The organism is Pseudomonas pseudonitroreducens (assembly GCF_021603645.1).
Taxonomy (GTDB): domain Bacteria; phylum Pseudomonadota; class Gammaproteobacteria; order Pseudomonadales; family Pseudomonadaceae; genus Pseudomonas; species Pseudomonas pseudonitroreducens.
Genome location: NZ_BQHJ01000004.1, coordinates 397,552 through 453,100, shown reverse-complemented (window position 1 = coordinate 453,100; position 55,549 = coordinate 397,552). Strand labels below are relative to the sequence as shown.

Annotated in this window: 53 protein-coding genes (1 of these 53 cut by a window edge); 32 read left to right on the top strand and 21 right to left on the bottom strand. The window is 64.7% G+C overall.

The window, feature by feature from the left end:
- On the top strand, window positions 1–317 hold the 3' end of the coding sequence (locus tag L6D89_RS12590) for a TetR/AcrR family transcriptional regulator (RefSeq protein WP_236199905.1). Its footprint begins 364 nt before the window's first position; only the last 317 of its 681 coding nucleotides appear in the window; its start codon lies off the left edge, out of view; it ends in the stop codon at window positions 315–317.
- A gap of 76 nt (window positions 318–393) precedes the next feature.
- Window positions 394–690 carry a hypothetical protein gene (locus L6D89_RS12585; protein ID WP_236175392.1) on the top strand — a complete coding sequence of 99 codons (297 nt, stop codon included), beginning with the start codon at window positions 394–396 and terminating at the stop codon, window positions 688–690.
- A gap of 1 nt (window position 691) precedes the next feature.
- Here L6D89_RS12585 and L6D89_RS12580 read toward each other — a convergent pair whose 3' ends face one another.
- Together L6D89_RS12580 and L6D89_RS12575 are read right to left on the bottom strand one after the other, a co-directional pair.
- Entirely contained in the window at window positions 692–1,834 is a 1,143-nt protein-coding gene (locus L6D89_RS12580; RefSeq protein WP_373874945.1) for a DUF1615 domain-containing protein, read from the bottom strand.
- 83 nt (window positions 1,835–1,917) lie between these two features.
- Window positions 1,918–2,811, bottom strand: a complete 894-nt coding sequence (locus tag L6D89_RS12575) for a DMT family transporter (RefSeq protein ID WP_236199904.1) — start codon at window positions 2,809–2,811, stop codon at window positions 1,918–1,920.
- A 130-nt stretch (window positions 2,812–2,941) separates the two neighbouring features.
- Between L6D89_RS12575 and L6D89_RS12570 the strand changes: the two genes are divergently transcribed.
- The 23 genes from L6D89_RS12570 to hypE all read left to right on the top strand — a co-directional run bounded on the left by L6D89_RS12570 (window position 2,942) and on the right by hypE (window position 23,593).
- Window positions 2,942–3,379 (top strand): Lrp/AsnC family transcriptional regulator, encoded by a 438-nt coding sequence (locus L6D89_RS12570; protein WP_236175390.1) that lies wholly within the window; start codon window positions 2,942–2,944, stop codon window positions 3,377–3,379.
- A 217-nt stretch (window positions 3,380–3,596) separates the two neighbouring features.
- On the top strand, window positions 3,597–5,063 hold the full coding sequence (locus L6D89_RS12565; protein WP_236199903.1) for a sigma-54-dependent transcriptional regulator: 1,467 nt from the start codon (window positions 3,597–3,599) through the stop codon (window positions 5,061–5,063).
- Window positions 5,060–6,064: an NADH-quinone oxidoreductase subunit B family protein gene (locus L6D89_RS12560; RefSeq protein ID WP_236199902.1), complete on the top strand. Its 1,005-nt coding sequence runs from the start codon at window positions 5,060–5,062 to the stop codon at window positions 6,062–6,064. Before L6D89_RS12565 ends, L6D89_RS12560 begins: the two co-directional genes overlap by 4 nt.
- A gap of 11 nt (window positions 6,065–6,075) precedes the next feature.
- Window positions 6,076–7,533, top strand: coding sequence for a nickel-dependent hydrogenase large subunit (locus L6D89_RS12555; RefSeq protein WP_236199901.1), 1,458 nt, complete (start codon window positions 6,076–6,078; stop codon window positions 7,531–7,533).
- 14 nt (window positions 7,534–7,547) lie between these two features.
- Entirely contained in the window at window positions 7,548–7,997 is a 450-nt protein-coding gene (gene nikR / locus L6D89_RS12550; protein ID WP_236175387.1) for a nickel-responsive transcriptional regulator NikR, read from the top strand.
- Window positions 7,998–8,002: 5 nt separating this feature from the next.
- Window positions 8,003–9,319 carry a PAS domain-containing sensor histidine kinase gene (locus L6D89_RS12545; RefSeq protein WP_236199900.1) on the top strand — a complete coding sequence of 439 codons (1,317 nt, stop codon included), beginning with the start codon at window positions 8,003–8,005 and terminating at the stop codon, window positions 9,317–9,319.
- 154 nt (window positions 9,320–9,473) lie between these two features.
- Window positions 9,474–10,502 carry a HoxN/HupN/NixA family nickel/cobalt transporter gene (locus L6D89_RS12540; protein ID WP_236175385.1) on the top strand — a complete coding sequence of 343 codons (1,029 nt, stop codon included), beginning with the start codon at window positions 9,474–9,476 and terminating at the stop codon, window positions 10,500–10,502.
- A 380-nt stretch (window positions 10,503–10,882) separates the two neighbouring features.
- On the top strand, window positions 10,883–11,968 hold the full coding sequence (locus L6D89_RS12535; RefSeq protein ID WP_276574798.1) for a hydrogenase small subunit: 1,086 nt from the start codon (window positions 10,883–10,885) through the stop codon (window positions 11,966–11,968).
- Between the two features lie 23 nt (window positions 11,969–11,991).
- Window positions 11,992–13,848, top strand: coding sequence for a nickel-dependent hydrogenase large subunit (locus L6D89_RS12530; protein ID WP_236175384.1), 1,857 nt, complete (start codon window positions 11,992–11,994; stop codon window positions 13,846–13,848).
- Window positions 13,849–13,907: 59 nt separating this feature from the next.
- A complete protein-coding gene (gene cybH / locus L6D89_RS12525; RefSeq protein ID WP_236199899.1) occupies window positions 13,908–14,573 on the top strand; it encodes a Ni/Fe-hydrogenase, b-type cytochrome subunit in 666 nt (221 codons plus the stop codon).
- On the top strand, window positions 14,570–15,205 hold the full coding sequence (locus tag L6D89_RS12520; protein ID WP_236199898.1) for a HyaD/HybD family hydrogenase maturation endopeptidase: 636 nt from the start codon (window positions 14,570–14,572) through the stop codon (window positions 15,203–15,205). Before cybH ends, L6D89_RS12520 begins: the two co-directional genes overlap by 4 nt.
- Before the next feature lies 1 nt (window position 15,206).
- A complete protein-coding gene (gene hypC / locus L6D89_RS12515) occupies window positions 15,207–15,533 on the top strand; it encodes a HypC/HybG/HupF family hydrogenase formation chaperone (RefSeq protein ID WP_236199897.1) in 327 nt (108 codons plus the stop codon).
- Window positions 15,530–16,012, top strand: a complete 483-nt coding sequence (locus L6D89_RS12510) for a thioredoxin domain-containing protein (protein WP_236199896.1) — start codon at window positions 15,530–15,532, stop codon at window positions 16,010–16,012. Before hypC ends, L6D89_RS12510 begins: the two co-directional genes overlap by 4 nt.
- Window positions 16,009–16,890, top strand: a complete 882-nt coding sequence (locus tag L6D89_RS12505; protein WP_236199895.1) for a hydrogenase expression/formation protein — start codon at window positions 16,009–16,011, stop codon at window positions 16,888–16,890. The genes L6D89_RS12510 and L6D89_RS12505 overlap by 4 nt, the downstream gene beginning before the upstream one ends.
- Window positions 16,887–17,111 (top strand): rubredoxin, encoded by a 225-nt coding sequence (locus tag L6D89_RS12500; RefSeq protein WP_236199894.1) that lies wholly within the window; start codon window positions 16,887–16,889, stop codon window positions 17,109–17,111. Before L6D89_RS12505 ends, L6D89_RS12500 begins: the two co-directional genes overlap by 4 nt.
- Window positions 17,104–17,580 (top strand): [NiFe]-hydrogenase assembly chaperone HybE, encoded by a 477-nt coding sequence (gene hybE / locus L6D89_RS12495; RefSeq protein WP_236199893.1) that lies wholly within the window; start codon window positions 17,104–17,106, stop codon window positions 17,578–17,580. Before L6D89_RS12500 ends, hybE begins: the two co-directional genes overlap by 8 nt.
- A complete protein-coding gene (locus L6D89_RS12490; RefSeq protein WP_236199892.1) occupies window positions 17,577–18,659 on the top strand; it encodes a HoxV in 1,083 nt (360 codons plus the stop codon). The genes hybE and L6D89_RS12490 overlap by 4 nt, the downstream gene beginning before the upstream one ends.
- A complete protein-coding gene (locus L6D89_RS12485) occupies window positions 18,652–18,999 on the top strand; it encodes a hydrogenase maturation nickel metallochaperone HypA/HybF (RefSeq protein WP_236174670.1) in 348 nt (115 codons plus the stop codon). Before L6D89_RS12490 ends, L6D89_RS12485 begins: the two co-directional genes overlap by 8 nt.
- A gap of 21 nt (window positions 19,000–19,020) precedes the next feature.
- Window positions 19,021–20,013, top strand: coding sequence for a hydrogenase nickel incorporation protein HypB (gene hypB / locus L6D89_RS12480; protein WP_236199891.1), 993 nt, complete (start codon window positions 19,021–19,023; stop codon window positions 20,011–20,013).
- Window positions 20,006–21,178 carry a Kae1-like domain-containing protein gene (locus L6D89_RS12475; protein ID WP_236199890.1) on the top strand — a complete coding sequence of 391 codons (1,173 nt, stop codon included), beginning with the start codon at window positions 20,006–20,008 and terminating at the stop codon, window positions 21,176–21,178. Before hypB ends, L6D89_RS12475 begins: the two co-directional genes overlap by 8 nt.
- Window positions 21,169–21,402 (top strand): HypC/HybG/HupF family hydrogenase formation chaperone, encoded by a 234-nt coding sequence (locus L6D89_RS12470; protein ID WP_236174667.1) that lies wholly within the window; start codon window positions 21,169–21,171, stop codon window positions 21,400–21,402. The genes L6D89_RS12475 and L6D89_RS12470 overlap by 10 nt, the downstream gene beginning before the upstream one ends.
- A complete protein-coding gene (gene hypD / locus L6D89_RS12465; protein ID WP_236199889.1) occupies window positions 21,399–22,529 on the top strand; it encodes a hydrogenase formation protein HypD in 1,131 nt (376 codons plus the stop codon). The genes L6D89_RS12470 and hypD overlap by 4 nt, the downstream gene beginning before the upstream one ends.
- Window positions 22,526–23,593 carry a hydrogenase expression/formation protein HypE gene (gene hypE, locus L6D89_RS12460; protein ID WP_236199888.1) on the top strand — a complete coding sequence of 356 codons (1,068 nt, stop codon included), beginning with the start codon at window positions 22,526–22,528 and terminating at the stop codon, window positions 23,591–23,593. Before hypD ends, hypE begins: the two co-directional genes overlap by 4 nt.
- 77 nt (window positions 23,594–23,670) lie before the next feature.
- On the opposite strand, the gene L6D89_RS12455 is transcribed toward hypE, so the two are convergent.
- The 3 genes from L6D89_RS12455 to L6D89_RS12445 all read right to left on the bottom strand — a co-directional run bounded on the left by L6D89_RS12455 (window position 23,671) and on the right by L6D89_RS12445 (window position 27,796).
- Window positions 23,671–25,041: a DUF1329 domain-containing protein gene (locus L6D89_RS12455; protein ID WP_236174664.1), complete on the bottom strand. Its 1,371-nt coding sequence runs from the start codon at window positions 25,039–25,041 to the stop codon at window positions 23,671–23,673.
- A 13-nt stretch (window positions 25,042–25,054) separates the two neighbouring features.
- A complete protein-coding gene (locus L6D89_RS12450; protein ID WP_236199887.1) occupies window positions 25,055–27,016 on the bottom strand; it encodes a DUF1302 domain-containing protein in 1,962 nt (653 codons plus the stop codon).
- A gap of 306 nt (window positions 27,017–27,322) precedes the next feature.
- On the bottom strand, window positions 27,323–27,796 hold the full coding sequence (locus tag L6D89_RS12445; RefSeq protein WP_236174662.1) for a DUF3859 domain-containing protein: 474 nt from the start codon (window positions 27,794–27,796) through the stop codon (window positions 27,323–27,325).
- Between the two features lie 130 nt (window positions 27,797–27,926).
- Here L6D89_RS12445 and L6D89_RS12440 point away from each other — a divergent pair, with 130 nt between their 5' ends.
- The 5 genes from L6D89_RS12440 to L6D89_RS12420 all read left to right on the top strand — a co-directional run bounded on the left by L6D89_RS12440 (window position 27,927) and on the right by L6D89_RS12420 (window position 34,372).
- Window positions 27,927–28,793, top strand: a complete 867-nt coding sequence (locus L6D89_RS12440; protein ID WP_236199886.1) for a pirin family protein — start codon at window positions 27,927–27,929, stop codon at window positions 28,791–28,793.
- A gap of 147 nt (window positions 28,794–28,940) precedes the next feature.
- Entirely contained in the window at window positions 28,941–30,194 is a 1,254-nt protein-coding gene (fucP, locus tag L6D89_RS12435; RefSeq protein WP_236174660.1) for an L-fucose:H+ symporter permease, read from the top strand.
- A 175-nt stretch (window positions 30,195–30,369) separates the two neighbouring features.
- Complete coding sequence (locus L6D89_RS12430) at window positions 30,370–30,861, top strand: (2Fe-2S)-binding protein (RefSeq protein WP_236199885.1); 492 nt, start codon at window positions 30,370–30,372, stop codon at window positions 30,859–30,861.
- Complete coding sequence (locus tag L6D89_RS12425; protein WP_236199884.1) at window positions 30,858–33,095, top strand: xanthine dehydrogenase family protein molybdopterin-binding subunit; 2,238 nt, start codon at window positions 30,858–30,860, stop codon at window positions 33,093–33,095. The genes L6D89_RS12430 and L6D89_RS12425 overlap by 4 nt, the downstream gene beginning before the upstream one ends.
- On the top strand, window positions 33,092–34,372 hold the full coding sequence (locus tag L6D89_RS12420) for a c-type cytochrome (RefSeq protein ID WP_236199883.1): 1,281 nt from the start codon (window positions 33,092–33,094) through the stop codon (window positions 34,370–34,372). The genes L6D89_RS12425 and L6D89_RS12420 overlap by 4 nt, the downstream gene beginning before the upstream one ends.
- 42 nt (window positions 34,373–34,414) lie before the next feature.
- On the opposite strand, the gene L6D89_RS12415 is transcribed toward L6D89_RS12420, so the two are convergent.
- The 5 genes from L6D89_RS12415 to L6D89_RS12395 all read right to left on the bottom strand — a co-directional run bounded on the left by L6D89_RS12415 (window position 34,415) and on the right by L6D89_RS12395 (window position 39,432).
- A complete protein-coding gene (locus tag L6D89_RS12415; RefSeq protein ID WP_236199882.1) occupies window positions 34,415–35,146 on the bottom strand; it encodes a dienelactone hydrolase family protein in 732 nt (243 codons plus the stop codon).
- 89 nt (window positions 35,147–35,235) lie between these two features.
- The gene (gene htpG, locus L6D89_RS12410; RefSeq protein WP_236199881.1) at window positions 35,236–37,140 is read right to left on the bottom strand and encodes a molecular chaperone HtpG; all 1,905 of its coding nucleotides are present in this window, start codon (window positions 37,138–37,140) and stop codon (window positions 35,236–35,238) included.
- Between the two features lie 130 nt (window positions 37,141–37,270).
- Window positions 37,271–38,515, bottom strand: coding sequence for an MFS transporter (locus tag L6D89_RS12405; RefSeq protein WP_236199880.1), 1,245 nt, complete (start codon window positions 38,513–38,515; stop codon window positions 37,271–37,273).
- Window positions 38,516–38,962 carry a PaaI family thioesterase gene (locus tag L6D89_RS12400; RefSeq protein WP_236174653.1) on the bottom strand — a complete coding sequence of 149 codons (447 nt, stop codon included), beginning with the start codon at window positions 38,960–38,962 and terminating at the stop codon, window positions 38,516–38,518.
- Window positions 38,959–39,432: a PaaI family thioesterase gene (locus L6D89_RS12395; RefSeq protein WP_236174652.1), complete on the bottom strand. Its 474-nt coding sequence runs from the start codon at window positions 39,430–39,432 to the stop codon at window positions 38,959–38,961. Before L6D89_RS12395 ends, L6D89_RS12400 begins: the two co-directional genes overlap by 4 nt.
- A 161-nt stretch (window positions 39,433–39,593) precedes the next feature.
- Between L6D89_RS12395 and L6D89_RS12390 the strand changes: the two genes are divergently transcribed.
- Complete coding sequence (locus tag L6D89_RS12390) at window positions 39,594–39,815, top strand: hypothetical protein (protein ID WP_169939437.1); 222 nt, start codon at window positions 39,594–39,596, stop codon at window positions 39,813–39,815.
- A gap of 65 nt (window positions 39,816–39,880) precedes the next feature.
- Here L6D89_RS12390 and L6D89_RS12385 read toward each other — a convergent pair whose 3' ends face one another.
- The 11 genes from L6D89_RS12385 to sdhC all read right to left on the bottom strand — a co-directional run bounded on the left by L6D89_RS12385 (window position 39,881) and on the right by sdhC (window position 53,911).
- A complete protein-coding gene (locus L6D89_RS12385) occupies window positions 39,881–40,642 on the bottom strand; it encodes a DUF599 domain-containing protein (RefSeq protein WP_236174651.1) in 762 nt (253 codons plus the stop codon).
- Between the two features lie 147 nt (window positions 40,643–40,789).
- Window positions 40,790–42,103, bottom strand: a complete 1,314-nt coding sequence (brnQ, locus tag L6D89_RS12380) for a branched-chain amino acid transport system II carrier protein (protein ID WP_236174650.1) — start codon at window positions 42,101–42,103, stop codon at window positions 40,790–40,792.
- 482 nt (window positions 42,104–42,585) lie between these two features.
- Window positions 42,586–43,467: a succinate--CoA ligase subunit alpha gene (gene sucD, locus L6D89_RS12375; RefSeq protein ID WP_207883052.1), complete on the bottom strand. Its 882-nt coding sequence runs from the start codon at window positions 43,465–43,467 to the stop codon at window positions 42,586–42,588.
- Window positions 43,467–44,633, bottom strand: a complete 1,167-nt coding sequence (gene sucC, locus L6D89_RS12370) for an ADP-forming succinate--CoA ligase subunit beta (RefSeq protein WP_015477516.1) — start codon at window positions 44,631–44,633, stop codon at window positions 43,467–43,469. Before sucC ends, sucD begins: the two co-directional genes overlap by 1 nt.
- A 160-nt stretch (window positions 44,634–44,793) precedes the next feature.
- The gene (lpdA, locus tag L6D89_RS12365) at window positions 44,794–46,230 is read right to left on the bottom strand and encodes a dihydrolipoyl dehydrogenase (protein WP_236174649.1); all 1,437 of its coding nucleotides are present in this window, start codon (window positions 46,228–46,230) and stop codon (window positions 44,794–44,796) included.
- A gap of 81 nt (window positions 46,231–46,311) precedes the next feature.
- Window positions 46,312–47,544, bottom strand: coding sequence for a 2-oxoglutarate dehydrogenase complex dihydrolipoyllysine-residue succinyltransferase (gene odhB / locus L6D89_RS12360; protein WP_236199879.1), 1,233 nt, complete (start codon window positions 47,542–47,544; stop codon window positions 46,312–46,314).
- Between the two features lie 42 nt (window positions 47,545–47,586).
- On the bottom strand, window positions 47,587–50,418 hold the full coding sequence (locus L6D89_RS12355) for a 2-oxoglutarate dehydrogenase E1 component (RefSeq protein WP_236174647.1): 2,832 nt from the start codon (window positions 50,416–50,418) through the stop codon (window positions 47,587–47,589).
- Window positions 50,419–50,667: 249 nt separating this feature from the next.
- On the bottom strand, window positions 50,668–51,375 hold the full coding sequence (locus L6D89_RS12350) for a succinate dehydrogenase iron-sulfur subunit (protein ID WP_024765470.1): 708 nt from the start codon (window positions 51,373–51,375) through the stop codon (window positions 50,668–50,670).
- 11 nt (window positions 51,376–51,386) lie between these two features.
- The gene (gene sdhA / locus L6D89_RS12345) at window positions 51,387–53,159 is read right to left on the bottom strand and encodes a succinate dehydrogenase flavoprotein subunit (RefSeq protein WP_054907941.1); all 1,773 of its coding nucleotides are present in this window, start codon (window positions 53,157–53,159) and stop codon (window positions 51,387–51,389) included.
- Window positions 53,160–53,162: 3 nt separating this feature from the next.
- Window positions 53,163–53,531: a succinate dehydrogenase, hydrophobic membrane anchor protein gene (gene sdhD, locus L6D89_RS12340; protein WP_024765472.1), complete on the bottom strand. Its 369-nt coding sequence runs from the start codon at window positions 53,529–53,531 to the stop codon at window positions 53,163–53,165.
- Window positions 53,525–53,911 carry a succinate dehydrogenase, cytochrome b556 subunit gene (gene sdhC / locus L6D89_RS12335; RefSeq protein WP_236174646.1) on the bottom strand — a complete coding sequence of 129 codons (387 nt, stop codon included), beginning with the start codon at window positions 53,909–53,911 and terminating at the stop codon, window positions 53,525–53,527. Before sdhC ends, sdhD begins: the two co-directional genes overlap by 7 nt.
- A 354-nt stretch (window positions 53,912–54,265) precedes the next feature.
- On the opposite strand from sdhC, the gene gltA reads away from it, so the two are divergent.
- The gene (gltA, locus tag L6D89_RS12330; protein WP_045208034.1) at window positions 54,266–55,549 is read left to right on the top strand and encodes a citrate synthase; all 1,284 of its coding nucleotides are present in this window, start codon (window positions 54,266–54,268) and stop codon (window positions 55,547–55,549) included.

Sequence of the window (55,549 nt, the reverse complement as noted above, 5' to 3'; positions counted from 1 at the left end):
AAATGCTGCATGGCGCATCGCGCCTGCCACCGGACTGGCTGCAGCGCCTGCAGGCCGAATCGCGGCGCAGCCTGGAGTGCATCGCCGCCTGGATCGACCGTGGTCTGCTCGCCCCGGTGGACCCGCAGCACCTGCTGCTGAGCATCTCCGCCGCCACCCGCACCTACGTCGATTTCGACTGGCAGATCGCGATGATCACCGGCAAGGCACAGCCGGATGCCGCTGATTTCGAAGCCGCTGCCGCGACCATCACCCGCCTCGTCCTGCGCGGCACCGAACCGGAGCCAGCCACGCGCCTGCGCCCCTTGCCGCTCTAGCGCGCCACGACGTCTGCACTAAGCTGTGATTGTCCGCGCGGCCTTGCGCCGTGTCCGCACCTCTTCGGGAGACGCCATGAAACCGCTACTGATCGCTCCGTTGTTGCTGATCGCCGTGCAGCCCGCTGTTGCCGCCATCCCCATGCTCAACTACGACTGCCCGAACGACATCCAGGTCCACACCGACGAGGGCGGGCCGGTGTACATCAACGGCAAGGAAGCCAAGGTCAAGCAGAAGAACGACAAGTACCTCGAGGCCAAGGGAGAAGGCGTGACCATCTCCATCAGCCTGAATGACGACGGCAGCGCCACGGTGTCCTACACCGGGCCAAAGGGCGCCAACGGTATCTGCCAACCCGCCGAGGGAGACTGATTCAGTCCTTCGGCACCCGCCCCAGGCAGCGCTGGTAGCGCTCGTCCACGCGCTGGGCGAACCACGCGGTGGTGAGCTGGCGAGTGATCTTCGGGCTGTGCAGCGTGATGCCCGGCAGCATGGCCCGCGGCATCGACTTGCCGGCGGAGCGTTCGGCCAGGGCGAAGACCTTGGTGTAGAGCTCTGACTGGGTGAACTCCGGCTTGTCGCCCAACTCCAGGTCGCGGCGAATTTCCCGCTCGCTCATGCCCAGCTTCGGCCCCAGGGTGCGCACCGCCTTCTCGGTGCTGCCGGCGTCATAGCTGCCGTAGAGGATCACGTCCCCGTCCAGCGCCAGGGTGATGCCGGTGAGATCCGATACCACTCGCTGGAACGCGGCGTTGCGGCTGGCGTACCAGCCGGCGTTGAAGTCGGCGAAACGGTACAGCTGGCGCGGGTAGTTCACCGGGTAGCCGAGCAGATGGGCGATGCCGAAGTACATGCCGCCACGACGGCTGAACACCTCGCGGCGAATGCTGCCATCCACCGGGTACGGATAGCCGTCGGCATGGGCCTGGGCAAATTCGATGCTGACCTGCATCGGCCCGCCGGTGTGGACCGGGTTGAAGCGGCCAAACAGTTGCTGGCCCAGCGGCACACCGCCGATGAAGTCATCGAAGATCGCGCTCAGCTCGCGCTCGGTCTTTGCGCTGGCCAGCCGTTGGCTGTAGGTGCGGCCGTTCGGCGACTTCAGTGCCAGCGCGGTATCGATGAGGAAACCCGGCACGTGGACCTTGCTCGCCCGCCGGTCGATCTCGGCGCGGGCGATCTTGCCCAGCCCCGGCACGGGCGGGTCGGCCTTGAAGTTGGACTCCTGCTCGGTGATCGCCACCACCGAGCAGAGGTTCTCGGTGGTCGCCGGAATGCGCTGGGTGGTGAAGGCGACCTGGATGTCCTTCGCCCAGCCCTGGCGGTCCGCTGCACCAGCGGGAATCAGCCTGGCCAGTTTGCCACGCACCTCGTCCGGCGTCGGCTCAGGCACGCTCGGCGCACGAGTACCGCAGCCGGCCAGCGCCAGCAGCGCGGCCACGCCCAACAGGTGAATGAAGCGTGATGAAGGCCTTTTCAGGCTGGATGAATCTGCCGTCAGGGCAGCCGCAGTCATAGTCCGTTCCTTGCTCGAAGTCCGCCTACAGGACCGGTGCGCAGCGGCACAGGTTCCCCGGCATTGTCAGGCAAGCATGGATTTCAGCGCCAGGCCAGGCGCCGCAGGTTCAGGCTCCAGCCGCGCTGCATGCCGGCGGCGGCCAGCAGGATGGCGACCACACCCAGCCATTGCAACGGGGTCAGGCGGTGGCCGAAGGCGAACCAGTCGACGAAGATCGCGGCGATCGGGTAGATGAACGACAGCGCGCCAGTCAGCGCCGTCGGCAGTTTCTGGATCGCGCCATAGAGCAGCACGTACATGATGCCGGTGTGCACGATGCCCAGGGTCGCCAGGCTGGCCCAGGCCGTGCTCGCCTGGGGCAGCGACGTCAGATTGGCCCAGGGAGCCAGCAGCAGCACACCGGTCACCGCCTGGATCAGTGCGATCAGATGTGGCGGCACGCCGGTCAGGCGCTTGATGATCAGCGCGGCGACTGCATACAGCGCCGCCGCGCCGAGCGCCAGGGCGACACCACCGAGATAGTCGCTACCCACCTGCCCCGCTTCGCCATGCGCGCTGACGATTGCCAGCATGCCGAGGAAGGAAACGCCGAGCCAGGCTAGTTTATGCGCGGTCACCTTCTCGCCGAGGAACAGCGCGCCCAGCAGCACCAGCAGGAACGGCTGCACGTTGTAGACCGCCGTACCAATGGCAATCGATGCCCGCGAATAGGAGCCGAACAGCAGTACCCAGTTGCCAACGATGGCGGCGCCGCTGAGCAGCGCCAGGCCAAAGGTGGCGCGGGTGAGAATGCCCGGGCGCAGGAAGCCCATGGCCGCGCAGATCAACAGGAGCGTCGCGGCACCGAATGCGCAGCGCCAGAACACCACGTCCAGCACCGGCTGGCCGGAAACCACCACCAGCCAGCCGATGGTGCCGCAGATCAGCATGGCGCTGATCATCTCCAGGGTTCCGCGTCTGATTGGCTCGTTCATGGTTCACCTCCACTCGTTGGCGACCAGTATGAACAGGTGGATTCGCGCACTCCATCGCCTGACGCAGGCAAATCCAGGCAATCACCTTTACTATCAAGGCCATTACCCGAAACAACCTTCCGAGACCAGGATGACCGACGAAATCGACCAATTGCTGATCACCGCGCTGATGGCGGACTCGCGTCTTTCCCTCAAGGCGCTGGCCCAGGCCAGCGGCCTGAGCTCCCCCAGCGTGGCCGAACGCCTGCGCAAGCTCGAGGAACGCCAGGTCATCACCGGCTACACGGTCAACGTCGACCCACGCGCCTTCGGCTACCAGCTCCAGGCCATCGTTCGTGTGCGCCCGCTGCCGGGCAAACTGCAGGAAGTCGAGAAGCAGATCCTGGCCATCCCCGAGTTCACCGAATGCGACAAGGTGACGGGCGAGGACTGCTTCTATGCACGAATGTGCGTGCGCTCCATGGAGCAACTGGATGAGATACTCGACCACCTCAATGGCTTCGCCGAGACCAACACGGCCATCGTCAAGAAGACGCCGGTGAAACGGCGTTTGCCACCCATGGCGTGAGGCGCCCCCCTGCGCCAGACAACTCGCGGCGAAAGCCAGGCATTCAAGGCAGGTAATCCAGCAGGATTGCCGGATCAGGACCTGGTAGCGCTGCGCGGGCAGCCGACTAGTCCAATGGTAGTGTTCCCTTTCACCTGCCTGATTCGAATGTCATGATTCGGCGACCGCCGGGTCAGTTGGCCCGGCACTCGTCCCGTGACACTTGAATTCGGCGTCCATGTCTTCACTCGGCGGCTTTGACTCACACCTCCCGACCGTTCTGGTCATCGATGACGAACTACGCTCCCGCGAAGCCTTGTCAAGGGTGCTCGACGGCGAGTTCCAGGTGCTGCTCGCCAACTCGGCCGAGCAGGCCCGCGAGCTTCTCGAACAGCATCCGATCTCAGTGATCCTCTGCGACCAGCGCATGCCCGGCGTACAAGGCATCGAATTTCTCAAGGAAGCCCGCGAGCGCTGGCCCGAAGTCGTGCGCATCGTTCTCTCCGGCTACACCGACTCCGAAGACATCATCGCCGGCGTCAACCAGGCCGGCATCTACCAGTACCTGCTCAAACCCTGGCTGCCCGACCACCTGCTCACCACGGTGCGCAACGCCGTGGAAAGCCGGGCCCTGCACAACCACATGCAACGCCTGGACGTGGAGCTGCGCGCGGCCACCCCGGTGCTGCGCCGACGCAATCAGCAGGTGCTGGACAAAGTACGCGACGCCTTCGATTTCGCCCGCATCGTGCGCGAGCCCGGCAGCCCGCTGGACGCCGTGTGCGAACTGGCCGCGCGGGTGGCGCGCTTCGATCTCTCGGTGCTGCTGCTCGGCGAGTCCGGCACCGGCAAGGAACTGCTGGCCCGCGCCATTCACTACGCCAGCCCACGCGCGGAAAAAGCCTTCATCATGGAGAACTGCGCAGCGTTGCCGGACTCCCTGCTCGAATCCGAGCTCTTCGGCCACAAGCGCGGCGCGTTCACCGGCGCTCACCAGGATCACATCGGGCTGATCCAGCGCGCCCACGGCGGCACCCTGTTCCTGGACGAGATCGGCGATACCTCGCCGGCCTTCCAGGTCAAGTTGCTGCGTGTCCTGCAGGAAGGCGAGTTGCGCCCGGTCGGGGCCAGTACGCCGGTACGGGTGGATGTGCGAGTGATCGCCGCCACGCACCGCGACCTGGAAACCGATGTCCGTGACGGGCGTTTCCGCAGTGACCTCTATTACCGACTCGCCGGTGTATCGCTTGGCCTGCCGCCACTGCGCGAACGCAGCGGCGATCTGATTCCGATCGCCAGCAAACTGCTGGCCGATGCCAGCCAGGAACTCGACCTGCCCGGCCTGCGCTTTGCCGCCGACGCCCTCGGCAGCCTGCTGCACTACCCGTGGCCAGGCAACATTCGCGAGTTGCGCAATGAGATCTACCGCGCCGCGGCGCTGTCCGAGGGCGCGGAAGTCAGCGCCCGGGCATTTTCCCTGAAGGTGCTGCAAGGCCAGGCACGGCATGCACGGCCCGCCTCCTGCGTGACCGGAACGCCTGCCGGCACACTGCAGGAGCAGCTCGACGCCATCGAGGCGGCCTTGCTCAAGGAGGCACTGCTACGCAACCACTGGAACAAGACCCATGCTGCGCGCGAGCTGGGGTTGTCACGCGTCGGCCTGCGCCAGAAACTGCGCCGCTTCGGCCTGGAGGAAACGCCATGAGCGCCCCTTTCCGCGTCCTCTGGTTGCAGTCCGGCGGCTGCGGCGGTTGCAACATGTCGCTGCTGTGCGCCGATACCCAGGACTTTGCCGGGCTGTGGCGCAACGCCGGGATCGACCTGCTGTGGCACCCGTCACTGTCGCTGGAAAGCGCTGGCGAAGTACTGGCGATCCTCGATGACTGCCTGAGTGGTCGCACCCATCTGGATGCGCTGTGCATCGAAGGCTCACTGCTGCGCGGGCCCAATGGCAGCGGCCGCTTCCATCTGCTGGCCGGCACCGGCGTGGCGATGATCGACTGGGTGCGACGCCTGGCGGACGTCGCCGACTACACCCTGGGCATCGGCACCTGTGCCGCCTACGGCGGCATCACCGCCGCCGGCAGCAACCCCACCGACGCCTGCGGCCTGCAGTACGACGGTGAGCGCCTCGGCGGCCTGCTGGGCGCTGAATACCGGTCACGCAAAGGGCTGCCGGTGATCAACGTCGCCGGCTGCCCCACCCACCCCGGCTGGGTCACCGACACGCTGATGGCCCTGGCCGCCGGGCTGTTCGGCGAGCCTGACCTGGATGCCCTGGGCCGTCCGCGCTTCTATGCCGACCAACTGGTCCACCACGGCTGCACGCGCAACGAGTTCTACGAATACAAGGCCAGTGCGCTCAAGCCTTCCGACCTCGGTTGCATGATGGAAAACCTCGGCTGCAAGGGCACCCAGGCCCACGGCGACTGCAACAATCGCCTGTGGAATGGCGAGGGCTCCTGCACCCGCGGCGGCTATGCCTGCATCAACTGCACGGCGCCTGGCTTCGAGGAACCCGGCCACGGCTTCCACCTCACGCCCAAGCGCGCCGGCATCCCCATCGGCCTGCCGACCGACATGCCCAAGGCCTGGTTCGTTGCCCTGGCGGCGCTGTCGAAATCAGCCACGCCAGAGCGCGTCCGGCAGAACGCCACCGCCGACCATGCGCTGATCGCCCCGGTCATCCGCCGCACCCGCCGCTAAGGAATTCGCCCATGACACGTCTGCTGGTCGGTCCGTTCAATCGCGTTGAAGGTGATCTCGAAGTCCAGCTGGATATCGAGGATGGCCAGGTGCGTTCGGCACGGGTCAACGCCACCATGTACCGAGGCTTCGAACAGATCCTCCGCGATCATCCGCCACTCGATGCGCTGGTCTATGCGCCACGCGTCTGTGGAATCTGTTCGGTTTCCCAGTCGGTCGCCGCCGCGCGAGCGCTGGCCGGGTTGGCCGGCGTCCAGCCGCCAACCAACGGTCTGATCGCCACCAACCTGATGGCCGCGACAGAGAACCTCGCCGATCACCTGAGCCATTTCTACCTGTTCTTCATGCCGGACTTCGTGCGCCCGCCGTATGCCGACCGCCCCTGGTTCGCCGAGGCGGTGCAGCGCTTCACTCCGCACACCGGCACCCAGCAGCGTGTGGCCCTGGCCGCGCGCAAGCGCTGGCTGGACCTGATCGGTACACTGGGCGGCAAATGGCCTCACACCGGCTCCATCCATCCGGGTGGTTCCACCCGCGCCATCGACGCGGCCGAGCGCCTGCGCCTGCTGACACGGGTACGCGAGTTCCGTCAGTTCCTCGAAAGCGAACTGTTCGCCGCCCCGCTGGAACGCATCGCCGGGCTCGCCAGTGAAGACCAGCTGTGGTCCTGGTACGCCGAAGCACCAGAACAAGGCGATCTGCGCCAGTTTCTGCGCATAGTCCTCGACAGCGGACTGGAGTACCTGGGCCAGGGGCCGGGACTGTACCTGTCCTACGGTGCCTATCCGCAAGCCGACGGCACGCTGGTTTTCCAGCGCGGCCTGTGGGATGCGGCACTGGGGCAGGTCCGCCCGCTGGTGCTGGATGCGATTCGCGAAGACGCGAGCAGTGCCTGGCTGGATGACAGCGCAGGTCCACTGCACCCGGCCGAGGGCGTCACCGAGCCCAACCTCGACAAGACCACGGCCTACACCTGGAACAAGGCGCCGCGCCTGGCCGGCGCCGTGCTGGAAACCGGCGCCCTGGCTCGCCAGTTGATCAACGGCCAGCCGCTGCTGCGCGATGCCGCCGCCCGCTGTGGTGGCAGTGTCTATACGCGCCTGCTGGCACGCCTGGTGGAATTGGCACGGGTTGTGCCAATGATGGAAGGCTGGTTGCTTGCATTGCGCCCTGGCGAACCCTACTACCTGGACTGCCAACTGCCCGACGACGGCAGCGCGGTCGGCCTTACCGAAGCCGCTCGCGGCGCTCTCGGGCACTGGCTCAAGGTCGAGCAAGGGCGCATCGCCAGCTACCAGATCATCGCCCCGACCACCTGGAATTTCTCGCCACGCGATATCCAGGGTCGTCCCGGCGCCCTGGAGCAGGCCCTGGAAGGCGCACCGGTGCGTGCCGGCGAGCAGAACCCGGTGGCGGTGCAGCATATCGTCCGCTCGTTCGACCCCTGCATGGTCTGCACCGTGCACTGATCCGGAGTATCACCATGCAACGCCTGACCATTTCCCTCGACGACAACCTGGCCGACGCGCTCGACCAGTTGATTCGCGCCCAGGGTTACGGCAATCGCTCCGAGGCACTGCGCGACATGCTGCGCCGCCACATCGAGCAGTCGCGCCTGCGCCAGGCTGGCGAATCGTTGCACTGCGTCGCCAACCTGAGCTACGTCTATGACCACCACGCACGCACCCTCGCCGAACGGGTCATGACCTTGCAGCACGACCACCACGACCTGACCATTGCCAGCCAGCACGTACACCTGGACCATGACCACTGCCTGGAAAGCCTCATGCTCAAGGGGCCGGTGGAGCAAGTGCGCGCCTTCGCCGAACGCCTGAGCGCCGAGCGTGGCGTGCGCCACGGGCAGTTGAACCTGATCCCGGTAGCCACGTCGAACACCGATCACGCCCACCCGCACCTGCACCCCACGAGCTGACGCCCATGGCCCGCAAACCTCCGTCGCAACTGGATGAAGACGCCTGGCTGGAAGTCATCGGCAAGATGGACGAGGTTTACTCGCAACTGGTCCAGGACGAGATCGAGCTGGAGCAGAAGAACGCCGAGCTGGAGCAGTCCCAGCAGTTCATCGCCAGCATGCTGGCCTCGATGTCGGACATCCTCCTGGCCTGTGACCCGCAAGGCCTGATCGAGGAATCCAACCAGTCGCTGCGCAAACTGGTCGGTGGCGATGAACAGGGCCTGCTCGGTCGCCCGGTCTATTCGCTGCTCGGCGATGAGGCCAGCGTGGATCGCCTGCGCAATCTGCTCGGCGGCCTGCGCCGGGACAACGCCAGCGCCAGCGTCGAAGTGAACTTTCTCGGCGCCGAGGGTGCGCTGCTGCCGGTGGACCTCAGCTGCACGGTCCGCAGTGGCCACCACGGTCGTTGCCTGGGCCACGTACTGGTGGGCCGACCGCTGGGTGAACTGCAGCACGCCTACCGCCAGTTGCACGACACCCACGAAGCGCTCAAGCGCACCCAGCAGCAACTGCTGCACGCCGAGAAGATGGCATCCCTGGGTCGCCTGGTGGCAGGCGTTGCCCACGAGCTGAACAACCCGATCAGCTTCGTGCTCGCCAACGCCCACGTCCTGGGTGGCTACGGCAAGCGCCTGCAGGATTACCTGCACGCGGTCCACGAGGAGGCACCCGCCGCGCAGCGCGATGACCTGCGCCGGCAACTGCGCATCGACCCGTTGCTCGCGGACCTGCCCTCGCTGATCGAAGGCACGCTGGAAGGCGCGCAACGCACCGCCGATATCGTCAGCGCGCTGAAGCGTTTCTCCGCGATGGACCGCGGGCACCCAGGCGAGGCTTCGCTCAACGACGTCATCGAACGCGCCATCCACTGGATCACCCGCGGCACCGCGCCGGACCTGGTGGTGCATTGGCAGCCGGTTGGCGACGTGCAGGTCCAGGGCAATGCCGGGCAATTGCTGCAAGTGCTGATGAACCTCACGCAGAATGCCTACGACGCCGCACGCGCCGCCGCCGCGGAGCCTCCACAACTATGGATCGAACTGAGCCGCCAGCCGGGCTGGGCCACGCTTACGCTGCGCGACAACGGCCCCGGCATCGCCGAGCAATACCTCAGCCAGGTATTCGAGCCCTTCTTCACCACCAAGCCGCCCGGCCAGGGCACCGGCCTGGGCCTGGCGATCAGCTACGGCATCGTCGAGCGCTGCGGCGGCTCACTGGAAGCCGGCAATCATCCCTCGGGGGGTGCGCTGTTTCGTCTGCGCCTGCCGACGCTGGACTGAGCTCAGTGCAAACCTGCTTTCCACTCCGATGAGCAAACTGCCAACCAACTGACCGCCGACCTGTTCTGATCCGCCGTTCCGGCGCGGCGGCAGGCTTGGCACAGCGCTTGTATGAGGATTTTTCGATTCTTCATACAAGACCGCTGGAGACCCCATGCCTCGCCCGGCCTCGCCCCGCTCGACCATCACCCTGTTCATCGGCCTGATCACCGTCAACCTGCTCGCCTGGGCCTGGGCCCTTGTCGCTTTCAGCGACTATCCGATGCTGCTGGGCACCGCGGTCCTCGCTTACAGCTTCGGCCTGCGCCATGCCGTGGACGCAGACCATATCGCTGCCATCGACAACGCCACACGCAAGCTGATCCAGGAAGGCCAGGCCACGCAAAGCGTCGGTTTGTACTTCTCCCTTGGCCATAGCAGCGTGGTGATCCTCGCCTCGGTGTTGATCGCCCTCAGCGCGGCCAGCCTGCAGGATGAACTGGAATCCTTCCATGGCATCGGCGCGCTGATCGGCACCTCGGTTTCGGCGGCTTTCCTGCTGCTGGTGGCGCTGATCAACCTGGTCATCCTGCGCTCGGTGTATCGCGCCTTCCGGCGTGTCCGCCAGGGTGAGCGCGTCGGCGAAGCCGAGCTGCAAGGCATGCTCGCCGGCAGCGGCCCGATAGCGCGCCTGGCACGCCCGCTGTTCCGCCTCATCCGCCGCAGCTGGCATCTCTACCCGCTGGGGTTCCTGTTCGGCCTGGGCTTCGATACCGCCACGGAAATCGGCCTCCTCGGCATCGCCGCCAGCCAGGCGGCGCAGAACCTGCCAATGCTCTCGATCCTGGTATTCCCCGCGCTGTTCACCGCCGGCATGGCACTGGTCGATAGCGCCGACAGCGTGCTGATGACCGGGGCCTATCGCTGGGCTCAGGTACGGCCGGCGCGCAAGCTCTACTACAACCTCACCATCACCTCGGCATCGGTGCTGGTGGCGCTGCTGGTCGGCAGCATGGAGGCGCTGAATCTGCTGGCCGAGCAGCTGCAACTCGAAGGCGGGGCGTGGGATTTCATCGCTCAGGTGAACGAGCACTTCGGCCTGCTCGGCTTCCTGATCATCGGCCTGTTCGCTGCCACCTGGCTGCTTTCCTGGGCGTTCTACCGCTACAAGGGCTACGACCGCCTGGACCTTGTCGCAGCCTGAACACTGAACACTGAACAGAGCATTTCCATCCAGGCCACCAAAGCGATAACGGCATGACCGGCTGGCGCCCGCACCTGTTGTCGAGCCCCGGCGCGAAACGCAGCAGAACCCCGCCATTCAGGCCTTTTCGCGCCGAAACACGCTTCGTGATCCGGCATGCGACCAAGTGGCACAGGTTTTGAAGTATCCGGTCATGTCATTCGATCGCCCTACCCCGTCCCCCTGCGCAGTCGAGCGCCACCACCGTGCGCCGGCTGCCATTGCCACCCGTGATTCCACCACCACGCCGACCTACCGGTCCGCCTGGCCCGTGTGCCGCGCCAGAAGCGTTGGCGCACACCATTCCCAGGAGCCAAAGAGCCTGGCCGAGGAGAAAACAAGTGACTGAAACCTTCTATGAAGTGATGCGCAGGCAAGGCATCTCGCGGCGCAGCTTCATCAAATTCTGCTCGCTCACCGCCACATCGCTGGGCCTGGGGCCAGCCTTCATGCCGCAGATCGCCTGGGCCATGGAGAACAAGCCGCGCACCCCGGTGCTCTGGCTGCATGGCCTGGAGTGCACCTGCTGCTCCGAATCCTTCATCCGCTCCGCGCACCCGCTGGCCAAGGACGTGGTGCTGTCGATGATCTCGCTGGACTACGACGACACCCTGATGGCCTCCGCCGGGCACCAGGCCGAAGCGATCCTCGACGAGGTGATGACCAAGTACAAGGGCAACTACATCCTCGCCGTCGAGGGCAATCCGCCGCTGAACCAGGACGGCATGAGCTGCATCATCGGCGGCAAACCCTTCGTCGAACAACTCAAGCGCGTTTCCCGCGACGCCAAGGCGATCATTTCCTGGGGCTCCTGCGCCAGTTGGGGATGCGTGCAGGCGGCCAAGCCGAATCCGACCCAGGCAGTGCCGATCCACAAGGTGATCACCGACAAGCCGATCATCAAGGTGCCCGGCTGCCCACCCATCGCCGAGGTGATGACCGGGGTCATCACCTACATGCTGACCTTCGACCGCATTCCGGAACTGGATCGCCAGGGCCGGCCGAAGATGTTCTACAGCCAGCGAATCCACGACAAGTGCTACCGCCGGCCGCACTTCGACGCCGGCCAGTTCGTCGAGGCCTGGGACGACGATTCCGCACGCAAGGGCTACTGCCTGTACAAGGTCGGCTGCAAAGGCCCGACCACCTACAACGCCTGCTCCACCGTCCGCTGGAACGGCGGCACCAGCTTCCCCATCCAGTCCGGCCATGGCTGCATCGGTTGCTCGGAAGAAGGGTTCTGGGACAAGGGCTCGTTCTACCAGCACCTGACCGATATCAACGCCTTTGGCGTGGAAGCCAATGCCGACCAGATCGGCCTGGTCGCCGCCGGCACGGTCGGCGCGGCAATCACTGCCCACGCCGCGGTCTCTGCCATCAAGCGCGCCAGCAATGGCAAGGCGCAAACCTCCACGCACGACGCCTGAGCGCAGTACAGGAAGCCTGATTCATGAGCAATTATTCCACCCAGGGTTTCGATCTGGACAACAGCGGTCGGCGCATCGTCGTCGACCCCGTGACCCGCATCGAGGGCCACCTGCGCGTCGAGGTCAACCTCGATGCCAACAACGTGATCCGCAATGCCGTCTCCACCGGGACCATGTGGCGCGGCCTCGAAGTCATCCTCAAGGGCCGTGATCCTCGCGATGCCTGGGCTTTCGTCGAGCGCATCTGCGGCGTGTGCACTGGCTGCCATGCCCTTGCCTCGGTTCGCGCGGTGGAGGATGCGCTGGGCATCCACATCCCGCCCAACGCCCACTTGATCCGCGAAATGATGGCCAAGACCCTGCAGGTACACGACCACGTCGTGCACTTCTACCACCTGCATGCGCTCGACTGGGTCGACGTGGTGTCGGCGCTCAAGGCCGATCCCAGGGCGACCTCGGAACTGCAGCAACTGGTCTCGCCGGCCAACCCGAAGTCCTCTCCGGGCTACTTCCGCGACGTGCAGAACCGCCTGAAGAAGTTCGTCGAAAGCGGCCAGCTCGGTCCATTCATGAACGGCTACTGGGGTAATCCGGCGTACAAGCTGCCGCCGGAAGCCAACCTGATGGCAGTCACTCATTACCTGGAAGCACTGGACCTGCAGAAGGAGTGGGTAAAGATCCACACCATCTTCGGCGGCAAGAACCCCCACCCCAACTATCTGGTGGGCGGTGTGCCGTGCGCCATCAACATCGATGGCGACCTCGCCGCGGGCGCTCCGCTGAACATGGAGCGACTGAACTTCGTACGCGCACGCATCGACGAAGCGCTGGAGTTCGTGCGCAACGTCTACGTGCCCGACGTGCTGGCCATCGGCACCCTGTACAAGCAGCAGGGCTGGCTGCATGGCGGCGGCCTGGCGGCGAGCAACGTGATGGACTACGGCACCTACGCCAAGGTCAATTACGACGACAGCACCAACCAATTGCCCGGTGGAGTCATCCTCAATGGCAACTGGGACGAGATTCTGCCAGTGGACCTGCGCGATCCGGAGCAGGTCCAGGAGTTCGTCAACCACTCCTGGTACCAGTACCCGGACAACAACCAGGGGCTGCACCCCTGGGACGGCATCACCGATCCGCATTACGAGCTCGGCGCGGCGACCAAGGGCACCCGCACCGCGATCGAAGAGATCGATGAAAGCGCCAAATACTCCTGGGTCAAGTCGCCGCGCTGGCGCGGCCATGCCATGGAAGTCGGCCCGCTGGCCCGCTATATCCTCGGCTACGCCCACGCACTCAAGGGCAATCCGCATTGCCAGCGGGTCAAGGAGCAGCTGGAAAGCTCGCTGCAGGCGGTCAACCACGCCCTGCCCCGCGCCCTCGGCCTGGGCGAAACCGACTACAGCGCCAAGCAACTGCTGCCCAGCACCATCGGCCGCACCCTCGCCCGCGCGCTGGAAGCGGAATACTGCGCGGAGATGATGGTCGACGACTGGAACGAGCTGATGGGCAACATCCGCAATGGCGACCGCACCACCGCCAACGTCGAAAAGTGGGACCCGAAGACCTGGCCCGCCGAAGCCAAGGGCGTGGGCAGCGTTGCCGCTCCGCGCGGCGCGCTCGGCCACTGGATACGCATCAAGGACGGTCGGATCGAGAACTACCAGTGCGTGGTTCCCAGCACCTGGAACAGCAGCCCGCGTGACGGCAAGGGGCAGATTGGCGCCTTCGAGGCCGCTCTGCTGAACACCCCGGTCGAGGTAGCCGATCAGCCGGTGGAAATCCTTCGCACCTTGCACTCCTTCGACCCCTGCATGGCCTGCGCGACCCACGTGATGAGCGAGGATGGCGTCGAGCTGAGCACGGTCACCGTGCGTTGAGCCGGCCAGCAGTCAGCCGCCGGGCGCGTTCGCACGCCCGGCGCACTTGAGGTGACGATATGTCCGAACATCACACCGAATACGTCTACGAAGCGCCCGTGCGCCTTTGGCACTGGATCAACGCCAGTTGCATCCTGGTGCTGGCGGTGAGCGGCTATTTCATCGGTTCGCCGCTGCCAACCCAGCCGGGCGAAGCCAGCGACAACTTCCTGATGGGCTATATCCGCTTTGCCCATTTCGCCGCGGGCTACCTGTTCGCCGTTGGCATCATAGGTCGCGCCTACTGGGCGCTGGTCGGTAACCATCATGCCCGCGAGCTGTTCTGGGTTCCGCTCACCAGCAAGGCCTATTGGCGCAACTTCGCCATCTGGCTGCGCTACTACCTGTACATCGGGCCGGTACCGGCACCGATCTACGGGCACAACCCGATATCGCGCTTCACCATGGTGTTCATCTTCCTGCTCACCTCGCTGTTCATGCTGCTGAGCGGCTTTGCCCTGTACGGCGAGGGCGCCCAGATGGGCTCCTGGCAGGAAACCCTGTTCGGCTGGATGCTGCCGTTGCTGGGCGGCTCGAACAACCTGCGCACGCTCCACCACCTGGGCCTGTGGATGATGGTCGCGTTCGTTCTGGTGCATGTGTATGCCGCGGTACGCGAAGAAATCCACGGCCGGCTGAACATGATCGGCAGCATCATCACCGGCTACAAGAGCCTGAAGAAATGAGCAGCATCTCCTCCCCCACACCGCGCATCACCGTGCTCGGTATCGGCAACCTGTTGTGGGCCGACGAAGGCTTTGGCGTGCGCTGCGTCGAGGCCCTGCAGCAGCGTTATGAATTCACCAACAACGTCACCCTGATCGATGGCGGCACCCAGGGCCTGTATCTGATTCAGCACGTGCAGCAGGCCGACTACCTGCTGATCTTCGACGCAGTGGATTACAACATGGCGCCCGGCACCCTGAAGTTCGTTGCTGATGACCAGGTCCCGCGCTTTCTCGGCGTGAAGAAGCTCAGCCTGCACCAGACCGGCTTCCAGGAAGTACTGATGCTCGCCCAGCTCACCGGCCACTATCCGCAGCGCGTGCTGCTGATCGGCTGTCAGCCCGAGCGCATGGACGACTATGGCGGCAGCCTGCGCCCCTGCGTGAAGGCCGCACTGGAAATGGCCGTCGACGCCGCCCGCCAGGTGCTCGATGAATGGGGTGGCGCGCCACGGGCACGGACGACGCCACTGCCCGAAGATGAAGCCGTGACGATGCTGAACCTGGACCTGCAGCGTTATGAGAGCGAGCGCCCCAGCGAGCAGGCTGCCTGCCGTCTCGGTGACGAGCGAGTACTGGTGCGGCGCAGCTGACATGTGCATCGGCCTTCCCATGCATGTCCTCGCCACCCGCCCCGGCGCCGCACTGTGCCGCGACCGCCACGGCCAGCAGCGCTGGATCGACACCACGCTGGTGGACGAGTGCGCCAGCGGTGACTGGCTGCTGGTGTTCATCGACGCGGCCCGCGAGCACCTCACGGCCGAGCGCGCGGCAGAAATCGACGCCACTCTCGCCCTGCTCGATGCCGCGATGCTCGGCGAGCAGGCAGATGGCCAAGCGGCCTTCGCCCTGCCCTCGGCCATGAGCGCCGAGCACTTGGCCAGCCTGCTCGGCCAGCCAATCCCCAAGGAGTCCCCATGAACCAGTCCAGCGCTTCCCTGCCCCCAACGTCCGCCATCCCTGAGGCGCCCCCGCTGATCAACCGCCTGGTCGAACAATTCGCCGCCAGCTGGGTTGGCCTGGACACGCTCGACGCCTGGCTGGCCCAGCCCGGTGAAGCGCTGCTCCTGCTCTGTGGTGACCCGGTGCGCCATCCCGAATGCCTCGACGTGGCGGTGATACTGCCCGAACTGTGCAAGACCCTCGCCGAGCGCCATGACTGCCATCCGCGCCTGGGCATCGGCCGCCGGGTAGACGAAGCGGCCCTGGCCGAACGCTTCGCCCTGCGCCGCTGGCCGAGCATCATCTGGCTGCGCGACGGCGGCTACGTCACCCAGATCGATGGCATGCGCGACTGGGACGCCTACCTGCATCTGGCGGAATGCGCCCTGCAGCAGAGCAATGCGCTGATCCCGCTGCGCAGCAACCCCATACAACCCTCACCGGGAGAATGCCAGTGAACGGTGCCCGCCCCATCGACCCACTCCAGTACATCCCGGTGATGGACATCGGCCCTGGCTCGCAGCCCGACGATGACGCCGCCCTGGAATACATCAGCATGCCGCAAGGCATGTATACCCACTCGGTGCCGCAACTTCCCGAGCCGCAGTTGCTGGACGCGGCACCCGGCGCGCGACAGGCGCTCGGCGAAATCCTCCACATGCTGCGCAGCCGGCATGCCGGAGACACGCCGCCCAGCCTCGACCTGCGCGCTTACAGCGAGGCTGACTGCGTACTGCTCGACCAGGTTCTGGGCGAAGGCGAGGTCAGCGCGCGTATCGGCGGCAACGATGGCGTGCGCATCCAGGAGTCGATCTTTGCTGGCGTCTGGCGCGTACTGGGTGGCGGGTACAACCATATCGACGTCGAGGCGGCGCCCGCGTTACTACGCCGTGCCACGAAACACGACGCCTGCGCCGAGGTGTTCGCTCCAGCTCTGCCGCTGCCGCCGGGGGTCATGAATGCGCCGGCCATTCTCACCGAACTGCAGGACCGCACCCTGAGCTGGCGCCCTGGAAGCGCCCCCCATGTCATCAACCTCAGCCTGCTGCCACTCTCCGCCGAGGACGTGCCCTTCCTCGATGAGCGCCTGGGCGAAGGCAGTGTGCTGATCCTCGCCCGCGGCTACGGCAATTGCCGCATCAGCAACACCCGTGTGCCCAACTGCTGGCGGGTACGCTACTTCAACTCCCAGGACGCGCTGATCCTCGACACCATCGAGGTCACCGATCTGCCCGAAGTCGTGCTCGCCGCGCCGGAAGACATCGCCGACTCACTGGAACGCTTCGAAGATGTCATCCAGTGGTTCGAAGGGGAAATCGCGGAGGGCGGCCAATGAACGAGCGCGCCGGTTTCGAAGGCAGCTACCTGGGTGACCGCAGCCGGCTGCCCGCCGATGCACGCCTGGAATGCAAGATCTGCTGGTGGGTCTACGACCCGGCCCTGGGTGATCCGGTCTGGCAGATCGCGCCGGGCACGCCCTTCGCGCAGTTGCCGGCACACTGGCGCTGCCCCAATTGCGATGGCGAGGCCGAACAGTTCATGGTGCTCGATGACTGATCCACTGGTCCGCGCCGAAGCCCTGGCGCAGCGCTTTCGCGAGATTGCCGACACCCGCATGCGAGGCCTGCCGTTAGTCAATCCGGCACTGGAGGTCGAGGCAATTGCATTCGCCCCACAGTATCTGGGAGCGGAATCGCACAGTGGATTGCTCGGTATTCTCATCACGCCCTGGAGCATGAACCTGGTCTGGCTGCCCGACGACGCCGGCAGCGCTCCCATCGAGGGCTCCACCTGCGAGTATCAGGTGGGTGGCGAACGCCTGAGCTTCATCGGCGCGTTCGACGAACAGATCGGCGCTTACCAGAGCTGCTCGCTGTTCTCGCCCATGTTCGAGTTCCGCGACCCGCAAAGTGCCCGGGATATGGCTCGCCAGGTATTGGCCGCGCTGCGTCGGCCTTCGGTCGAACAACCGGCCAACCCGAGCCGCCGCAACCTGTTCGGCCGCCTGGCGGGAATCCGTCAATGAATATCGACGATGGCCTGTCGCGCCTGGCCGGCTCGCTGCGCGTGCGCCCGGCGCAGCAACCAGCGCTGCTCGGCGGTCGCCCGCCACTGGCCGGGCGCCTGTTGCGTGGACAGCCGGCAGAAGCCGCTGCCCGTCATCTTCCACTGATTTACAGCCTGTGCGGCCAGGCCCACCGGCTGACTGCTGAACTGGCCCTGGCCGCCGCAATCCAGGGCAGCGCCGAGCCGGATGATCAGGCCCGGCTGGCCCTTCGCGAGGAGAATATCCGCGAGCACCTGCGGCATATCCTGCTGGACTGGCCGCGCCTGTTGGCGGGCACGCCATCCGCCATGGCGCTGCCTTCGCCGCGGCAGACTGCGGATCTCGACAGCTGGTTCGATGGCTCGGCCCAGGCCTGGCTGCACAGCTGGCGCGCCGCCCCACGCCAGGCGCTACTGGACTGGAGCCTGCACAGCCGTCACCCTCTGGCGCGGCTGCTGCACGACTGTCGACAGCGCGCGGAAGCACTGGTGCTACCCGTCCACGCATTGCCGACCGACCCTGCCAGCCTGCTGGAGGTCGGCCGCAGCCTGCTCGGCAACGAAGACTTCCTGCGCCGCCCCGAGCTGTCCAGTGAACCTCGCGAGACCGGCGCCTGGACCCGCGGACGAGAATCCCACCCGGAGCGCTACGACAGCGCCTGGCTGCGTCTGGGTGCACGCCTGGCCGACCTCGTCGAACTGACTCAGGCACCCGTCGCGCCACTCGAAATGGGCGCCCTGGCCCTGGGTGAATACCGGGCGCTGGCCTGGAGTGAAACTGCCCGTGGCCTGCTGATGCATCTGGTGCAGCTCGAACCCGCCGCCACCGGTTGGCAAATATGTGACTACCGGATACTGGCACCCACCGAGTGGAATCTGCATCCTCACGGAACGCTGGCGCGGGCTCTCGAGGCACTACCCGACGACGCCGTGGCACTGCGCCAGGCGGAACTGCTACTGGCGGTGTTCGATCCCTGCCTACCCTACCGGCTGGAGAGTCCCGTACCCGCTCCAGTCGATCATCCAGCCAACATCGCCGGAGCGCCACGCCATGCATGAAGTCAGCCTGGCCGGGGGCATTCTCGCCGCCGTCGAAGATGCAGCGCGCAAGGACCCGTTCCGCCGCGTCAGCCGCCTGCGCCTGGAAGCCGGCAAGCTGGCGGGAGTCGAAGTCGAGGCATTGCGCTTCGCCCTTGAAGCCATCGCTCCCGGCAGCCTGCTCGATGGCGCACAGATCGAGATAGAACAGCCGGACGGCCAGGCCTGGTGCCTGGACTGCGCCGCCAACGTGCCGCTGATCCAGCGCGGCGCGCCCTGCCCGGATTGCGGCGGCTTCTGGCTGCAACCCAATGCCGGCACCCAATTGCGCATCCTCGACCTCCAGGTCGAGGATCACTGACCCCGCGACAGGAGAAACGCCATGTGCGTCGTCTGCGGCTGCTCCAGCGGCCATTCCCATCAGAGTCACTCGCATCCCGCGGCAGACCCGGTATCCAGCACCGACGCGGTGGCCGATGCCGGCGGCGACCTGCATTACGGCCGCGGCATTGCCGGGGTATCGCTGCCCGGCGTCAGCCAGTCGCGCACCATCCAGATCGAGCAGGATGTGCTCGGCGAGAACGACCGCCACGCCATGCGCAACCGCCAGGGCTTCGAAAGCCACAATGTGCTCGCCCTGAACCTGGTATCAAGCCCCGGCTCGGGCAAGACCACCCTGCTCTGCGCCACCCTCCAGGCCTTGTGCGCGCAGCACCCGCAGCTGCCGCTGGCGGTGATCGAAGGTGACCAGCAGACCAGCAACGACGCCGAACGCATCCGCGCCACCGGCGTCGCGGCGATCCAGGTCAACACCGGCAAGGGCTGCCATCTCGATGCGCGCATGGTTGCCGATGCCTACACACGCCTGCCGCTACACGATGCGGTGCACGCCCATGGACATGCCCATGCTGCGCCGCTGCAGGCCCCCACGGCCGGTGGCCTGGGCGCTGGCACATTGCGCCCGGTCAAGCCCGGCCACCCGGCCGGCATCCTGTTTATCGAGAACGTCGGCAACCTGGTCTGCCCTGCCCTGTGGGATCTGGGTGAAGCGGCCAAGGTGGCGATTCTTTCGGTGACCGAGGGTGAAGACAAACCGCTGAAGTACCCTGACATGTTCGCTGCCGCGGGATTGATGCTGCTGACCAAGACCGACCTGCTGCCGCACCTGGACTTCGACGTGCAGCGTTGCCTGGAGTATGCCCACCGGGTCAACCCCGGTTTGCGCGTGATCCAGCTCAGTGCCCGTGATGGCAGTGGCATGCAGGCCTGGCTGGACTGGTTGCTCGGCGCCGCAACGCTCGGCGCCGACGCTCGATCCGCACGCATCGCAGTCCTGGAAGCGGAGCTCGCTCAGCTCAAGGCCCGCCATGATTGAGCTGAGAATCCAGAACCTGCCCGGTGCGGCGATCTGGCCGCCGGTTCTGGCCTGCGGCGCCTGGCTGAAGAACAGTGCCTGCCTGCTGCAAGGTGAGCAGGTCATCTGGTCCCCGGTGCATGGTGACCTGGGTGAGCCGGACAACTGCCTGGCGCTGGAAAACTCGCTGGAGCAGTTGCTCGCCCACGCCGAAGGCCCCCTGCGTGCCGTCGCCCACGACCTTCACCCGGACTTCCACAGCACCCGGCTGGCACTCGAGACGGCAGCGCGCCTGGGCGTCCCGGCGCTGGGCGTGCAACATCACCACGCGCACATCGCCGCCCTGCAAGCCGAACACGGCCTGCGAGGGCCGGCCCTCGGTCTGGCGCTGGATGGCGTGGGCCTGGGTACTGACGGCAACGCCTGGGGCGGCGAGTTGCTGTGGCTCGACCACGGTGCCTGGCGCCGCCTGGGAGCCCTGCTGCCGCTGCCCCTGCCCGGTGGCGATATCGCCGCTCGCGAGCCATGGCGCCTGGTCGCCGCGGCACTGCAACTGCTCGGGCGCAGCGCAGAGATCGGCCCGCGCCTGGCTCCACTGGTGGGCGCCGCCGCAACCACCACCGTGGCACGGATGCTCGAGCGCCAGCTCAACTGTCCAACCAGCAGCGGCGCCGGGCGCTGGTTCGATGCCGCTGCCGGCATTCTCGGGCTGAGTCTGCGCCAGACGTTCGAGGCCGAAGCGGCGATTGCCCTGGAACGCTGCGCGACCGAGTATCTGAGTCGACATCAGGCACCAAGCGTCGACGGACTCTGGCAAGTGCGCCACGACGGGCGCCTGGACCTGTTGCCGCTGCTGGCCCGCCTGTTCGAGCTGGCCGACCAGGGGCGCGCCGATGAAGGCGCCGCGCTGTTCCATCTGGCCCTGGCCGCCGCCCTGGCCGACTGGGTCGCCCGGCAGCCCGCAGCGCTCCCGGTGCTGTTGGGTGGCGGCTGCTTTGCCAATCGCCTGCTCAGCACGCAACTGGGCGATCTGCTTTCACGCCAGGGCCGGCCTGTGTTCGTCCCGCAAACCGTCTCCTGCGGCGATGCCGGCCTGGCCCTGGGGCAGGCCTGGGTCGCCGCTCAGTGGGCCGACCCGATCTGTCAGGCGGCGCTGCCGCTGGAGGATATTGCCCCATGTGTCTAGCCATTCCCGCCCGCGTGGTCGAACTGCGCGATAACGGCCAGGCGCTGGTCGACCTCGGCGGCATCCGCAAGGAAATCTCCCTGGCGCTGGTCGACGGTGTGCAGCTCGACGACTACGTGATCGTCCATGTCGGCTATGCCCTCGGCCTTATCGACCCGGAGGAGGCACAGCGCACCCTGGAAATGTTCAACGAGCTGGGCCAGTCCCAGGGGCTGGAGCCATGAAGTACATCGATGAATACCGCGACGGCGAACTCGCCCGGCAGATCGCCGAACGCATCCGAGCGGCGGCGCAACCGGAGCGTGAGTACCGCTTCATGGAGTTCTGCGGCGGCCATACCCATGCCATTTCCCGTTATGGCGTGAGCGATTTGCTGCCCGGCAACGTGCGCATGATCCATGGGCCTGGCTGCCCGGTCTGCGTGCTGCCGATCGGGCGCATCGATCTGGCTATCCGCCTGGCCATGGAGCGCCAGGTAATCCTCTGCAGCTATGGCGACACGATGCGCGTGCCAGCCTCCGATGGGCTCTCGCTGCTGCGCGCCAAGGCCCGCGGCGCGGATATCCGCATGATCTACTCGCCGCATGATGCATTGAAGATCGCCGAGGCCAACCCTGAGCGCGACGTCGTGTTCTTCGCCGTCGGCTTCGAGACCACCACCCCGCCCACCGCCCTGGTGATTCGCGAGGCGGCGCGGCGCGCCATCGACAACTTCAGCGTGCTCTGCTGCCACGTCCTCACGCCACCGGCCATCGCCCATATTCTCGACGCACCGGCCGATCAGGCAGTAGCGCTGGATGGCTTCATCGGGCCGGCACACGTCAGCGTGGTCATCGGCGCGGATGCCTATGCCGAATTCGCCCGGCGCTACCGCAAGCCGGTGGTGATCGCCGGGTTTGAGCCGCTGGATGTCCTGCAGTCCATCCTCATGCTCGTGCAGCAGGTCAATGAAGGCCGCGCCGAAGTGCAGAACGAATTCATTCGTGCGGTGAGTGACGAAGGCAGCCGGCCAATGCAAGCGCTGATGGAGGAAGTCTTCGAGCTGCGCGAGTGCTTCGAATGGCGTGGCCTGGGCGAGATGCCTGCCAGCGCTCGACGCATCCGTGCGACCTTTGCCCGGCACGATGCCGAAGCGCGCTTCGCCCTGCACTACCAGTCCGTGCCGGACCACAAGGCCTGCGAGTGCGGGCCGATCCTCAGGGGGCAGAAACGCCCCGTCGACTGCCGACTGTTCGGCACGGTCTGCACCCCGGAGAACCCGATCGGCTCGTGCATGGTTTCCAACGAAGGCGCCTGCGCCGCGCACTACGCCTACGGGCGCTACAAGGACATCGAGGTAACCCGCGTATGAACGCCCCCTCTGCCGTCAAACGCGGCTACGTACGCGCGCTGAACCTGCGCGACGGCCGCATCGAAATGGCCCACGGCTCCGGTGGACGCGCCTCGGCACAACTGATCGAGGAAATCTTCCTGCGCGCCTTCGACAATCCCTGGCTGCGCCAGGGCAACGATGGCGCGACGCTGACGCCGGTGATCGGCGCCGGAGAGAGGCTGGTGATGGCTACCGACGCCCATGTGATCTCGCCGCTGTTCTTCCCTGGCGGCGATATCGGCAGCCTGTCGGTACATGGCACCGTGAACGACGTCGCCATGAGCGGCGCGCGCCCCCTGTACCTGTCGGCCAGCTTCATTCTCGAAGAAGGCTTCCCCCTCGCCGACCTCAAGCGCATTGCCGACTCCATGGGTCGCGCCGCGCAGGAGGCCGGCGTCGCCATCGTCACCGGCGATACCAAGGTGGTCGAACGCGGCAAGGGCGACGGTGTGTTCATCAGCACCACGGGGGTTGGCGTCGTGGCTGCCGGCATCGATACCAGCGGCAACCGCGCCCGGCCCGGTGATGTGATCCTGGTGTCCGGCAGCATTGGCGAGCATGGCGTGGCGATTCTTTCGCAACGGGAGTCCCTGGAATTCGAAACGCAGATCCGCTCCGACAGTGCCGCCCTGCACACGCTGGTGGCCTGCATGCTGGCGGCAGTCCCGGGTCTGCATGTACTGCGCGACCCAACCCGCGGCGGGCTGGCGACCACGCTCAACGAGATCGCTGGCCAGTCCGGCGTGGGGATGCTCCTCGACGAAGCCGCCATTCCTGTGCAACCCCAGGTGGAAGCCGCCTGCGAACTGCTCGGGCTCGACCCCCTGTACGTCGCCAACGAAGGCAAGCTGGTGGCTATCTGCTCCGCGCAGGACGCCGATGACCTGCTGCAGGCCATGCGTGCACACCCCCTGGGGATGCAGGCCGCACGCATCGGCAGCGTCATCGAGGACAGCCACGGTTTCGTGCAGATGCAGACCCGCTTCGGCGGTCGCCGCATTGTCGACTGGCTGGCAGGCGAACAACTGCCAAGGATCTGCTAGCGGCCGGGACGCGACTCGGTACCGGCGCCTCGCCGGAAAACAAAAGGCCCCTTGCGGGGCCTTTGTCGTTTGCCGGTTTAGCGTGAGGCCTTGCGGCGCAGGGCCGAGGGGCTGAAGTTGGAATCATCCGGCGCCGGCTGGCTGAAGTCGGCGGTGCCGGTTTCCTCGTTGTCCAGCCACTGGATGCTGTAACGGTGCGCCTGGAGGTCGTGGAAGGTGTCCAGGGCAGTCCAGACCATCGGCTGCTCGTAGAAGCTCTTCAGGTAGGCCAGCGACACCCGCCACAGCTCCCCGCGGCCATCGTACTGGTCGACCACGGCGGCGCCCCAGCTGTCCTCGTCGAGGTACAGGGTGCGACGCGAGTAGATGTGCCGCGCGCCGGGCTTCAGCTTGCCGTCCACCACCCACACACGGTGCAGTTCGTAGCGGGTGTACTTGGGATTGACATGGCCGGGAGTGAGCAGGTCCTTGTACTTAACCTCCGGGCTGGTGATCTGGTAGTTGTTGTAGGGGATGTAGATTTCCTTCTTGCCTACCAGGGTCCAGTCGTAGCGGTCCGGCGCGCCGTTGTACATGTCGGTGTCGTCGGCGGTGCGCAGGCCGTCGGAGTCTTCGATGGGGGTGTCGTAGGCCAGCGTCGGAGCGCGCCGCACGCGGCGCTGACCGGGGTTGTAGCCCCAGGCCTGGCGCGGTTCCTTGACCTGGTCGAGGGTCTCCTGCACCAGCGCGCCGTTACCGGCCAGGCGCGCCGGAGCAGTGGTGAAGGTCATGTAGTAGAACAGCGTGTTGCCGAGCTTGTCGTAGCTGCCCTTGGGGTCGTAGAAGCGGAACAGCGCCTCGTCCTGCGAAGTCACCAGCGAGTACGCGCCATTGCGCTGCACGCCGGCCTGGGACGAGCGCCGCACGATATAGGTGCCACGGTAACGGGCGATGTGGTTCCACACTGCTTCCACGCCGCTCTGCGGAATCGGGAACGGTACGCCGCCGTAAGCGTCGGAGAAGCCGTTGCCGCCTTCGACGAGCTTGGCGCTGGTGGCGTTCTTGAAGATGTTGTCGTAGACCCACTGCGGCGCGGAACCGCTGCGGTGGGTCTCGTAGACCGGCATCTGGTAGCTGTCCGGGTAGGCATTGAACAGCGCGATCTGCCCCGCCGTCAGGTTGGCCTTGTACTGGTCTAGGTTGGCTTTGGTGATGACAAACTTGGGCTTCTCGCCGGCGTACGGATCGACATGGTGCGCGCCCGGCCCCTTGTAGCCGGCGGGCGCCGACGTCAGGCCGCCGCTCCAGGCGGGGATGGTGCCGGCGGCATTGCCGGCCTTTTCCGCGCCCATGGGCGTCAGGCTGCTTTTCAGCTGGGCGGCCTGGTCGGCCGAGACGGCAGCACGCGCATCAGTGACGGCGAGTGCCGTCAGCGTGGCAAGGACGATCAGGGAACTCTTCTTGTACATGGTCCTCTCCGGATCAGAACGAGTATTTCGCGGTGATCGAGACGTTGTCGCGGTCGCGCATGGAGTTGCTGGAGCCGGCACCGTAGTAGTTGGTGTACTGGGTGCCGACCTCGAAGGTGTTCAGGTAGCTGGCGTCGATACCGAGGGTGTAGGCCTTGCGTCCGTCGATGAAGTTGCCGGTACGGTCGGAGTTGCCGCTGAAATCCTCCTGGTAAACGGCGTAGGGCGACAGCTTCACCCCAGCGTAGACGTCGTTCCAGCTGCCGGTGAGCAGCAGGGTGTAGCCGTAGCTGTCGCGGCTGATCTGTACGTCGTCGTCGTTGCCGCCGACATAGGCCTTGTCCTGGGCACCGACGAACTTGCGCTCGCTGCCATCCCAGGCGGTGTACTTCAGGCTGCTGCCGCGGATGTGTTCGGAGGCGAGTTCCGCAACGCCGGTCATCGAGTCGAAGCTCAGGTGCGGGCCAAAGTTGTAGATGGTCGACAGCGAGATGTTGTAGGTCTCGGCGCGCTCGTAGTTCTCGAACAGGCTGCCACGGCACAACTGCTTGCCGGCGACTTCGGCACAGGCCTGGCCGGCGGCGACGCTGCCGTCGTACAGGTTGGTCTGGCCGAGCACGCCCTGGGTCAGCAGGTCGCCGAGCAGGTCGTCGGTGGCGGAGATGCTGATCGGCATGTTCGGCCGATAGGCGATCTCGCCGGAGACCGAAGCATCGCCCAGCGTCGTGTTGAAGCTGAAGCCGTACATGCGGATGTCTTCGACGTAATCGCGGCGGGCTTCGGCATTGCTCGCCATGTCCAGCGTGGCCAGGCCGGGCACCGCCTCGCCCAGGCCCAGCGGGCCGAGCAGGTTGTTCAATGCATCGACGTCCACGCCCTGGTAGTTGCGCAGATCGACAGCGACCTGCGGCTCCTTGGAGTGGTAGTTGACGAAGTAGAAGCCGAACTCGGTGGAGTTGAGCTCCTCGGCGATATAGCGGAACGCCACGCCAAACTGACCGTCATCGCGTGCCTGGATGTCCTTGCCGATGTTGGCGACCTTGAAGGTGCCGGTGTTCGGGTCGAGGAAGGCGTTCGGCCCGTGCGGGCCATTGCCCAGCAGACCGAGCGAAGCGACGGTGGGATAACCGGCCAGCAACTGCTTGATCTGCGGATCGGTCTCCGTGGTGTAGGCGGTCTCGCCGCCATCGCTGAACAGGTCGGTATCGGAGAAGTAGGTGCCGACCGAGTCCAGGCGCGTCTCCTTCCACTTCCACTGGTAGAAGGCCTCCATGGACAGGTCGTCGGTCAGGCCGAAGTTGAAGCTCAGGGCGTCCACCGGCACCAGCACTTCCTTGAGTTCGGAACCCGGGAGGTGGAAGCGCGCGGCGTCCACCGGGTTGATCGTATTGATGCCGCCCCGGTAGAACACGCCTTCGCCCCAGTTCAGCACCTGGCGGCCGACACGGCCAGTCAGCGGATGCTCGGCGACATCCCAGCTGCCGGACAGGTAGGCATCGAGCAACTCGGCCTCGCGGCCGGCGATGTGGCGGGTGTCGTCGGTGAAGTGATCGTCCTGCGGGTATGACTGGCTGGGACGCTCCACGCCGTCGGTGGTGCTGTAGTAGTCGTTGCGCTTGTCCATGATCTGCGTGTCGTAGTACGCCGTGCCACGCATGAACAGGCCATAGTTCTGGTACTTCGCCGAGAGATCGGAAGTGAGCTTGAACACCTGGGAGACCAGGCCGGTATCGAAGTTGCGGTTGCCGTCGTCGGCGTTGATATCGCTGATGTTGTTCTTGTCGCGGCCCTGCACGCGCCACATGGCGCCGTAGGACAGCGTGCTGTCCAGCGAGCCGGTGATCTCGTTCTCGGCCAGCTTGAACTCCAGGGCCTGGGCCGACCCCGCCACCAGCAGCGGCAAGAGTCCCATTACCGCCCCCGCCCGCCGCGGCGCCCAGAAAATGGACGAGCGCGCACCCAATCGACTGTTCATAGACAGCATTACCTCCTTGGCCAAGATTTATCGCCCCGGTCATTGCGGCCGGCGCTGTTCTTATTCGTTTCTCGGCTGCCGGCCGCCTCGGACTATGCCGGGCCACCGTGCAGTAACACTCCTGCCAGAGCGCTTGCGGGCGCCTTGGCCCCCTCTCCTCTTCTGTTTGCACGCCGGGAGTTGGGACTATCGTGCAGGCAAAGTAACAAACTGTTTCCCCCCTGCCAATCCGCAGATGTAATCCATGTCATTCAGCGGGTAAAGAAAAGCCCGGCACTTGGCCGGGCTTTTTTCATACGGAGAGGCTTACTCGACGGTGAAAGTCTTTTCTGCCAGCAGGCGGTCGCCCTGGAACACCATGAAGCGCCATTGCCCCTGCACCACCTCGTGGTTTTCGGTGAACTGGTAAGCCATCACATCGCTGGGCGCACCCACCACCAGTTTCTGCACCACCTCGAACTTGTCGTGGCGCTGGCCATCCGGCGTCACCACGCCGGGGGTGAAATACAACAGGGTCAGCGGCGTGTCGCCTTCCTGCTTGCCGCTGAGCTGGTAGCGCATGCCGAACTTGGTACCCAGCTTGGCCGGCACGCGGGTGGTCGATTCGATCTCTTGCTCGCTGCGGGTGAGTACGCGCTCGCCCGGCTGGTAATCCTTGTAATTGCTGACGAAGACGCCGTACTCGACCGGGCCATTGACGCGCACTTCGGCAAAGGCCGAGCAAGCGAAGGCGGAAACCAGGGAGAGAGCCAGGGCTGCTGGCAGGCGGGAAATGGACATGTCGCGCTCCTTGTTGGGGTCCGCGCGAGCCTATGACGTCGCCGTGACAGCCTGATGACAGCTTGACGCCGTACGGGTCGGCCGGGCGCCAAGCGTCTATCATGCGTGGATCGGACCACTGGACACCATCATGAGCGACAGCCTGCTAGCCATCCGCCCGCGCGCCGAAGACGTCGAAGGCGTGCCCATCCTGCGGCCCCTGCCGTCGGCCCAGCGCCGCAGCGTCGGCCCCTTCGTGTTCTTCGACCACATGCTGGAAAGCAGCTTCGCGCCGGAACATGGCATGGACATCCGCCAGCATCCGCACATCGGCCTTTCCACCCTCACCTACCTGTTCGAGGGCCAGGTGCAGCACAAGGACAGCCTCGGCTCGGACCAGCTCGTGCTGCCCGGTGATGTCAGCTGGATGACCGCCGGGCGCGGCGTCGCCCACGTCGAGCGAACCCCAGCAGAGTTGCTGCACAGCGGCTCGCGCCTGCACGGCCTGCAGGTCTGGCTGGCGTTGCCGCGCGAGCTGGAAGGTTGCGAGCCCAGCTACAGCCACCACGCCAGCGCCAGCCTGCCGGAAAGCGACAGCCTGGGCGTGCGCATCCGCATGATCGCCGGCACCGGCTTCTGCCTGGAGTCGCCGGTGCCGGTGCGCTCGAAGACCCTCTACGCGGACCTGCAGCTCAGTGCCGGTGCGACCCTGGCAATCCCGGACGAACATCCCGAGCGCGCGCTCTACCTGATCGACGGCGAGGCGCTGCTGGACGACGAGCCGCTACCGCCGCACGTGCTGGTGGTCCTGCCCGAAGGCGTGGATTTTACCCTCTCCGCCTGCGGCGACTGCCATGCGGTGATCATCGGCGGCGAGCCGCTTGACGGCCCGCGGCGGATGAACTGGAACTTCATCGCCAGCGACCCGGCGCTGATCGACAGCGCCCGCGAGCGCTGGGCCGCGCATGACTGGCCGACGGTGCCGGGCGAACAGCAACGTATCGAGCTGCCGCGCTAGTCGCAAAGAGAAACCGATCGGAAATCGCCGCCGCGCTGTCGAACACCGGCGAATGCTTGAGGACTCGCGCGATGCCCTGCCGTAGCATCGCCCGCCCTGAACCCTTGCCACCGGCAAGCCCGCTACTTCTGGCCCGAGGAGTCCGTGATGGACCAGCCGACCGCCCACCGCCATACCAGCGCCCTCACCGTACTGACCCTGCTGTTCTTCATGTGGGGCCTGATCACGTCGCTGAACGACATCCTCGTGCCACACCTCAAGGCGGTCTTCACCCTCTCCTACGTGGAAGCCTCGCTGGTGCAGTTCTGCTTCTTCGGCGCCTACTTCATCATGTCCTTCCCCGCCGGCCGGCTGGTGGAGAAGGTCGGCTACAAGAGCGGCATCATCGTCGGCCTGGCCACCGCCGGCGTCGGCTGCCTGCTGTTCTACCCGGCGGCCGGCTCGCAGTCCTATCCGTTCTTCCTTGCCGCGCTGTTCATCCTCGCCTCGGGCATCACCTTGCTGCAGGTCGCGGCCAATCCCTACGTGAACGTGCTCGGCCCGGCGTCGACTGCGGCCAGCCGGCTGAACCTCACCCAGGCCTTCAACTCCCTGGGTACCACTGTCGGCCCGCTGGTCGGCTCGGTGACCATACTCGCCATCGGCGCCGGCGCCGCCTCGCAGATCGGCAGTTCTGCCGCCAGTGAGGCGGACTCGGTGAAGACCCCCTACCTGGTGCTGGCCGGGCTGCTGTTTGCGATTGCCGTGCTGATCGCCCTGTTCCGCCTGCCGAAGATCCACCACGGCGAGCCCACCGATGGCGCCGCCGGGCAGAAATCGATCTTCGCCCATCGCCACCTGGTGTTCGGCGTGATCGCGATTTTCTGCTACGTCGGCGCCGAAGTATCCATCGGCAGCTATCTGGTGAGCCTGATGGGGCAGCCGGATATCGCCGGGCTACCGGCGGACCAGGCCGGCAAGTACCTGTCGTTCTACTGGGGCGGCGCCATGCTCGGTCGCTTCATCGGCAGCGCACTGATGCGCACCATCGCACCCAACCGCCTGCTGGCCTTCAACGCCGTCGCCATCGCCGTGCTGATCGGCATAGCGCTGAGCGTCGGCGGGCACGTGGCGATGTGGGCGCTGATCCTGATCGGCCTGTTCAACTCGATCATGTTCCCGACCATCTTCTCCCTCGCCCTGGAAGGCCTGGGCAACCTCACCAGCAAGGGCTCCGGCCTGCTCTGCATGGCCATCGTCGGTGGCGCCGTAATGCCGCTGGTGCAGGCCTCCTTTGCCGATCGCATCGGCCTGCTGCCCTCCTTCGCCGTGCCGCTGGTGTGCTACCTGTACATCGTCTGGTTCGGCGCACGGGGTTACCGCGTCGACCAACCCTCCACAGTCGCTACCGGCAACGCCTGACACAAAACCCTGGCGGGGCGCGCACGACCGGCGCCCCAATCGCCTGATTCCTACAGCCCTATCGGCCTGCTCGCCCTAGCTGGCGCCTGGCCGTTGCCGAAGACTTCCTTCCTTTTCCCTTCACCCCGCTGCGCCAGGGTGTCGGGCATGACACTCTCAGGAAGGAGTCCACCCCGTGGCTGATCCCCTCTCGCTGGTCGTCAACGGCCGGACCTGGTCGCTCGCCGTGGCGGCCGATACACCCCTGTTGTACGTCCTGCGCAACGATCTGCAGCTCAACGGCCCCAAGTACGGCTGCGGCCTGGGCGAATGCGGCGCCTGTACCGTCCATCTCGATGGCGTCGCCACCCGCTCCTGCATCACCCCGGTCTCCGCGGCCCAGGGACGCCAGATCACCACCCTCGAGGGCCTCGGCACGCTGGACGCGCCGCACCCGGTGCAGCAGGCCTTCATCGACGAACAGGCCGCACAGTGCGGCTACTGCACCAACGGCATGGTCATGACCAGCGCAGCCCTGCTCGCCCGCAATCCCGACCCGAGCGACGAAGAGATTCGCCAGGAGCTGGCCTACAACCTGTGCCGCTGCGGCACCCATGTGGAAATACTCAACGCCGTTCGACGGGCCGCTGGCCCGGGCAACGACAGCGGGCAGGGAAACCCGGCATGAACCGGCTCAGTCGCCGCAACTTCCTCAAGGCTGGCGGCGTACTGCTGGTCAGCGTCCAGCTGCCGCGCCCGCTGCTGGCACAGAGCGCTGACAGCGCGCTACCGCTCGACCAGGTCGACAGCTTCATCAGCATCGCCGGCAACGGCACCATCACCGCCGCCTGCGGCCATGTCGACCTTGGCACCGGCATCCGCACCGCCCTGAGCCAGATCGTCGCCGAGGAGCTGAACGTCGATCTCAAGCAGGTGACCCTGTTGCTGGGAGACACGCGCTACACCCCCGACCAGGGCCCAACCATCGCCAGCTCGAGCATCCAGGTCAGCGCCATTCCGCTGCGTCGAGCTGCAGCCGAGGCGCGCGAGTTCCTCATGCAGCGTGCGGCGAAGTACCTGAAGGTCAACATCCGCCAGCTCGGCTGCGCCGACGGAGCCATCTTCGACAAACGCCAACCGGCGCGCCGCATCGGCTACGGCGAACTGCTGCAAGGCCAGCGCTTCGAACTGAAGATCGATGCCAGCGCACCGCTGAAGTCCCCCAGCGAATACCGCGTGGTCGGCCACTCGGTACCGCGCCTGGATATCCCCGCCAAGGTCACTGGCGGGTTGACGTACGTGCACGACATGCGCCTGCCGGGAATGCTCCACGGCCGCGTGGTGCGCCCGCCCTACACCGGCGCCGACACCAGCGCGCCGCTGGGCAGGAGCCTGCTGGAAGTGGACGAAGCATCCGTCGCCCACTTGCCCGGCTTCGTTCGCCTGGTGGTGGTCGGCGACTTCGTCGGCGTGGTGGCCGAGCGCGAGGAACAGGCGATACGTATCGCCCAGTCACTGAAGGTGCGCTGGAAAAGCTGGAGCGCGCTGCCCCCACTGGGACTCGACGAGCTGGAAGCCACCCTGCGCGCCCACCCCAAGCAGCCACGCATGCTGCGAGACGACGCACAGATGGACGCCGCGCTCGGGCAAGTCGCCCACCCGCTGCAACGCACCTACGTCTGGCCTTACCACCAGCATGCTTCCATCGGCCCGTCCTGCGCGCTCGCCCATCTCGAGGACGGCGTGATGAAGGTCTGGTCCGGCAGCCAGAACCCCCACAACTTGCGCGCCGACCTGGCGATGCTGCTCGACATGCCGCCCGAGCAGGTCGAAGTCATACGAATGGAAGCGTCCGGCTGCTACGGCCGCAACTGCGCCGATGACGTGGCCGCCGACGCTGCCCTGCTTGCCATGGCGCTGGGCCGGCCGGTACGCGTACAACTGACGCGCGAACAGGAACACGGTTGGGAACCCAAGGGTTCGGCGCAACTGATCGACGTCCGTGGCGGGCTGGACAGTGACGGCAACGTGCTCGCCTATGACTTCGCCACCTGCTACCCGTCCAACAACGGCATCACCCTGGCGCTGCTGCTCACCTCGCGGGTGGAGGCCAAGGCCCAGGTGACGCAGATGGGCGATCGCACCGCCGTCCCGCAATACGCCTACCCGCACATGCGCGTGGTGTGCAATGACGCCGCGCCCATCGTCCGGGCATCCTGGATGCGCGGCGTGTCCGCATTGCCCAACGTATTCGCCCACGAGTCCTACATCGACGAACTGGCGCAGATGGCCGGGGCCGATCCCATCGAGTTCCGCCTGCGCTACCTGCACGATGAGCGCGCAATTACACTGATCAACACACTGGCCAGCTCCGCGCGCTGGCTGCCGCGCGTCTCGCCCAACCCACGGGCGCAGCAGGGCAACCTGCTGGTCGGGCGCGGATTCGCCTATGCGCGCTACTTCCACAGCGCCTTCCCGGGCTTCGGCTCGGCCTGGGCGGCCTGGATAGTGGATGTCGAGGTCGAGCCGCACACCGGCGCAGTCCGCGTGACCGATGTCCACGTGGCACAGGATTGCGGGCAGATGGTCAACCCGGATGGCGTACGCCACCAGGTCCACGGCAACGTGATCCAGGCCACCAGCCGCGCACTGATGGAGTACTCCACCTTCGACCGCGGCGGCGTCACCAGCCTGGAGTGGGGTGGCTATTCGATCCTCGGATTCCCGGAAGTACCCAAGATCACTGCGCTGCTGCTCGACCGTCCCGGCACTCCGCCGCTGGGGGCCGGCGAATCGACCTCGGTGCCCAGCGCCGCCGCCATCGCCAACGCCCTGTACGACGCTACCGGCGTGCGCTTCACCCGCCCGCCGTTCACCCCTGAACGGGTCCGTGCCGCGTTGCAGGAGAGGCAATCTTCATGAAAAACACGTCTCTGGCCATCGTCGGCGGGCTGGCTGCTCTCATCATGCTCGGCCTGTTCCTCTCCTGGCAGCCGAGCATCGCGCCGATCGAGCCGCCCGCTCGCGAAAGCTTCGGCGCCGAATCCGTCGCCCGGGGGCAGCGCTTGGCCGCCCTCGGCAACTGCGTGGCCTGTCATACCCGCGATGGCGGCACGCCACTGGCGGGCGGCCGCGCCATGCTGACGCCGTTCGGCACGCTCTACACCTCCAACCTCACGCCGGAGCCCAAGACCGGTATTGGCCGCTGGTCCTTCGATGCCTTCAGGCGCGCCATGCGCGAGGGTATTGCCCGCGAGGGCGCCTACCTCTATCCGGCCTTCCCCTATACCGCCTTCACCCGAGTCGACGACGACGATCTGCGCGACCTTTATGCCTACCTGATGAGCCGCACGGCCGTCGAGGCGGATACGCCGGACAATCGCCTGCCCTTCCCCTACAACCAGCGCCGGATGATGGCGGGCTGGAACTTCCTGTTCTTCGACAAGAGGCCTTTCCAGCCGAAGCCGCAGCGTGATGCGGCCTGGAATCGCGGCGCCTATCTGGTGGAGGGGCTGGGCCATTGCAGTGCCTGCCACACGCCGCGCAACGCACTGGGCGCCGAGCGCACCGGCAAGCAGCGCTTCGCCGGCGCAACCGTGGACGGCTGGCAGGTTCCGCCACTCAACGGTAACGGCAAGCCGGCCATCCCCTGGACCCAGGCAACACTGTACGACTACTTGCGCAACGGCTTCTCGCGCTACCACGGAGCCGCCGCCGGCCCCATGGCGTCGGTGGCCGCCGGGCTGGCGCAGCAACCGGACGCGGAGCTGCAAGCCATGGCGCGCTATCTCGCGACCCTGCTTCCGGAGCAACCGGGCGACTTCTCGCCGGAGAAGCAGGCGGCTGAACTGGAGCAGCGCACCTACGGCACCTTGCAGCCTGTCAGTGGCAGCGGTGGACGGCTATTCAAGGGCGCCTGCATGGCCTGCCACCATGACGGTGACAGCCCGAAGCTCAACGGAGTGCGGCCGTCGCTGGCCGTGAGTAACAACCTGTATGCGCCGACGCCGGACAATCTGCTGAGGGTGATCCTGGACGGCATCGGCAACCCCGCCCGTCCTGAACTGGGCTATATGCCGGCTTTCCGCCATAGCCTGAACAACGCGCAGATCATCGCGCTGGCGCGCTATCTGCGGGAGGACTTCGCCGGCCTGCCAGCCTGGCCGGACCTGGAGTTCAAGGTGGCCAAGCTGCGCTGAATCCGAAACGGGGGAGCGGCGCGACGCCCTCCCCCTACCCGGTCAGGCGCCGAAGCGCTCCTCCAGCAGGTCGAACATCGCCGCGAAAGCGCGGCGCGCCACCTTGGCGTCGTACTGCATCTTGCCGGGGATCTGCGCGTGCGGATCGGTGAACGAGTGCGCGGCACCGCCGTAGCTGGTGAGAGCCCAATCCACCTTGGCGTCGATCATCTCCTTGGCGAACGCCGTCAGCTGCTCACGCGGCACGAAAGGATCGATGGCACCATCGAGGACCAGTACCGATCCTTTGATGTTCTGCGCATCGGCAGGATTCGGCGTATCCAGAGTGCCATGGAAAGACACCGCGGCGGCCAGCGGCGCGCCATCACGGGCCAGCTCCAGGGCGCAGCAGCCACCGAAGCAGAAGCCGAAGGTGGCGAGCTTCGTGGTATCCAGGGGCGCTTTGCCCGCCTGCTCCAGCAGGGTCTTGAGCGAGAGCCGCATGCGCTTGCGCAGCAGCGCGCGGTCGTTCTTCAGCGGCATCATGGCGGCGCCTGCCTGCTCCGGGCCATTGGGGCGCACGTCCTTGCCATAGAGATCGGCCACCAGCACCACATAGCCGCGCTCGGCGACCTTGCGGGCAATGTCCACGGCGCCCTGGCTGACGCCCATCCAGTTCGGCGCCATCAGCAGGCCGGGGCGCGGCGCGTTGCTGGCAGCATCGAATACCAGTTGGCCTTCGAAGGACACGCCATCGAGGCTGTAGGCGACAGGTTGCACGCTGATCTGGCTCATTCGGGTAGTCCCCTTTCGCTTGTCGGTGTAGTTGCTCGAGTACTTGAAAAACGCAAAGCCCGCCGAGGCGGGCTTTGGGCTGGTTCAGCTTAGGCGGAAAGTTCCACCAGCAGCTTGTTCAGGCGGCGCACATAGGCGGCCGGGTCTTTCAGACTGTCCCCCGCAGCCAGGGCGGCCTGGTCGAAGAGGATGTGGGTCAGCTCACCGAAGCGGTCTTCGTCGGCTTCCGCATCGAGCTTCTCGATCAGCGGGTGGGCCGGGTTGAACTCGAAGATCGGCTTGGCTTCCGGCACTTTCTGCCCGCTGGCCTCGAGGATCTGGCGCATCTGCAGGCCCAGGTCCTGTTCGCCGATGGCGAGGATCGCCGGCGAGTCGGTCAGGCGATGGGAGACGCGCACCTCGGCAACTTCTTCGCCCAGCGCGGCCTTCAGACGCTCGGCCAGGCCTTCTTTGGCCTTGGCGATCTCTTCCTGGGCCTTCTTGTCCTCTTCCGAGTCCAGGCTGCCCAGGTCCAGGTCGCCACGGGCGACGTCGACCAGTTGCTTGCCATCGAACTCCGGCAGGTAGCTCATCAGCCACTCGTCGATGCGATCGGTGAGCAGCAGCACTTCGATGCCTTTCTTGCGGAAGACTTCCAGGTGCGGGCTGTTCTTCACCTGGGCGAAGCTTTCGCCGGTGAGGTAGTAGATCTTGTCCTGGCCTTCCTTCAGGCGGCCGATGTAGTCGGCCAGGGACACGCTCTGCTCGCCGCTCTCGTCACTGGTGGAGGAGAAGCGCAGCAGGCCGGCGATCTTGTCCTTGTTGGCGAAGTCCTCGGCCGGACCTTCCTTGAGCACCTGGCCAAAGTTCTTCCAGAAGCCCTTGTAGGCCTCGGCATCGTTGCTCGCCAGCTTCTCCAGCATGTCCAGGGAGCGCTTGGTCAGCGCGGACTTCATCGAATCGACGATGGGGCCGGACTGCAGGATCTCGCGGGAGACGTTCAGCGACAGGTCGTTGGAGTCCACCACACCCTTGATGAAGCGCAGGTACAGCGGCAGGAACTGGTCGGCCTGGTCCATGATGAACACGCGCTGCACGTACAGCTTCAGGCCGCGCGGTGCCTCGCGGTGGTACAGGTCGAACGGCGCGCGGGCCGGGACGTAGAGCAGCGAGGTGTACTCGAGCTTGCCCTCGACCTTGTTGTGGCTCCAGGTCAGCGGGTTCTCGAAGTCATGGGCAATGTGCTTGTAGAACTCCTGGTACTCCTCGTCCTTCACCTCGGTGCGCGGACGGGTCCACAGGGCGCTGGCACGGTTGACCACTTCCCACTCGGTTTCGGCCGGCTTGTCGGCCTCTTCGCCGTGGTGCTCCTTCGGCAGCTCGATGGGCAGCGCGATGTGGTCGGAGTATTTCTTGATGATGTTGCGCAGGAGCCAGCCGTCAGCGAACTCGTCCTCGCCGTCCTTCAGGTGCAGGACGATACGGGTGCCGCGTTCCGCCTTGTCGACAGTGGCGACTTCGAACTCGCCCTCGCCTTTCGACGACCAGTGCACGCCCTCGCTGGCCGGCGCACCGGCGCGACGGCTGAATACGTCCACTTTGTCGGCAACGATGAAGGCGCTGTAGAAGCCCACACCGAACTGACCGATCAGGTGGGAATCCTTCTTCTGGTCACCGGAGAGGTTCTTCAGGAAGTCGGCGGTGCCGGACTTGGCGATGGTGCCCAGGTGCGCGATGACTTCCTCGCGGCTCATGCCGATGCCGTTGTCTTCGAGGGTGACGGTCTTGGCGTCCTTGTCGAAGCTCACACGAATCTTCAGCTCGGCACCGCCTTCGAGCAGCTCCGGCTTGGCCAGGGCTTCGAAACGCAGCTTGTCGGCGGCGTCGGAGGCGTTGGAAATCAGTTCACGAAGGAAGATTTCCTTGTTCGAATACAGGGAATGAATCATCAGGTGAAGCAGCTGCTTCACTTCGGTCTGGAAGCCCAGTGTTTCTTTTTGAGTCTCCGCGCTCATTGTTTCTCGCTCCGAGGATGACAAATGCCGCGTCATGCGGCCGATGTCAGCGAGATGGGGGCTTCCCGAGCCAATTCAAGGGTTTGGAGAAAATTCGCCGACACATCGATACCAGAGCATCGGCGCATGGTCAGTGCGCCGGCAACTCGATATCGGTGATTTCGCTGGGGCGCAGCGTATAACTGGCCTCCCCCGGCCCATCGATGACCCGGCGGATGACGACGCGGCCATCGGCGTTCAACCCGACGAAGACGCCTTCGGCGGTGCGTCCGCGCTCGGTGGTCACGCGCATGCTGCGGTTGACGTAACGCTGGGGCGTTGCCAGCAGGCGCTCGAGGTCCAGGCGACCGCTTTCCGGCACGGCCTGTACAGGGGCGCTCGCTTTCACCGGAGCGGGAGCCGGGGCTGGCGGCGCAATCGCGCTCGCCGCCTTGAGTCGTGCAAAACGATCACCGCGCACGCCCCAGCCGCGTGCCGGGTCCTTCTCCAGCGTCACTTGCAGATCCTGCGTCTCGCCAGCGAACTCGACGGTCAATGGAACGACCTGGGAGACCCGCTGCGGATCCAGAGTCGGCATGTGGAGAATGGCAACGTCACGGCGGGCAAAGCGACGTTGCAGATAGTCCTGCAACACATAACGCAGGGTATCGCGGGAATCGAATCGGTTGTCGACGGTGCCGTCGCGATAGCGCAGGCGATCGGTGAATACTTCGATGGTACCGGACAGGGTGGTCTGCATTTCCGCCGGCAGCACCAGGTGGAACGCGCCCTCCATGCGATTGGGTGCCTTGGGGCGCAGATCGAGGTGCAGGCTGTAGCCACGCTGCAGGCGCACCGCTTCGGGTAATTCCTCACCGGGTGCGAGCCAGCTGACTTCGATTTCCGGCAGGCGGCCCTTGTCGTCAGGCAGCACGTCCAGCCGGAGCGGGCCGCTGAGCGGAGCCGCCAGACGGACCTGGATTTCGCGGTGGGCGTAGAAATCCTGGCCTTCGCGCAGGCTGAGCACACCGTCGATGAATTCGGCCTGCTCGGGCACGAAGGGTTGGCCGTTCAGCTCACCGCGCAGGTCGATGGCCAGTTCAGGCTTGGCTGCCGGCTCGGGCTTGAGCCACTCCAGACGGAGGATCGCCTCCAGGCGCGCGCTGTCCTGGTTGGCCAGCATGGTCAGGCCGACTACCAGCGGAATACAGCCCAGGCCGCCCAGCGCCACGGCGCTTCGGGCGTGGCGCCAGTGAATCAGGACGAACAGCAGCGCCAATGGCGGCAGCAGGCTGGCGAGGCCCCAGAACAGGCTGCGCTCGAAAGCGCGGGCGATGAGCCAGACGTACCCGGCAAGAATCAGCAGCAGGCCGAGCAGGATCAGCAGCGTGTCCATTCAGGCGCCGTCGACCTTGAAGTGCGCGCGGGCAGTGGCAATCGGCTCAGTGCGAGTGGTCTGCCAGGCGGTGATGGCAACGTTGGCCACCCGCCGGCCCTGGCGCCAGACCTGGCACTGCGCGTAGGTATCGCGAAAGTGCCCGGCACGCAGGTAGTCGATGGAGAAGTCGATGATCTTGGGCATGTGTGGGATACCCATGAACATCAGCAGGTGCAGCAGCGCCGACTGCTCCATGAAACCGGCGATCACGCCGCCATGCAGGGCTGGCAGCGTGGGGTTGCCGATATTGTCCGGGTTGGCCGGCAGGTGGAAGATGGCGTCGTCGCCCAGGCGCAGGCAGCGCATGCCAAGCAACCGGGCGTAAGGGATCATCTCCAGCAGCGGGTCGTAGTCCTTGCTCTCGTGCGCCGCACGCACCATCTCCTCGATGCTCACCTTACTCATCCCTGGCCTCCATCGACATCGCGCTTCACGGTGCCGGCGGATACCGCCTTGCCCATGCGCATGAAGGTGCCGACCACATGGGCGATGGGTTCGCTGGGGTCGTCCTGATAGGCATAGCCACGGGTGAAGATGATGTTCGGGGTAACCCGGTAGCACTCGGCGAACCCGTAGACGTCCTTGTGCGGTTGCGCCGGGTGCATGTAATCGATGCGCAGGTCCAGGGTCGGGCAGATTTCGAACTGCGGCAGCACGCAGACGGTGGAAATGCCGCAGGTGGTGTCCATCAGCGTGGTGATGGCACCGCCATGGATCACGCCGGTTTCCGGGTTGCCGACGATGGCTTCGCTGTAGGGAAGCCGCAGGGTCAGGCCGGAAGCGTCCGCGGCATGCGCGCTGATGCCCAGCAACTGGCAGTGGCGCAGCGCCGAAAGGAAGCGTTGGGCGCGCTCCAGGAGTGGGTTTTCGGACATGGGAAGGGTCGACCGATTGACTGCACGGGGCAGCATCATACCCCGGCCGTTGTCACTCCTGCAGTCAGGAAATTCAGGACCTTGGGAACATACGTTGAACTAATTCACATAACGTCGGTTCAAAGGGCTAACACCAGGAAAGCCGCACATGGAGGCTCCGCATGAAAAAAACCCTTCCCTTCGCTCTGCTGATCGTTGCAGGTCTGGGCCTTGCCGCCTGCGACAAGAAAGAAGAGCCGAAAGCGCCGCCGGCACCGGCCGCGACCGAGCAGCCGGCTACTCCGGCGCCGACCACCCCGCCGGCACCTGAAGCTTCCCCGGCTACTCCGGCCGCCCCGGCCACCGCACCGCAGGAGCCTGCAGGCGGCGAACAGAAGCAGTAATTCGCTTCCGTTGCACAAGACAAGGCCCGCATTTTGCGGGCCTTGTCGTTTCTGCCGATTGCCACTCAGCCGCTGGGAGGAATGTCGTTATCCCGTGGCGCGTCGCCCTGGGGCGTCGGCGTGTAGACCATCACGTGGAGCACGCTGGAATGGAATTCGCGCTGGTACAGCACGCCCACCACGCCCGCCGTCACCAGCATGAAGATCCACGGATTGATGAACCAGGCCAGCATGGCCAGGCCGAAGTAGTAGGTGCGCAGGCCCTGGTTGAACTGGTGCGCCGCCAGAGATACCACGCGCGCCGCACGCTCGGCGAAGGACTTGCGCTCCAGCTCGCCAACGTTGCGCTCCCCGACCATGGGCGCCGAACCGATCAGCACCGCCGCGAAGTTGTATTGGCGCATGCACCAGCTGAAGGTGAAGAAGGCATAGACGAACACTACCGACAGGCACAGCAGCTTGAGCTCTGAAAGCCCACGGGTGGGCGGGGTCACGAAAGGCAGGTCGGCAAGAACCGAGATCGTACGCTCGGCCGAACCCAGCAAGGTGAGAATGCCGGCGAGGATGATCAGGGTGCTGGAGGCGAAGAACGAGGCATTACGCTCCAGATTGCCGATCACGCTGGCGTCCGCCACCCGGTTGTCGCGCAGCAGCACGCGGCGCATCCAGTCCTGGCGATAGAGGTGCAGCACGCTGGCCAGGCACGCGGTATCGCGGGCCTTGGTCTTGGCGTAGCGGGTGTAGCCGATCCAGCAGAAGAGGAACCAGAGGATGGCGAGCAGGTTCCAGAAGTACTGGATGTCGAACAGGTCGACGACGTCGGTCATGGATTTCCTTGCGATTCGAGGCGAATGAAGTCAGTACGCAGCCGATAGACGCCAGTTTATCGTTTCAGGACACGGCGCCCACGACCGCGAATCGCAACCAAGAAAAAGGCCGCCTCGTGGGCGGCCTTTTTCATGGCTGGCGGGATATCAAGCCATCGCTTCCTGGGGTTTGCCCAGCAAGCGGTCGATCACCACCATCACGGCCAGCATGACGACCGAGGGGATCAGCCAGGCGAGGCCCTGCTCGGCCAGCGGCAGGTGTTCCATCCAGACCGGCATCCAGGCGTCGAGCTTGGCGCCCTTCAGAGCATCGATGATGCCGAAGACGAAGGAAATCACCATCACCGGGGCAACGATGCGGGTCTGCGAACGCCACAGGCTGGCGCAGAAGCTCAGCGCCACCAGCACGATGCACGGCGGGTAGATGGCGGTCAGCACGGGGATGGAGAACTGGATGAGCTTGGTCAGGCCCAGGTTCGATACCAGCAGCGAGAAGCCGGCCAGGATGATCACCAGGCTGCGATACGACAGCGGCAGGATGCGGCAGAAGTACTCGGCACAGGCACAGGTCAGGCCGACTGCGGTGACCAGGCAGGCCAGCGCGATGAGTACGGCGAGGAAAGTGCTGCCCAGCGAGCCGAAGGTGTGCTGCACGTATGCATGCAGGACGGCAGCGCCGTTGGCGGCACCGGCGGCGATGTCATGGCTGCCCGAGCCCAGGCGGAACAGGCTGATGTACACCAGCGCCAGGCCGACCCCGGCGATCAGACCGGCGATGATGGCGTAGCGGGTGATCAGCCGCGGTGAGTCGACGCCACGGGAGCGGATCGCGTTGACGATGACGATGCCGAAGACCAGCGCGCCAAGGGTGTCCATGGTCAGGTAACCATTGACGAAGCCCTGGGAAAACGCTGCCGTCTGGTAGGCCGGCTCAGCGATGCCGATGGGGCCGGCCGGCAACATGAAGGCGGCAATGCCCAGGGCGGCCAGGGCGATGATCTTCAGCGGCGCGAGGAAGCGGCCGACGGTATCCAGCAGCTTGCCCGGATACAGCGAGATCACCAGCACGATCAGGAAGTACACCAGGCTGTAGAGGAACAGCGGCAGAGCGCCCTCGCCGGTCAGCGGCGCCAGGCCGACTTCGAAGGACACGGTGGCGGTACGCGGGGTGGCGAACAGCGGCCCGACCGAGAGGTAGCAGACAGCCGCCAGCAGCCCGCCGGCGACCTTGCCGATCGGATGGCTCAGGGTGTCCATCGCCCCGCCGACCTTGGCCAGCGCCACGACGGTGATCACCGGCAGGCCGACCGCGGTGATCAGGAAGCCCAGCGCGGCCATCCACACATGCGGCCCCGACTGCAGGCCCACGATCGGCGGGAAGATGATGTTGCCCGCCCCGACGAACAGGGCGAAGGTCATAAAACCAAGTGCCAGGACGTCCTGGCCTTTCAAGACTTTCATGAAGGGAAATACCACAGTGCTTAAGCGGGTTTGTGGTCTCCCAAGGCACGCACGCCGTACAGACGTGACAAAGCCGCATCGAACGGGACTGGCCGACTCACTCGGGGCGAGCCTGCGGATCCTGTGATGCTGCTGTCATCGGTACGGTGATTTGTTCTTGGAAGTCCGATAGCAGAGGTTTTCCATGGGCTCGTGGCCCGGTTGCTCCTGCATGCTGGTTATCCCGCCATCCTTGACGGTCAGGAATCGCCGTCGCTTCCGGGTAGGAATTGACGGTGAGCGAGCCCTCCCTTGTGGGGAGCGCGACGCTTCATATAGTTGCTAGCCTAACGATCTATTCCGAGGAGCTGCACTGACATACGTCAGATCGTCCGCGTAATGATCGCCTATGTCGCCTGAGCGAAAATTCTGAGACGCCGCCGCAATGACAGAGGCCACCCGAAGGTGGCCTCTGTTGACGAACGGTTCAGTAAGCGAGGTGCTTACTTGACCGCCCAGCCGGTCAGCTCGGCCAGGGCCTTGCCGATGTCGGCCAGCGAACGCACGGTTTTCACACCAGCGTCCTGCAGGGCGGCGAACTTCTCGTCCGCAGTGCCCTTGCCGCCGGAGATGATGGCGCCGGCGTGGCCCATGCGCTTGCCGGGCGGTGCGGTGACACCAGCGATGTAGGACACCACCGGCTTGGTCACGTTGGCCTTGATGTAGGCAGCCGCTTCTTCTTCAGCCGAACCACCGATTTCGCCGATCATGACGATGGCTTCGGTTTTCGGGTCTTCCTGGAACAGCTTCAGGATGTCGATGAAGTTGGAGCCCGGGATCGGGTCGCCACCGATGCCCACGCAGGTGGACTGGCCGAAGCCGGCGTCGGTGGTCTGCTTCACGGCTTCGTAGGTCAGGGTGCCGGAACGCGACACGATGCCTACCTTGCCCGGCAGGTGGATGTGACCCGGCATGATGCCGATCTTGCACTCGCCGGGAGTGATCACGCCCGGGCAGTTCGGGCCGATCAGGCGCACGCCCAGCTCGTCACACTTGACCTTGGCTTCCAGCATGTCGATGGTCGGGATGCCTTCGGTGATGCAGACGATCAGCTTGATGCCGCCGAAGGCCGCTTCCAGGATCGAGTCCTTGCAGAACGGAGCCGGAACGTAGATGACCGAAGCGTCAGCGCCGGTAGCTTCCACGGCTTCCTTGACGGTGTTGAACACCGGCAGGCCCAGGTGGGTGGTGCCGCCCTTGCCGGGGGTCACGCCGCCAACCATCTTGGTGCCATAGGCGATGGCTTGTTCGGAGTGGAAGGTACCCTGCGAGCCGGTGAAGCCCTGGCAGATGACTTTGGTGTCTTTATTGATCAGGACGCTCATTACTTACCCTCCGCGGCCTTGACGACTTGCTGGGCAGCGTCGGTCAGGCTGGTCGCCGCGATGATGTTCAGACCGCTTTCGGCCAGGACCTTGGCGCCGAGGTCGGCATTGTTGCCTTCCAGACGAACGACAACCGGGATTTTCACGCCGACTTCTTTCACGGCGCCGATGATGCCTTCGGCAATCATGTCGCAGCGAACGATGCCGCCGAAGATGTTCACCAGAACGGCAGCGACGTTGCTGTCGGACAGGATGATCTTGAACGCTTCGGTCACGCGCTCTTTGGTCGCACCGCCGCCAACGTCGAGGAAGTTGGCCGGCTTGCCGCCGTGCAGGTTGACGATGTCCATGGTGCCCATGGCCAGGCCAGCGCCGTTGACCATGCAGCCGATGTTGCCTTCCAGCGCGACGTAGTTCAGTTCCCACTTCTGCGCATGGGCTTCACGAGCGTCGTCCTGGGACGGGTCGTGCATGGCGCGCAGCTTGGGCTGACGGTACATGGCGTTGGAGTCGATGTTGATCTTGGCGTCCAGGCAGTGCAGGTTGCCGTCTTTCTTGATCACCAGCGGGTTCACTTCCAGCAGCGCCAGGTCGTAGTCCTGGAACAGCTTGGCCAGGCCCACGAAGATGTGGGTGAACTGCTTGATCTGGTCGCCTTTCAGGCCCAGTTGGAAGGCCAGCTCACGACCCTGGTAAGGCTGTGCGCCAACCAGCGGATCGATGGTGGCTTTGAGGATCTTCTCGGGGGTCTCGTGCGCAACTTTCTCGATGTCCACGCCACCTTCGGTGGAGGCCATGAAGACGATGCGACGGCTGGAACGGTCGACAACGGCGCCGAGGTACAGCTCCTTGTCGATGTCGGTGCAGGATTCCACCAGGATCTTGCTGACCGGCTGGCCGTTGGCGTCAGTCTGGTAAGTCACCAGACGCTTGCCCAGCCAGTTGGCGGCGAACGCCTTGGCGTCCTCTTTGCTCTTGACCAGCTTCACACCGCCCGCTTTACCGCGGCCACCGGCGTGTACCTGGGCTTTAACGACCCACTCGGTACCACCGATTTTTTCACAGGCTTCTGCGGCCTCTTCGGGTGTGTCGACGGCGAAGCCCTTGGATACGGGCAGGCCGTACTCAGCGAACAGCTGCTTACCCTGATATTCGTGGAGATTCATGCTTGTCTACCGTTTTCGTCTTGGGTATTGCGCATTCGGCGCGGCGCTCGTGGCACCACGCCACCTGTGACCGTGTCCCCCTCGGGGGAGAAACGATCCGGCGGGTCGGGTGGCAGCCCCTCGCAAAAGACTGCCGCCCTCCCCGCCGTGGTCCCGTTCCTTAGCGCTTCTTGCGGTTGGCGATGTGGATGGCGTGGCCATTCACTGCCAGGGCCGCTTCATGCAGCGCTTCGGACAGAGTCGGGTGGGAGAAGACCATCATGCCCAGGTCTTCGGCACTGGTACCGAATTCCATGCCGATTGCGCCTTGCTGTACCAGCTCGGCGGCGCTCGGGCCGATCACGTGGACGCCCAGTACGCGGTCGGTCTTGGCATCGGCGATGACCTTGACCAGGCCGGTGGTGTCGTTGGCAGCCATGGCACGGCCGCTGGCAGCGAACGGGAAGGTACCGACGTTGATTTCAACGCCTTCGCCCTTGAGCTGCTGCTCGGTCTTGCCGACCCATGCGATTTCCGGGTGGGTGTAGATCACCGACGGAATCAGGTCGTAGTTCATCTGGGCCTTGTGACCGGCGATACGCTCGGCAACCATCACGCCCTCTTCCGAGGCCTTGTGCGCCAGCATGGCGCCGCGGACCACGTCACCGATGGCGTAGACGCCCGGAACGCTGGTCTTGCAGTGGTCGTCGACGTAGATGAAGCCACGCTCGTCCATGGTCACGCCGCTGTCAGCGGCCAGCAGGTCGGTGGTCACCGGGCGACGGCCCACGGCCACGATCAGCTTGTCGAAGGTTTCCTTCTGCTCGCCGTTGGCGTCGGTGAAGGTCACGGTGACCTGCTTCTTCTTCACTTCCGAAGCGGTGACGCGTGCGCCCAGGCGGATGTTCAGGCCTTGCTTGGTCAGGACCTTCAGAGCTTCCTTGGCGATCTGCTCGTCGGCAGCCGGGAGGAACTTGTCGAGAGCTTCCAGGACGGTGACTTCAGCGCCCAGGCGAGCCCAGACCGAACCCAGTTCCAGACCGATGACGCCGGCGCCGATCACGCCCAGCTTCTTCGGTACGCTCTGGAATTCCAGGGCGCCGGTGGAGTCGACGATGACGTCTTCGGTCAGCGGGGCCGGCGGAATTTCGACCGGCTTGGAGCCCGAGGCGATGATGATGTTGTCGGCTTCCAGAACCTGGGTCTTGCCGTCCAGGCCGGTCACTTCGACCTGCTTGTTGGCCAGGACCTTGCCGTGGCCTTCGAAGGAGGTCACGCCATTGGCCTTGAACAGGGTGGCGATGCCGCCGGTCAGGTTCTTCACGATGTTGGCCTTGCGGGCAATCATCGCCGGAACGTCCATCTTGACGCCGCCGGTGGAGATACCGTGGACGTCGAAGCCTTCTTTGGCTTCCTTGTACTTCCAGGAGCTGTCCAGAAGGGCCTTGGACGGAATGCAGCCTACGTTCAGGCAGGTACCGCCGAGAGCGACCTTGCCCTCTTTACCGATGTATTTCTCGATGCAAGCGGTCTTCAGGCCGAGCTGGGCGGCACGAATAGCGGCTACGTAGCCGCCAGGGCCGGCACCAATCACAACCACGTCGAATTTCTGGCTCATGTCTCAATCCTTATTCCGGTGAAGCGGACGGCCCCTCGCGGGGCCGTCGTGTAGTACGGGGCCGTCGTGTGAATTGACGTATCAGACGTCCAGCAGCAGGCGAGCCGGGTCTTCCAGCAGGTCCTTCATGGTGACCAGGAAGCTTACCGCTTCCTTGCCATCGATCATGCGGTGATCGTAAGACAGCGCCAGGTACATCATCGGCAGGATGACCACCTGACCGTTAACGGCCATCGGGCGCTCCTGGATCTTGTGCATGCCGAGGATCGCGGTCTGCGGCGGGTTGACGATCGGAGTCGACAAGAGGGATCCAAATACGCCACCGTTGGAAATGGTGAAAGTACCACCGGTCATGTCTTCGATGGACAGCTTGCCGTCTTTGGCTTTCTTGCCGAAGGTGGCGATGCCGTTCTCGATCTCGGCCAGGCTCATGAACTCGGCGTTGCGCAGAACCGGTACGACCAGACCGCGGTCGCTGGAAACTGCCACACCGATGTCCTGGTAGCCGTGGTAGACGATGTCGTTGCCGTCGATCGAGGCGTTGACGCCCGGGAAGCGCTTCAGGGCTTCGGTGGCGGCCTTGACGAAGAAGGACATGAAGCCCAGGCGAACGCCGTTGTGCTTCTTCTCGAACAGGTCCTTGTACTTGTTGCGCAGGTCCATGATCGGCTTCATGTTGACTTCGTTGAAGGTAGTCAGCATGGCCATGGAGGACTGGGCTTCGACCAGACGCTCGGCAACCTTGGCGCGCAGGCGGGTCATCGGAACGCGCTTCTCGACGCGGTCGCCAGCGGCGAACACCGGTGCAGCGGCAGCCGGAGCGGCAGCCTTGGCAACCGGAGCGGCAGCCGGGGCGTTCTTCTTGGCTTCAACGGCAGCAACGACGTCTTCCTTGGTGACGCGACCGCCTTTGCCAGTACCGGCCAGGCTGTTCGGGTCGATGCCGTTCTCTTCGGCCAGCTTGCGGGCGGCCGGCGAGAGGATGTTGTCGTCGCCAGCGGCAGCAGCGGCCGGTACAGCGGCAGCCGGTGCGGCAGCCGGAGCCGAGGCAGCCGCCGGAGCGGCAGCGGCGGCACCGCCCTCGCTCAGCTTGCCCAGCAGCTCGTTGGAGAGAACGGTATCGCCTTCGTTCTTGACGATCTCGGCCAGGACGCCGTCGGCCTCGGCCAGCACTTCGATCACGACCTTGTCGGTCTCGATGTCAACGATCAGCTCGTCACGCTTGACGGCTTCACCGACCTTCTTGTGCCAGGTTGCAACGGTGCCGTCGGCAACCGATTCCGGGAAGGTTGGGGCTTTGATTTCGATAGCCATTATGTGTGTTTCCTTAAATTCGGTATCAACTGCGCGTTGGCGTTAAACGGTGAAGGCGTCCTGCAGCAGTTTTTCCTGCTGCTCGGCGTGCATCGAAGCGTAGCCGCAAGCCGGAGCTGCCGAGCCTTCGCGGCCCGCGTATTCCAGGTTGAGACCTTTCTTGTGCGCGGCGATGACACGACGCATATGGTGCTGCGAGCAGAACCAGGCACCCTGGTTCATCGGCTCTTCCTGGCACCAGACGATGTGCTTGAGGTTCTTGTACTGCGACAGCACCTCGGCCAGATCGTCTTCCGGGAACGGATACAGCTGCTCGAGGCGAACGATCGCGATGTTCTCGAGACCTTCGGCGCGACGCTTCTCCAGCAGGTCGTAGTACACCTTGCCGCTGCACAGCACGATGCGGTCGACTTTCTTCGGATCCAGGCTGTCGATCTCGTTGATCACAGTCTGGAACGAACCGTCGGCCAGATCTTCCAGGGTCGAGATGGCCAGCTTGTGACGCAGCAGCGACTTCGGAGTCATCACGATCAGCGGTTTGCGCAGCGGACGGATCACCTGACGGCGCAGCATGTGGTAGACCTGAGCCGGGGTAGTCGGCACGCAGACCTGGATGTTCTGCTCGGCGCACAGCTGCAGGTAACGCTCCAGGCGCGCGGAGGAGTGCTCCGGACCCTGGCCCTCGTAACCGTGCGGCAGCAGCATGGTCAGACCACACAGACGTTGCCACTTGGTTTCGCCGCTGGTGATGAACTGGTCGATCACGACCTGTGCACCGTTGGCGAAGTCACCGAACTGGGCTTCCCAGGTCACCAGCGCGTTCGGCATGGTGGTGGCGTAGCCGTATTCGAATGCCAGTACTGCTTCTTCCGAGAGGTAGGAGTCGTACAGGCTGACGCGCGGCTGACCTTCGAACAGGTTGGCCAGCGGGATGTAGACCGAGTCGTCCTTCTGGTTGTGCAGCGCCGCGTGGCGGTGCGAGAAGGTGCCGCGGCCGACGTCCTGACCGGTCATGCGCACCGGGTGACCTTCGAACAGCAGGGTGGCGTAGGCCAGGTTCTCGGCGAAGCCCCAGTTGATCGGCATGCCACCGGCAGCCATCTTCGCGCGGTCTTCGTAGATCTTCTGCACCTGACGCTGCATGACGAAGCCGTCCGGGGTTTCCAGCAGCTTGGCGGAGAGGTCCTGCAGGGTCTTCAGGTCGAAACGGGTGTCGTGACGCGCGGTCCAGGCATGGCCCACGTACGGACGCCAGTCGACGAAGAGCTCCTTGTTGGGCTCCTTCACCAGGCTCTTCACCACGTGCTGGCCGTTGTCGAGAGCGTCGCGATATTCGTCGACCTTCTCCTGGGCCTGCTCGGTGGTCTGCACGCCGGCTGCGATCAGCGCGTCGGCATACAGGTCACGGGTGGTGCGCTGCTTGGCGATCTGCTGGTACATCAGCGGCTGGGTGCCGCTCGGCTCGTCAGCCTCGTTGTGGCCACGACGGCGGTAGCAGACCAGGTCGATGACCACGTCACGCTTGAACTGCATGCGGTAGTCGACGGCCAACTGGGTCACGAACAGGACCGCTTCCGGATCGTCGCCGTTCACATGGAAGATCGGCGCCTGGATCATCTTGGCCACGTCGGTCGCGTACTCGGTGGAACGAGCATCGTCCTGGCGGCTGGTGGTGAAGCCCACCTGGTTGTTGATCACGATGTGGATGGTGCCGCCCGTCTTGTAAGCACGGGTCTGCGACATCTGGAAGGTCTCCATGACCACGCCCTGCCCCGCGAAGGCGGCATCGCCGTGGATGGAGATCGGCACGACCTTGTCACCGGTGCCGTCCTTGCGACGGTCCTGGCGGGCGCGTACCGAACCCTCGACCACCGGGGAAACGATTTCCAGGTGCGAGGGGTTGAACGCCAGGGCCAGGTGGACTTCGCCGCCGCTGGTCATGACGTTGGAGGAGAAGCCCTGGTGGTATTTCACGTCACCGGAGCCCATCTCGACCAGCTTCTTGCCTTCGAACTCGTCGAACAGCTCGCGCGGGTTCTTGCCCAGGGTGTTGACCAGGACGTTCAGACGGCCGCGGTGGGCCATGCCGATGACGATTTCCTTCACACCATAGGAGCCGGAACGCTGGATGATCTCGTCGACCATCGGGATCAGGCTCTCGCCGCCTTCCAGGCCGAAGCGCTTGGTGCCCGGGTACTTGGTGCCCAGGTACTTTTCCAGGCCTTCGGCAGCGGTCAGGCGCTCGAGCAGGTGGGAGCGGGCGTCGGCGGAGTACGTCGGACGGCCACGGACGCTTTCCAGGCGCTGGGCGAACCAGTGGCGCTGTTCGGAATCGACGATGTGCATGAATTCGGCGCCGATGGTGCTGCAGTAGGTCTGCTTCAGCGCATCGAGGATTTCACGCAGGGTCGCTTCTTCCTTGCCGATGTAGAGCTCACCGGTCCGGAAAGTAGTGTCGAGGTCTGCAGCGGTGAGCCCGTAATGTTCCAGCGACAGGTCGGAGGGAGCGGTACGCACCCAGAGACCCAGCGGATCAAGCGATGCTGCCTGATGTCCACGCAGACGGTATGCCAGGATCAGGCGCAGGACTTCAACCTGCTTTTTCTCGTGCTCGGTGCTTACGCTGCCAGCGGAAACAGGCGCGGCACGGCGCTGGTTCTTGGCCAGGAGTACGAAATGATCACGGATAGAGGAATGCGAAACGTCGGGGGCAGGATTGCCGTCGGCAGGAAGCTTCTGGAAGTACGTGCGCCACTCTTCTGGCACAGCGTTCGGGTCGTGCAGGTAGAGCTCGTAGAGCTCTTCGACGTAGGCAGCGTTTCCACCGGATAGATGGGCACTGTTCCACATCCGCTGCATTACGCTTTCGTGCATGCTTGGTCACCCTCGGTAAGGGGACTCCACCTGTGGAACCTCTGGCGCGAAGTCAAACACAGCGACTTCAAGCCACCGATTCCCGCAGATAGTCCGGGTACCAGCCCGGATGCCCCTGCTGGTCATATATACGTTTTCAAAACAGGACCCCCGCTTTGTGGGCTTGGGTCCTAAGGACTGTACCGCCGGACAATGTTCCGGCGGCACAGGTGTCGCTCTTTCATGATCTGTGGGCGCAAGGCCCGCAGATCAAGTGCCGCTCTGCAGCAGCATGTTACGGATGTGGCCGATTGCCTTGGTGGGGTTCAGACCCTTCGGGCAAACGTTCACGCAGTTCATGATCCCGCGGCAGCGGAAGACGCTGAACGGGTCATCCAGGCTCGCCAGGCGCGCCTGAGTTTCGGTGTCACGGCTGTCGGCCAGGAAGCGATAGGCCTGCAGCAGCGCGGCGGGACCCAGGAACTTGTCGGGGTTCCACCAGAACGACGGGCAGGAGGTCGAGCAGCAGGCGCACAGGATGCACTCGTACAGACCGTCCAGCTTCTCGCGCTCTTCCGGGCTTTGCAGACGCTCGATGGCCGGAGCTGCATACTTGTTCTGCAGGAACGGCTTCACGCTCTCGTACTGCTTGTAGAAGATGCGCATGTCGACGACCAGGTCACGGATGACCGGCAGGCCCGGCAGCGGACGCAGGACCAGCTTGCCGCCCTTCAGGCCAGCGGCCGACAGGGGAGTGATGCAGGCCAGGCCGTTCTTGCCGTTGATGTTCATGCCGTCGGAGCCGCAAACGCCCTCACGGCAGGAACGACGGTAGGAGAAGCCCTCGTCCTGTTCCTTGATCAGTGCCAGCACGTCCAGGACCATGATGTCCTTGCCGTCGGTATCGACCTGGAAGTCCTGCATGTAGGGTGCAGCGTCCTTCTCAGGGTTGTAGCGGTAAACACTCACTTGCAACATGGCGGGCACCCTTAGTAAGTACGAACCTTGGGTTCGAATGCCGGAACAGTTTTCGGCGCGAAGTTGACGGCACGCTTGGCTACACGCTTCTCACCCGGGAAGTACAGGGTGTGGCACAGCCAGTTCTCGTCATCGCGCTCCTCGAAGTCTTCGCGGGCATGCGCGCCGCGGGACTCTTTGCGGGCTTCTGCCGCAATCGCAGTGGCTTCGGCCACTTCGAGGAGGTTCTGCAGTTCCAGCGCTTCGATACGCGCCGTGTTGAATGCCTGGCTCTTGTCGTTGATCTTGACGGTGGCGATACGCTCACGCAGATCAGCCAGCTGAGCGATACCTTTCTGCATGTACTCGCCGGTACGGAACACACCGAAGTAGTTCTGCATGCAGGATTGCAGCTCACGCTTGAGCGGAGCGACTTCTTCGCCGCTGGTGCGCTCGTTCACGCCGTTCAGGCGCTTGAAAGCGGATTCCAGGTCGGACTCGGAAGCCTGGCGGTGCTCGATACCATCCTTGAGCGCCTTCTCCAGGTGCAGGCCGGTGGCACGACCGAATACAACCAGGTCGAGCAGCGAGTTGCCGCCCAGACGGTTGGCGCCGTGTACCGATACGCAAGCCACTTCGCCTACGGCGAACAGGCCTTCGATGATCTGCTCGTTGCCGTTGGCATCGGTAGTCAGGGCCTGGCCATGGATGTTGGTGGCAACGCCGCCCATCATGTAGTGGCAGGTCGGGATAACCGGGATCGGAGCGACAACCGGGTCGACGTGGGCGAAGGTCTTGGACAGTTCGCAGATGCCGGGCAGGCGGCTGTGCAGAACTTCTTCGCCAAGGTGGTCGAGCTTCAGCAGTACGTGGTCCTTGTTCGGGCCCACGCCGTTGCCGGCGATCACTTCTTTCACCATGGAGCGGGCAACCACGTCGCGGCCGGCCAGGTCTTTCGCGTTCGGAGCATAACGCTCCATGAAACGCTCGCCATGGGCGTTGATCAGGTAGCCGCCTTCACCGCGGCAGCCTTCGGTGACCAGTACACCAGCGCCGGCGATGCCGGTCGGGTGGAACTGCCACATCTCGATGTCCTGCACCGGCACGCCAGCACGAAGGGCCATACCGATGCCGTCACCGGTGTTGATCAGGGCGTTGGTGGTGGAGGCGTAGATACGGCCGGCACCGCCAGTGGCCAGGACCACGGCTTTGGAGCGGATATAAACGGTGTCGCCGGTTTCGATGTCGATGGCGATGACGCCAACCACATGACCGTCCTGGTTCTTCACCAGGTCAACCGCGTACCACTCATTAAGGAAGGAAGTACCGTTCTTCAGGTTGGCCTGATAGAGGGTATGCAGCAGCGCGTGACCGGTACGGTCAGCCGCGGCGCAGGTACGGGCAGCCTGGCCACCCTTGCCGAAGTCCTTGGACTGGCCACCGAACGGACGCTGGTAGATGCGGCCCTGCTCGGTACGGGAGAACGGCAGGCCCATGTGTTCCAGCTCGAACACGGCTTCCGGGCCGACGGAGCACATGTATTCGATGGCGTCCTGGTCACCGATGTAGTCGGAGCCCTTGACGGTGTCGTACATGTGCCAGCGCCAATCGTCGTTCGGGTCGGCCGAAGCGATGGCGCAGGTGATGCCGCCCTGGGCGGATACGGTGTGCGAACGGGTCGGGAAGACCTTGGTCACCACGGCAGTCTTGTGACCACCCTGGGCCAGTTGCAGCGCAGCGCGCATGCCGGCGCCGCCGCCACCAACGATGATGGCGTCGAAAGAAAGAGTACGAATGCTAGCCATGGATCAGTTACCCCAGAGAATCTGCACACCCCAGACGAAGAATGCGAACATGGCCATGCCGCATACCGCCTGGACGAGGAAACGCACGACGGTCGCGGACTTGCCCAGCGCCATCGGAGTCAGGTAGTCGGTAGTGATGGTCCACATACCAACCCATGCGTGCACGCTCAGGGAAACCAGCGTCAACAGGCTGAAGATCTTCATCAGGCTGTGGGAGAACAGACCATGCCACTCGGCGTAGGTGATACCCGGATGAGCGATCAGGAAGCCCAGCAGGAAGAGAACATAAGCCGCGAGAACGACCGCGGAGACGCGCTGGACCATCCAGTCGTAGAGACCCGAACGCGACAAGTTAGTGACGTTAGTTACCATACCCATACCCCCGCCAGAACGATCAGCACCACTGCGACAGCGATGACGATTTTCGAACCACGCTTACCGCCTTCCAGTGTTTCGCCAATACCTGCATCCATGATGAGGTGACGAATACCGGCTACCAGGTGGTACAGCAGCGCAGACAGCAGGCCCCAAATCACAAGCTTGACCAACGGATGGGTCAGACACGCCTTCACCTGCTCGAAGCTTTCTTCCGAAGCGAGGGAACGATCCAGTGCAAACAGCAGCACTGCGATACCCACGAACAGAATGACGCCAGAGATGCGGTGGAGAATCGACGTGTAAGCAGTGATAGGGAGTTGGATGGTCCTTAGGTCTAGGTTTACGGGTCGTTTGCTATTCACGGCTTTTTTCACACTGAGAGCCCTTCTATGGATCAGGGCTAGTTGTCGGGAGGTGCACTTGTCAGGTACCCATCACCTTCGGGAGTGACAACCACCAATCAAGCTAGGCCGGACGGCCCTTGGCGGCTGGTCGCCGAGTATAGACAGTTAGGCCCCTAATGACAACGGAAAGACCTCCACCTAAGGACTAATTGCCGCACCCCCATAAAAGGCGTAAACAGGCAAATTTTTCCGGCAAAACAGGGGCTTGGAGGAGCCAAACTTCTCCGATTGTGCAAATTGACATTCGGATTTATCTCTCTATAGTGGTGCGGGCCCTGCGTGGGGGGTCGTACAGATGATTTCAAGCATAAATAGGAGGCCATCATGGCTGACAAAAAAGCGCAGTTGATCATCGAGGGCGCTGCCCCCGTCGAACTGCCTGTCCTCTCCGGCACGCTGGGTCCCGATGTTGTCGACGTGCGGGGCCTGACCTCCACGGGTCACTTCACTTTCGACCCCGGCTTCATGTCCACCGCCTCCTGCGAGTCGAAGATCACCTACATCGATGGTGATAAAGGTGTACTGCTGCATCGCGGCTACCCGATCGAACAGCTCGCCGAGAAGTCCGACTACCTGGAAACCTGCTACCTGCTGCTCAACGGCGAACTGCCCACTGCCGAGCAGAAAGAGAAGTTCGTCGGCACCATCAAGAACCACACCATGGTTCACGAGCAGTTGAAGACCTTCTTCAACGGTTTCCGCCGTGATGCGCACCCGATGGCCGTAATGTGCGGCGTGATCGGTGCCCTCTCCGCCTTCTATCACGACTCCCTGGACATCAATAATCCGAAGCACCGGGAAGTCTCGGCGCATCGTCTGATCGCCAAGATGCCGACCATCGCTGCCATGGTGTACAAGTACTCCAAGGGCGAGCCGATGATGTACCCGCGCAACGACCTGAACTATGCAGAAAACTTCCTGCATATGATGTTCAACACCCCTTGCGAGACCAAGCCGATCAGCCCTGTGCTGGCCAAGGCCATGGACCGCATCTTCATCCTGCACGCCGATCACGAGCAGAACGCCTCCACCTCCACCGTGCGCCTGGCGGGTTCTTCGGGTGCCAACCCGTTCGCCTGTATCGCCTCGGGCATCGCGGCCCTGTGGGGACCGGCCCACGGCGGTGCGAACGAAGCCGTTCTGCGCATGCTGGACGAGATCGGTGACGTGTCGAACATCGAGAAGTTCGTGGCCAAGGCCAAGGACAAGAACGATCCGTTCAAGCTGATGGGCTTCGGCCACCGCGTCTACAAGAACTTCGACCCGCGCGCCAAGGTCATGAAACAGACCTGCGACGAGGTTCTCCAGGAGCTGGGTATCAACGACCCGCAGCTGGAACTGGCCATGAAGCTGGAAGAAATCGCCCGCCACGACCCCTACTTCGTGGAGCGCAACCTCTATCCGAACGTGGACTTCTACTCCGGCATCATCCTGAAGGCCATCGGCATTCCGACCAGCATGTTCACCGTGATCTTCGCCCTGGCACGTACCGTGGGCTGGATTTCGCACTGGCAGGAAATGCTCTCCGGCCCGTACAAGATTGGCCGTCCGCGCCAGCTGTACACCGGCGCCACCCAGCGCGACTTCGTGGACCTCAAGGCCCGCTAA

What these genes read in the sequence shown, in the direction of transcription:
- L6D89_RS12585 (WP_236175392.1), top strand. Translation starts at nt 394, where the DNA reads ATGAAACCGCTACTGATCGCTCCGTTGTTGCTGATCGCCGTGCAGCCC.
- L6D89_RS12580 (WP_373874945.1), bottom strand. Translation starts at nt 1,834, where the DNA reads ATGACTGCGGCTGCCCTGACGGCAGATTCATCCAGCCTGAAAAGGCCT.
- L6D89_RS12575 (WP_236199904.1), bottom strand. Translation starts at nt 2,811, where the DNA reads ATGAACGAGCCAATCAGACGCGGAACCCTGGAGATGATCAGCGCCATG.
- L6D89_RS12570 (WP_236175390.1), top strand. Translation starts at nt 2,942, where the DNA reads ATGACCGACGAAATCGACCAATTGCTGATCACCGCGCTGATGGCGGAC.
- L6D89_RS12565 (WP_236199903.1), top strand. Translation starts at nt 3,597, where the DNA reads ATGTCTTCACTCGGCGGCTTTGACTCACACCTCCCGACCGTTCTGGTC.
- L6D89_RS12560 (WP_236199902.1), top strand. Translation starts at nt 5,060, where the DNA reads ATGAGCGCCCCTTTCCGCGTCCTCTGGTTGCAGTCCGGCGGCTGCGGC.
- L6D89_RS12555 (WP_236199901.1), top strand. Translation starts at nt 6,076, where the DNA reads ATGACACGTCTGCTGGTCGGTCCGTTCAATCGCGTTGAAGGTGATCTC.
- nikR (WP_236175387.1), top strand. Translation starts at nt 7,548, where the DNA reads ATGCAACGCCTGACCATTTCCCTCGACGACAACCTGGCCGACGCGCTC.
- L6D89_RS12545 (WP_236199900.1), top strand. Translation starts at nt 8,003, where the DNA reads ATGGCCCGCAAACCTCCGTCGCAACTGGATGAAGACGCCTGGCTGGAA.
- L6D89_RS12540 (WP_236175385.1), top strand. Translation starts at nt 9,474, where the DNA reads ATGCCTCGCCCGGCCTCGCCCCGCTCGACCATCACCCTGTTCATCGGC.
- L6D89_RS12530 (WP_236175384.1), top strand. Translation starts at nt 11,992, where the DNA reads ATGAGCAATTATTCCACCCAGGGTTTCGATCTGGACAACAGCGGTCGG.
- cybH (WP_236199899.1), top strand. Translation starts at nt 13,908, where the DNA reads ATGTCCGAACATCACACCGAATACGTCTACGAAGCGCCCGTGCGCCTT.
- L6D89_RS12520 (WP_236199898.1), top strand. Translation starts at nt 14,570, where the DNA reads ATGAGCAGCATCTCCTCCCCCACACCGCGCATCACCGTGCTCGGTATC.
- hypC (WP_236199897.1), top strand. Translation starts at nt 15,207, where the DNA reads ATGTGCATCGGCCTTCCCATGCATGTCCTCGCCACCCGCCCCGGCGCC.
- L6D89_RS12510 (WP_236199896.1), top strand. Translation starts at nt 15,530, where the DNA reads ATGAACCAGTCCAGCGCTTCCCTGCCCCCAACGTCCGCCATCCCTGAG.
- L6D89_RS12500 (WP_236199894.1), top strand. Translation starts at nt 16,887, where the DNA reads ATGAACGAGCGCGCCGGTTTCGAAGGCAGCTACCTGGGTGACCGCAGC.
- hybE (WP_236199893.1), top strand. Translation starts at nt 17,104, where the DNA reads ATGACTGATCCACTGGTCCGCGCCGAAGCCCTGGCGCAGCGCTTTCGC.
- L6D89_RS12490 (WP_236199892.1), top strand. Translation starts at nt 17,577, where the DNA reads ATGAATATCGACGATGGCCTGTCGCGCCTGGCCGGCTCGCTGCGCGTG.
- L6D89_RS12485 (WP_236174670.1), top strand. Translation starts at nt 18,652, where the DNA reads ATGCATGAAGTCAGCCTGGCCGGGGGCATTCTCGCCGCCGTCGAAGAT.
- hypB (WP_236199891.1), top strand. Translation starts at nt 19,021, where the DNA reads ATGTGCGTCGTCTGCGGCTGCTCCAGCGGCCATTCCCATCAGAGTCAC.
- L6D89_RS12475 (WP_236199890.1), top strand. Translation starts at nt 20,006, where the DNA reads ATGATTGAGCTGAGAATCCAGAACCTGCCCGGTGCGGCGATCTGGCCG.
- L6D89_RS12470 (WP_236174667.1), top strand. Translation starts at nt 21,169, where the DNA reads ATGTGTCTAGCCATTCCCGCCCGCGTGGTCGAACTGCGCGATAACGGC.
- hypD (WP_236199889.1), top strand. Translation starts at nt 21,399, where the DNA reads ATGAAGTACATCGATGAATACCGCGACGGCGAACTCGCCCGGCAGATC.
- hypE (WP_236199888.1), top strand. Translation starts at nt 22,526, where the DNA reads ATGAACGCCCCCTCTGCCGTCAAACGCGGCTACGTACGCGCGCTGAAC.
- L6D89_RS12455 (WP_236174664.1), bottom strand. Translation starts at nt 25,041, where the DNA reads ATGTACAAGAAGAGTTCCCTGATCGTCCTTGCCACGCTGACGGCACTC.
- L6D89_RS12450 (WP_236199887.1), bottom strand. Translation starts at nt 27,016, where the DNA reads ATGAACAGTCGATTGGGTGCGCGCTCGTCCATTTTCTGGGCGCCGCGG.
- L6D89_RS12445 (WP_236174662.1), bottom strand. Translation starts at nt 27,796, where the DNA reads ATGTCCATTTCCCGCCTGCCAGCAGCCCTGGCTCTCTCCCTGGTTTCC.
- L6D89_RS12440 (WP_236199886.1), top strand. Translation starts at nt 27,927, where the DNA reads ATGAGCGACAGCCTGCTAGCCATCCGCCCGCGCGCCGAAGACGTCGAA.
- fucP (WP_236174660.1), top strand. Translation starts at nt 28,941, where the DNA reads ATGGACCAGCCGACCGCCCACCGCCATACCAGCGCCCTCACCGTACTG.
- L6D89_RS12425 (WP_236199884.1), top strand. Translation starts at nt 30,858, where the DNA reads ATGAACCGGCTCAGTCGCCGCAACTTCCTCAAGGCTGGCGGCGTACTG.
- L6D89_RS12420 (WP_236199883.1), top strand. Translation starts at nt 33,092, where the DNA reads ATGAAAAACACGTCTCTGGCCATCGTCGGCGGGCTGGCTGCTCTCATC.
- L6D89_RS12415 (WP_236199882.1), bottom strand. Translation starts at nt 35,146, where the DNA reads ATGAGCCAGATCAGCGTGCAACCTGTCGCCTACAGCCTCGATGGCGTG.
- htpG (WP_236199881.1), bottom strand. Translation starts at nt 37,140, where the DNA reads ATGAGCGCGGAGACTCAAAAAGAAACACTGGGCTTCCAGACCGAAGTG.
- L6D89_RS12405 (WP_236199880.1), bottom strand. Translation starts at nt 38,515, where the DNA reads ATGGACACGCTGCTGATCCTGCTCGGCCTGCTGCTGATTCTTGCCGGG.
- L6D89_RS12400 (WP_236174653.1), bottom strand. Translation starts at nt 38,962, where the DNA reads ATGAGTAAGGTGAGCATCGAGGAGATGGTGCGTGCGGCGCACGAGAGC.
- L6D89_RS12395 (WP_236174652.1), bottom strand. Translation starts at nt 39,432, where the DNA reads ATGTCCGAAAACCCACTCCTGGAGCGCGCCCAACGCTTCCTTTCGGCG.
- L6D89_RS12390 (WP_169939437.1), top strand. Translation starts at nt 39,594, where the DNA reads ATGAAAAAAACCCTTCCCTTCGCTCTGCTGATCGTTGCAGGTCTGGGC.
- L6D89_RS12385 (WP_236174651.1), bottom strand. Translation starts at nt 40,642, where the DNA reads ATGACCGACGTCGTCGACCTGTTCGACATCCAGTACTTCTGGAACCTG.
- brnQ (WP_236174650.1), bottom strand. Translation starts at nt 42,103, where the DNA reads ATGAAAGTCTTGAAAGGCCAGGACGTCCTGGCACTTGGTTTTATGACC.
- sucD (WP_207883052.1), bottom strand. Translation starts at nt 43,467, where the DNA reads ATGAGCGTCCTGATCAATAAAGACACCAAAGTCATCTGCCAGGGCTTC.
- sucC (WP_015477516.1), bottom strand. Translation starts at nt 44,633, where the DNA reads ATGAATCTCCACGAATATCAGGGTAAGCAGCTGTTCGCTGAGTACGGC.
- lpdA (WP_236174649.1), bottom strand. Translation starts at nt 46,230, where the DNA reads ATGAGCCAGAAATTCGACGTGGTTGTGATTGGTGCCGGCCCTGGCGGC.
- odhB (WP_236199879.1), bottom strand. Translation starts at nt 47,544, where the DNA reads ATGGCTATCGAAATCAAAGCCCCAACCTTCCCGGAATCGGTTGCCGAC.
- L6D89_RS12355 (WP_236174647.1), bottom strand. Translation starts at nt 50,418, where the DNA reads ATGCACGAAAGCGTAATGCAGCGGATGTGGAACAGTGCCCATCTATCC.
- L6D89_RS12350 (WP_024765470.1), bottom strand. Translation starts at nt 51,375, where the DNA reads ATGTTGCAAGTGAGTGTTTACCGCTACAACCCTGAGAAGGACGCTGCA.
- sdhA (WP_054907941.1), bottom strand. Translation starts at nt 53,159, where the DNA reads ATGGCTAGCATTCGTACTCTTTCTTTCGACGCCATCATCGTTGGTGGC.
- sdhD (WP_024765472.1), bottom strand. Translation starts at nt 53,531, where the DNA reads ATGGTAACTAACGTCACTAACTTGTCGCGTTCGGGTCTCTACGACTGG.
- gltA (WP_045208034.1), top strand. Translation starts at nt 54,266, where the DNA reads ATGGCTGACAAAAAAGCGCAGTTGATCATCGAGGGCGCTGCCCCCGTC.